Here is a 57,671-nt window from a genome sequence, read left to right as displayed (position 1 = left end):
TTGCCCCGCTGTATTTCAACAATAGTCCGATGCTGCGGGTTCTGCAGGCCAAAAACAATTGCGGCGGCGAAATCGTGAGAATTGTTTGCTGAACCGTTCGCGACGGCGTTTGTTATACTTGCGTCAGCCGGGCAACCGCAGCTCCCACCTTATGATCTTCCTCACACCCTTAGGTTTTACCCCCATGAAAATTACAAGCCGGATGATCGCCTTTTTTGCCTCCATCGGATCGGTGGTGGCGACAGTGCCCTTGTCGGCGATGGCCGAGTCTCCCGCATCGTTCCAGGTGCGGCAATTGGCCGTCGATGCGAATGAAGGGATCGCCGCAGCCGACGTCGACGGCGATGGCAAGTTGGATCTTGTCGCCGGGCGTTTCTGGTACAAGAATCCCGAGTGGACGCCGCGACCGCTGCGGATGATCGAGGATTGGAACGGTTATGTGCAGAGCAACGGCGACTATGTCTTTGACGTCAACCAAGATGGTCGCCCCGATGTGGTCGCCGGATCGTTCATTCCCACTGAGGTCTTCTGGTTCGAGAATCCTGGCAACCCGAGCCTGAAACTTGGGAAGATGTGGAACAAACATCTGTTGGTCGATACCGGGCAATCGCGAAATGAAGGGGTTTTGTTCGAGGATCTCGACGGCGATGGTCGCCCCGAATGGATCGCCAACAGTTGGGCCAAAGATGTTCCGATGTACGTCGGTCTGCTGAAACCCAAATCGGAAGCGGCGGGGGAACAGGCTGACAAGAAGGATCAAAAATCGGAAGCCGCGTTTTCGCTGGTGCCAACCATGATAGGCAAGTCGGGAAATGGACACGGTGTCGGCGTTGGGGATCTCAACGGCGATGGCAAGACCGATATCCTGGTCGGCCAGGGTTGGTATGAACAGCCAGCCGAGAATCCTTGGTCGGGCGAGTGGAAGTTCCACAAGGTATGGGACTTGCACGCGAGCCTGCCAATGTTGATCGTCGATGTCGACGAGGATGGTCGCAACGACATCATCTTCGGCAAAGGGCACGATTACGGATTGTTGTGGTGGCAGAACACCGGCGTCGACGCCGATGGCGAGATCGAATTTAAAGAGCACTTAATCGATCGCGAATTCAGCCAACCGCACTCCTTGGCGTGGGCCGATCTGACCGGGGACGGGAAGCCCGAATTGATCACCGGGAAACGCTACTACGCCCACAACGGCAATGATCCTGGAGGGCAAGAAGTGCCATGCATGTACTACTATACCGTCGATCCTAAACAAGCTAAGTTCCAGCGACACACGATCGATGAAGGGCAGGTTGGAACCGGATTGCAAATCGTTGTCGCCGACTTCAACCAGGATGGTCGCAACGACATCGCGGTTGCCGGGAAAAGCGGAACCCATCTGCTAACGAATGTTGCTAAGTAAAGGACCGACGGTCAACGATGGCTGAAATCACGATTGCCGATGCACAGAAGTTGGTGGACGATTGGATTCAAACGTTGGGAGTTCGCTACTTTAGCGAACTGACCAACCTCGCCCAGCTGACCGAAGAAGTGGGCGAACTGGCTCGAATCCTCTCGCGTCAATTTGGCGATCAAGTGGCGAAACCGGGCGAGAGCCCGGGGGATGCCGGGGATGAGCTGGCCGATATCCTGTTTGTCACCATCTGTTTGGCAAACCAAATGGGGATCGACCTGAGCGACGCCTTCGAACGGAATCTTGTCAAGAAGACGGTTCGCGATCACGATCGTCATCGGAACAATCCCAAGTTATACGACGACCGGCGTTAGCGAGCATCGCGTCGCGTGAAAACGGGACGCGATGCAAACCGGGTACGCTGCGGGACACAATTCCCCGCAGTCGATCTGCAGCGTCGTGTTAGAAGGGGTTGGCTGCACCAAACGGATCGGCGTTGTCCATCGCTCCACCGCCAGCTGGTGCTCCAAACGGATCGGCACCGCCAGCCGGTGCACCGAATGGATCGGCACCTCCCGCGGGGGCTCCAAATGGATCGCCACCGCCAGCCGGAGCACCAAAGGGATCGGCACCGCCCGGGGCAGGGGCGCCAAACGGGTTGTCGTTGCTGGGCTTCGGCGCGGCCGGTTTGCTCGGTTCGCTGCTTTCGGTTTCGGTCTTAAATTCGATCGCGAGTTTGACGTCGGGCAGTTCGCGTCCGATCGGCCGTAGGCATTGGACAAACCCGGTGTCGCTGACCAGATAGATGCGATCGGTTCCACGGTTGACGATCGTACGGTGCAACGTGCTTTGCAATGCTGTCGCCGCTCTGGAGCCGTTTAGGGCGTTGATGACCGTCAAATGGTTCGACGAATCACGCACGATTAAAGCGTCGCCGATCGAACCGAGCACTTCTTCGACGCGCGACGCGGGGTTCTTCCACGCCAGTTGGCCGCTGGCGGCGTCGAAGGCATAGAGATTTCCATAGGAACTTGTAGCGTAGACATTTTTGTCCAAAGCGATTACGTCGCCGACCATCGGTTCGCCGGTGCTGTATTGCCAAAGTGGCGTCGCGATTCGGGTGACCTTAAATCCGTGGACATGGCCACCGGCGGTGCTGAAGTAGATCCGGTCTTCGCCAACTGTTTCGACGCGTCCGTTGACGTTGCCAGTGGTTTGAATTTGGAACATTTCCGATGGTGTTGCGGTGACCTCCATGCAATAGACCAGTTCGTTGCTGGTGGGCCAGACGAGCATGTCCGCTTTCGGGAACCGCCGCGGTTTGGCGATCGCATGCCCCGAAGTCATCGACAGATAAGGGGGCTCGGTGATGTCTTCCAGGAAATGCCCTTCGATACCTGTGGTCGAGGGATTCATCACGTATTGGCCGACGATGGTCGCACCGCCCATCGGAACCGTTTTGCAAGGTTCGGTGTTAACCAGGCCACCGGTGACGGCGTTCAGTTGGATGAGCGTGGCACCGCAGAGAAAGCTGACGTAGTCATCGTCTACGCCCAGCGAGAACTTTGGTTGTCGTGGATCTCCGGCTCGCTCGACCCAGATTGTTTCCCCGGTTTCGGCGTCGAGTGCTTGAACGGTTCCATCGGTACCAAGTGCGTAGAGCCAAATTTGTGGGACCACTTTTTCGCGGATCTCACCCTTGATTCCACGTGCCTTGAGAAATATCAACTCACGCTCGGCGGCTTTGCGGACCGCCTCTTCTCCCATCGGGCGACCGCGCACTGGATCCAAACGGTCTGTCGGTGTTCGCCATACAAGTTGATCGCCATCGAAGATATCGATGTATTTCCGCGAACGGGTTTCGTCGACATGCAAGGTGATATCGACCAGTCGACCGAACCCCGAGCCCGCTTGCAGCGTTTTACCCCAAGCCTGTTCGAGCCCGAGATGGGTCGCTTCATGTGGCGACAAAACGGACGGATCGGCTGCCGTTGCAAACGAGGTGAGCAACAGAAAGGCCAGGCATGGCAGCGCCGGTTTTCGGTACGAAAAGTTCATGGAGAGCCTCGAAGAAGGTTCGAGCATCGGGGAGTGGACGAAGCTTCGGGAGCAGAAAAGCGATCGAACGCAGACGGGGAAGGATCGCGCACAGCCGAACCTTTTACCCCGCAAGCGCGACCGGAGATCGCGTAGACGAATGCCTTCATTGTAGCCAGCCTGCGGGGCGTTGCGAAACGAGAAATCAAGGAAAAAGCGAGCCGTTAGCGTTTCGCGGCGGCAGAATCGTCGGAATCGTAAGGAAACGAGGCGATTCTTATTTCGATTCCAAGCCAAAGTCGATGGCTTCGCCCCCCGCATCAGGGACCGATACTTTTAGCTCCGTCTTGCCGGGATCGCTGTAACGCGGCGGCAGCAGCTGTTTGGGACCCGACTTTGATCGGGCGAGCGCCGGATCGCCCGCCATCGCCATCATCTGCCCCTCGTCGATTGCTCCATCGATACCCGCCATCGCTCCCGCGGGAATCGACAGCTTGCTGATGTAGACGGTGTTGGGGCCGGGAATCGCCCCGCCGACCAGGTCATAGACTCCGGCGGCGTCGGTCTTTGCCGAGCTGCTGAATTGGCCACTGATGAAATAGACGTCGGCCCCCTCGACTGGCTTGCCATCGAGAGTCACTGTCCCCTGCACGCTGACCGTCGAGGGACCTGTCGACGGAGAACCACAACCGGCACAGGCGGCCGCGACGAGCATCATAATAACGTTGTAACGCATGGATAGATTTCCTTTTTCGATAGTGCTGCCCGAGGTGGGGCCAGTCGACGTTGCCGGCTGGCCCCCACAAAATCAGACGTTGAAGTCTCGATCGGTTTAATAGCAATACCGTTCAACGAAGCGTAGTGGACGAGGTAACGAGTCCTTTTGCATCAGACCAAATTCGCTGGGACTCGTAACCTCGTCCACTACATCCCGCCGCTAGTTCCTTCGACGGTCCGAGGCTCCTTCGTTGAACGGTATTGGGTTTAATAGTCCGACGGAACGGGCAGGCCATCGTGGATGTAGCCCAGTTGTTGCAGGGTCAGATAGTTCATCGTTTCGGTTAGCAGATGGACCGACCCGTCGGCAAAGACAAAGTTGGCTCCGCCGGGATGCTTGCTACTGAAGACCCACGCATACGTGCGACCCAACGCATCGTTGTTGTAGGCACCGTTGATGCTGTAGTTTTGTCGGTACGCAGCGGCATAGGTTTCAGAAACCACGGTCGTGCTGCCGCCGGGGAGATACCCGTGGCAGCAGGTATGTGTGCCGGTCATGCCCCAAGGGCCATAATCGGCCGAGGTTTTAAACGCGCCGCCGGTCGCTTCACCGATTGCGATCGTCGTCGATGTGCCGTCGGTCATGGCGGCAAAGTTTGCAGCCCCATCGTTCCCAAAGACGCCTTGGCGGATGTCGCCGGAATAGGTGTTCCAGGGGCCGCTGTAGTCGGTCGTGCTTCCAACGGAAAACAGATAGCTGGTGCGAATCGCATTGCGTCGCGAATACATGCTGGTGCTACCAGCCGAAGTGCTAACGACCAAACCGGAGCTTGGATCCGAGGGGCAGACCAACGCATCGAGCGGCGTGTTGTAGAGTCCATCGTTGATCGTATCGTCCCCAGCGACAACGCCGCCGTAGGGGCTGGAACTGCTGGAACAGACGTTGTAATCGTACTGGTCTGCGAGTGCCGATTGCTCAAAGAAAGGCAACAGCAATGCCCAGCCTGTCGTGTTTTTGATCCCGCCGTGCGCCGCGTGGTAGCTGGCGTTGTTATAGCGTCCCGATCCCAACAATGCGGGTGGGAAAGTCTTGAATGTGTCGTGGTAGTTGTGCAGTGCCAGACCGAGTTGTTTCAGGTTGTTACTGCACTGCATGCGGCGTGCTGCTTCTCGAGCGGCCTGTACCGCGGGCAGCAACAGCCCAACGAGGATGCCGATAATGGCGATGACCACCAAGAGTTCTACCAAGGTGAATGCGGACTTCTTTGATTGCGATCTCATCTCTACGAAGACTCCGTGAAAATAGAATATATAAATCCTTTTTGACGTACCGGGCGGGGATACACGAACGTGTATGCAAATGGTCCAGCCGCACGTCTCAACGAACCAAAATTACGTTCCGCACGAATCTTCTTTCAGGCAACCGCGTTTTGACGCGATCCGGTTTCCAGGACGACGAGCACAAATGCCTGGCGAGAAGTTGGAACGATGCCGTGCTCAACGGACGAAATTTTGTACTTCGTTGACATAGCAATCTTTGTGCCAGTCTCGCGGTACTGCAGCTTTCAAATCAGCAGAGAGCGTTGCGCATTAGGCGACGGCAATGCGAATTTAATTGACACGTTATCGAAGGCCACACGCGACGACGTTGGATGTGCATACGTCGTTTGCAACCGGTGCCTGCTAAGTGTGCAGCGTTACCGGTTGCGCCACTTGTTAGGCGCGACATGTAACCGTCGCTTGAACGCGCGGTAGAAGCTCGACAAGTCTTCAAAGCCACACTCAAAGGCAATCGAGACAATGGTTCGATCGGTTTGCTTCAGTAGGTGACATGCGTGCTCCACCCGACGGTCGGTTAGGAATTGCAACCAGGTTTGACCTGTCGATTGTCGAAACAATTGCGTGAACCGACGGCGGCTGATTCCTAGCTGCGCTGCAGCCGAATCGAGATCGGTTGCTTCAAAGAAACGGCCATGTAATTGTTCGATATAGTGCGCCACCGCTTCGGCGGCCCCTGCAAGTGGTGTGGGTGGCTGGCGCGGTGGTGGTGCCTTTGCGTTGTTGCCTGCCAATGTGCCTAGCAACTGCATCGTTAGACCCACGATCGTTAGGTCGCTCCCTTGCCGAGGGATCGATTGCTCATAAAGCATTCGTCGCAGGGCATCGCGGATTCCGGGCAACGCGAGCTTGTTGATCGGTCGTACGCCCGCTTTACACCAGTCGGGCGAGATGCCTTGCCAGGCATAGAGTTCCGTGGCGATGCAGATCCCGTAGAGCGAAAGTGGGAACTCGGGAGCATCGATGATCGTATGTTCGCATCCCGGTGGGATCACGATCGTATCGTCCGCCTGGCACCCGACGTGGCAGTGATCGATCTGGATCTTTCCAGATCCCTGCATCACATGGAAGATCTCCGTGAAGGGGTGGCGCGACGGTTCCATTTGGAAGTCGGCGGCGTGATGACTTTCCAAAACAAACACGCCACAGGCGGGGATCGTCACCTCGACCGGACGCGTTTGCTTTTTCACTGGTCAGCCTCGTCGAAGGTTTACCGATCGCGAGCGGTCACTTGCCACCGCTCGCCCGTCACTCGGCCTCCGCTGACCACGGTCGCATGCGAATGCAAAGCGACTGTCGGGCAGATATGCCGAGGGATGGCGATCACGATATCGCCGACTTGCATCGAAGCGGCAGCTGGCGTTTGCAGGACCAGGTGTTCCTCGCTTTGGCCGATCGGTTGAGCATCGGGAAGGTCGGGGAACTGGAATCGTTTTTCCAACTGCATCTCTGCGGCGATCGATTTGTGGCCCAGATCGATGCAGACCTTCCCTTCCCCCGGTTTGCTGATCACGCGGGAGATCAACGCGGCGGCGATGTTCATCGGAAGATCGGGGTGGGCGTCTCCGTACCCAAAATCCCACAACAGCGTGGTCCCGGGGCTGAGATGCCAGGAAGTTTCCGCAGCCCAGATGCCAAACGTCGGCGATCCACCGACGATGATCCGCGGCGACGGATGTTCCTTCTCGTGCAAGGCGACTTTGCCGAGGATCTCTTTGACTTTGTCGGTCCGCTGTTGCAGATCGGGATCGTGCAGATGGCCGTCGTAAACGTGCAGGCCAGCAAAATTCAGTCCCGACAGCGAATCGATGTGCGCTCGCAATGCATCGCTTCGAGCGCCCAACGGGATCCCGGTGCGATGCATGCCACAATCGATATCGATATAGACATCCAAGGGAGCATCGGCGTCACCACACTTTTCATTGATCGCGTCGGCAGCTTGCGGGTCGTCGGTGAGGACGGCGAACTTTGTGTTGGGGAAGTCTTCGATCAAAGTAGCCAAGCGATCGAGCTTGGGGCCGACCAATTGATGAGCGATCAGGACCTCGCTGGCACCGGCACCGGCGGCCATTTGAGCTTCGGACAAGGTGGCCGCTTTGAATTTCGTGATCCCCGCGTCGACCTGCATCCGCGTGACTTCGGGCATCTTGTGCGTTTTGACATGCGGAAACAGACGGTCGATGTGCTCTGCACCGCCGACGATTTCGATCATCCGATCGATGTTCTGTTGGATCTTTTCGGAATCGACAAGCAGCCCCGGAGATTCCACGCCGTCGAGGCCTTCGATATTTTTCCAATTCATGATGTAAGCCTATAGGAGAAATGACACGATCGATGATCGGTGAGCCCGTAGACGCGCAGCGTGCGGCCCACGATCAGCGTAACGTCCGATGGGGCGGACGGGAACCTAGTAGACGGGAGGTTTCAACGCATTGTGACCGACGGCGGCAGGCTTTATGCGGCCACTCGCGATGAGCGGCTGAGCATTTGTGTCAAACCGGCGCAAACGTCGACGACTTCGATCGCACGCATCGACCAGTTGTCGGCCGAGCGCCGCTGCCGACTGGTACCGTCGAAGCGAGCCTTTTGGATCGAAAGATGTTCGGGGCCATAAGGGCCCGACAACTCCGGCCGCGTCGGTCCGTGTAGCGTGACGCAGCGGGTGCCGACGGCGACGGCAAGATGCATCGGGCCGGTGTCGCTGCTGAGAAACAGCTTCGTATGTTTCAAGACCGCGGCCAACTGGACCAGCGACGTGTCGGCTGCCAAGACCGCGGCGCCATCGGAAACCTGGCGAATCTGTTCGGCCAATTCGCGTTCGCGTTGGCCCGCCCATACGATCAGGGTCGGGATTTTGTGTTCGTTGCGAAGCCACGCCGCGACCTGCCCAAACCGCTCCGCCGGCCACATCTTGCTGTCCCAACCGGCTCCGGGATTCATAATCACGGGGTTGGGATCGCCGACGGTTTCCGTCACATGCTGTTTGGCCCAACGGCTGACGTCGTCGGGAATGTTCAGGTTGAACTGCGGCTTGCCCGGCACGATGTCCAGCGGTCGCAGCAGTTCGGCTTGGGCGTCGATCACGTGAAGATCGGGATCGCTGTCGACGGAGACCGTGTTCATCCATGGGGCTAGTTCACGGCCTCGCGGTTTGGCAAATCCGATCCGCAGCGGCGCATTGCTCATCCATCCCAAGGCGGCGCTTTTGGTAAGGCTTTGTGGATCGAGCACACAGTCGAACGGTTGCTGGCGAAGCTGTCGACGCATCGCCATCAGATCGCTGGGAGTGCGGAGATAGCGTTTGGGAACGGAGATCACGCGATCGACGTCGGGGCAGATCTCAAGGAGTTGCCGGGCCGCGCAGGAAACCGCCCACGTGATCGTTGCGTTGGGCATCGCCGCCTTGATCGCCGCGGCCATCGGCAGGGTTGCGATGCAGTCACCAATCGCGGACAAACGCGAAATCAAAATACGGTAGGGTTTGTCGGACATGCGATGCCTGTGGGAAAAGCGAGTTGTGGAGCGAGATGCGTCGGCTATTTCTTTGCTGGTTTTTTTGCCTCTGCGGGCTTGCCCGCCGGTTTCTTGGCAGCTTCGCCCGACGGTGTATCGGCGTGTTTGGCAGCTTCTTCAAACGAAACGGTTTTCAGTTCTCCCCCTTGGGATGCATCCAACACGACCGCCTCGCTCGATTCGTTCATCAGATCTGGTTGCGGTGGCGCACCGGGGACGATCGGATACCCATCTTCGAATCGAGTTTGAGCGTTGAGGTCGACGGGGGGCCGCAGTGGCGATGCGCCACTGGAATGGGAGTGGTCTTCCTTGTGGGACGAGGGGAGATCGCGTCCGGCCAAACGCGTACTTTCTCGCACGGTGCCACTTTCAAACGGTCCAACGCCCAGGACCCATGTGTCGCGGGAATCCGATTCGCTGCGTGAGATCCCCGATTGCCAGACCGCTTTGCGGGTTTCACGATCGTATGCAAACACCGCGATTTTTGCAGACGCTTCGTTCGACTCGCGGCGCGCAAACGAGATCTCAGGAATCGTGGGAACCGGTGGCGCTTCGGCGACCAGGGACGCAGCGGTCGACAATGCGTTGCTAGCGGGGATGCCGTAGCTGACTTGGTAGCCATCGGCACCAAGCGTGCCGACCCGAGCTTCGATGATCAGTTCCGCTGTTTTGCGGTCTTCTTCCAGCAGACAGCCCGCGGCGATGATCTGCTGTCGCAGCGAACTGATGATGTAGTCGGAGTTGACGAACAGAATTCCTTTCACCGCCGCCAGATACGTCGTATCGAGATAGACCTTTTTCCCAGCCAGCGGACGAAAGTCGATCGCCGATATGCTGCGGTCGACGGCGTCGGACAACAACAGTTGATCGGTTGCGGTTCTTGATTTTGTTGTTCCGCATCCCGTAGCCAACGAAAGTGCCAATACCCCAATGAGCGTTGCGACACGACAGGAAAATTCGAGGCGAGCATGCATCGTCGTTGTTTTTAGCGAAGCAGTGATGGTAGGAGGGGAGCGGGCGGGACGGGATGCGAAGCGAAGGAAGCCTGGCAATTCGCATTCGGCCTGCGGAGGGCAGCGACACAGATGTCGACGGCGACCGCAGGTTCCATTTTTTCGATGCGGCAATCGCTATCGACTCTGTGGTGCTTGGCCGAGGGGAGCGTTACCGTTTTCTTGAGCCATCTTGGGGGGCGCCCCCGCGTTGAACTTGTTGCGAATGATCTTCCAGTCCGACGGTGGCGAGACATCGATGAAGTTCTGACCGAAGATTCCCTCCATCGCTTTGGAAAACAAGTTTCCGTTGCGTTGCACGTCCGCAAATTCGTAGACGTCGCGTTCGGGGTTGTTGCGTTGATCAAAGTTGGGTGGGAACAGGACCAACGCCTTGGGCAGGAATTGCTTGGCGTCGATGATGATCATCACCTTCATGAATTCAGCGCGGTCCTTTTGATGTTTGGGCCACGCTTCCAACCAATACTCCCCTTGTTCTTTTGGGGGCAGTTCTTGGAGCCAATACCGGTTCTTCATCTCTTGAGCGTTCAGGTTGAAGACAAACGGCAACGGGCTGGAAACGATCTGAGTCCCTTGCATTTCGGGGGGCAGTTCTAAGATCTCGCACTTCTTGTTGGCGCGATCAAATTCCAGCAGTTCCTTGCCGGTACAGACCCACCAATCACCCGGTTGGTTTGCTTCCTTCTTGTAGATCGGCGCCTTCTTGTCGTCGAAACCGTTGAAGAACAACATCTCTTCGACGCGGTACATACCTTGCGCGGGAGCTTGGTATTTGACTTCGCCGCGAGCCCAGGTTGCGTGGATTTCTTTAGGTGCTTGCAAAGGGCGGAACTGCCATCGCTTGAAACTAGCCGACAACCGCTTGGTCGAATTGCTGGACGATTCCCATGCGGTTAACAGTTGGTCCAACCGGGCTTGTTGTTCTGCCGACAGGGCAGGAAACGGTTGGCCGGTTGGTTGCGCGTTCGCATTGGGGGTTGTGGCAGGTTGCGGCTGCCCCGGAGTCGCTTGCTGGGCTAGGCAGGTCGCCGCTGACAGCAGGCCCAACAGGCCGATCGATCGAATCAAACGCATCATCCGTGACGCCCTTTGAATGGTAGTAGGTGGTTTAGCTTTTCTGGAGATCAAAGCGGAACATTAGCAGATCGGTCCACGTTTCCGAAGATCGATTGCTGCCATCTAAGGGGACGATAGTCGAATCGATAGGGTTGTTGGAATGGCAATTTGCGGCCCATGCGGTCCCTTGGTACGATGCCACGCTTCTATGTTCACCCTGCATTTGACGGGGCCAATTGGCCGACCGCCGTGTTTTTCCTGAAGGAACCCCATGCCTGTATTAACTAAACACAAGATTTTGGTCTTCGTCGGGGACATCTACGAGGATCTTGAACTTTGGTATCCGAAGCTGCGTTTGATCGAAGCGGGAGCAAGGGTGGTGGTCGCGGGGCCCGCAGCGAACACGAATTATGCTGGCAAAAACGGCTATCCCTGCACCTCCGACGCGGCGATCGACGATATGGATGCAGCCGATTTCACCGGTTTGGTCGTTCCCGGTGGCTTCATGCCCGATAAACTGCGCCGCGACCCGAAGGTTTTGCAGATCGTTCGCGATTTTCATGAAGCGGGGAAACCGATCGGGGCGATCTGCCATGGCGGTTGGATTCCGATTTCCGCCGGCGTCTACAAAGGTATCCGCGTCACCGGTTCGCCCGGGATTAAAGACGATCTGATCAATGCCGGTGCGATTTGGGAAGATGCCGCCGTCGTGATCGACCGCAATCATGTCACCAGTCGACGCCCCGACGACCTGCCCGATTTCTGCCGCGGGTTGATCGAAGTGCTGACAGCTGGATAGGCGATGTTGCTAGCAAGTCGCTATTTGCCGATGCAGAATTCGCTGAAGATGCGATCGAGAATATCATCGGTGTAGACGACGCCCGTCACCCGGCCGATGGCGTCCAACGCGAATCGAAGCTCGGCCGCGACCAGTTCTTCGCCCAATTGATGCTCGATCACCTGTTGAGCATTCGACAGGGCATCGCTCGCTTGAACGAGCGTTTCGCGACAGCGCACCGCAGTCGATGAAACGGTGCTCGATTCGACAGCATCGGACGATTGCAGCCGCTGGCCAATCTGCGTACGCAGGTCGTCGATGCCGAAAGTGGTCAGGCTGCTGGTCAGCAGCCAGTCGTCGTCAACCCAATCGGGCAACCGCTGGCAAGCATCGCGTTTGGTTCCCACGAACAGCATCGGTTGACTGCTATGGTTTCCGGGCTCTCGCGGCGCCAGTTGCCACGGCCGCAAACTCTCTTGATTCAGATCGATGCAGACCAGCAACAGGTCGGCCTCTTGGTGCGCTTGTTCCCCCAATGCTTGAGCTTGTTGATTGATCGCATCGCGGGCCTGTTCGATGCCGGCGGTATCGATCAAACGGACCGCGAGCCCACCGCAGTCGAGCGTCTGTTCGACACAGTCGCGCGTCGTCCCGGCTGTCGCCGAAACGATTGCAATCTCTTCGCTCGCCAGTGCGTTGATCAGACTGCTTTTGCCAGCATTGGGGTCGCCGCGCAGCACAACCTGAGGCGCCCCGGTCGAACCGCTTCGGAACGTCAGCTGGTCGGTGATCGCTTCGACCTGCTGGCAAATCCGTTGGATGTTCGTCGAGAGTTCGTGTTGCGAAATGAATTCGATATCCTCTTCGACAAAGTCGAGTCCCGCTTCGAGATGAGCTAGCAAATTCAGCAGCTCGGTTCTCAGCTGGTTCAGCGGTCCGGAGAGGCCGCCGGACAGCTGCCGCAGCGCGGCGTCGAGCGTCCGCTTGTCGTCGGCATCGATCACGCCCAAGACAGCTTCGGCTTCGGTCAGGTCCAAGCGCCCGGCCAAGAAGGCTCGCATGGTAAATTCGCCCGGTTCAGCCATACGGGCACCATGGTCCAATAACCGCTGCAACGCTGCGTTTAAGATCGGTTGAGCCCCGGGCAAGTGGATCTCTGCGCTTGGCATCCCGGTGTAGCAGCGGTCATCGGGCCAGAGCAGAATGCTAGCGTCGACCTCTCCCAGCGGCTGCCCCAGATCCAGCCGCGCCTGGATTCGCGAGGCGCGGTCGGGAAACGGACCATCCGACGCGCACAACGCGTGCAAGATCCGCGTTGTGTCGGGGCCGCTGACGCGAACGATTCCGCGAATCGCTCCGCCGGGCGGAGATGCTATCGCGGCGATCGTTTCTTGAGTCGCAAACATGATCCTGGCTTTCTCACTTGGAAATTGCTTGGCGACGGAGGTTGGTGAGGCCGCAATCCGCCGGGCAATTCCAATACTGCTATTGTCTTATTATTCACATCACAGAAGAATTCAGCGGTCAACCGCACCGGAGCCGTCACCGCATGAACCACCACCAATCCAGCAACCCGTTCGCCTATCGGCGTCGACGGCGTTTCTCCGGTTGGCCCTGGTGGGCCGCGATCGGGATGGTCGCCGTTTTGACGGTCTTTGTCGTGCCGCGCGTCTGCAATTGGTTTTTGTTGAACCAGCTTACCCAAGGCATCGACGATCTTCCATTGGGATCCCAGGCCGAAAGATTGCAATCGATCGGACATTTGGGTGTCCCAGGGATTCCCGTCCTGGTTCAATCGCTGTCGCATCGCGACCGCGGCGTGGCGCGGGCTTCGTTCGAAGTCCTGAAGTCGATGCAAGACGCGACGATGCAGAAAGGGCCTGTCAGTGGAGCCGCTTGTCATTTTGAATTGACGCGTCAAATCGCCGACCGATTGCCCGAGATACCGCCGGATCGCTACCCTTGGTTGACCGATCTGTTGAACCAAACGTTGCTCGATACGTTGGATATCGACCTGCAACGCGCCCAGACCAGTTATCGGTTGGCGACGTCGCTGTTATCGCAGATCGGTTTGCCCGACGACGCGGTTGCAGACGAGCCGACTCTGGTAGCATCGACCCAACCATTGCCCGCTGCAGCGATGCCCGCGGGACCACCGCAAGCGTTGGATGTGGCACTGACCGAGGAATCGGAGTTCCTGCCTAGCGTTCAACCACTCGCTTTGGATTCACCCGGTTCGCCCGCCGTTTCAAGAAACGGGCTCGATGAAAATCTGTGGGTCGATCCCACCGGTCGCCCCCGTCCGGCCGCACCGCCGGAGTTGGTGGAAACCAGTTCGCTGGAGCCGGAGATGTTGGCTAGCAGAACCGCCCCAAGTGACGCTGTGGTGACGCTGCCGATCGGCGGCTCGGCCCCGATCCTTTCCGCAGGCGGATATTCGACCAACGGTGCGTTGGAAGCGTATTCGACTCGCGCGGTGATCGATCTTTTGTCGAGCATCCGCAAACCGTTGGCTCAAGCCGCTCGCAGCGAATTGATTCACCGCGGGTTTCGACCGGCCGATCTTAGCCTGGCGATCCGTTTGGCTTCGAACACCGCGGCGATCCGGATGACGTTGATCGATGAGATTACGAATCGATCCGATATCGACCCGCGTCGTTGGTTGCTTTGGTTAGCCGAGGACGCGGAACGGAGCGTTCGGATGCGGGCGCTGTCTGCGTTGGGAACGATGAACGATCCGAACGTCGCAAAAGAACTCCGCACGCTGCTATCGACCGAACAGGATCCAGCCGTCGCCGCTCGGATACGCCAAGCTTTGGTGCGCTAGCGTTCTTGAAGATGGATCGTCCGGGATCGATCGTCGGGCAAATTGGATTGTGTTGGCGCTGATCAGCCGTCACGCGATTGCCGTTTGTCGCTTTCGTTGGCCCATTGAAGTTGGCGAGTGACGCTCAGCCCAACAAGTGAGTGGACGATCCGGATCAGTATCTCGCTTCCGCACTCGGTAACGTAAGTAAACCGAAGACCTGCTAGCGCCCGGTTGCCTGGAGAACTGGACCTTAGCGATTCGCGACGGGGACATCCAATGAAAAAACGGTAAGCCCACGGGATCGCTCGTACGATTAACCGGGACAAACCGTTTGGAAGATAGGGATATCTCGTGTCGATCGTACACGAAGTCCGATCGACGCTCGTCCTGCAACGGGTTTAGCTGCCGTAAGCTGACTTGAAAAACTCTGCCTTTTCCTTTTGCGTTTCCGCTTCGGAAAGGGCTTCGTCGGCGGCAGCTTCCAGCTCGCTTACCTTGGTCTTCAGTCCCGAGAGGTTCTGTTGTTCCGCGGCCTGAGCCTTTTGCATCTCTGCCAGTTGAGCTTCCAGCTTTTTCATGTTCTCTTCGACCTGCTTCAACTGGGCGTCGCGTGCGGCGATCGACGCAGCGACCTTTTCCGCAGCCGCGGCTTCGGCCTCCATCGCTTTGCGTTTTGCTTCGGCCGCAGCTTCCGCAGCCGCTTGGGCTTGAGCCAATTTAGCCGCCGTGCTTTGGAACGCGACGAATTCGGTATTCAAGCCTTCGAGACGCTGTTGAGCGGTCGCTACGTTTGCGCGAGCTCCGTCGGTTTCGGTTTTCGCTTTTGCCAAACCAGCCGTTGCCGCGTCCAGAGCTGCCTTGGAATCAGCGATCTGTTTTTCGACAACTGGGACCTGGGCGGTGTTCTGTTTGATCGCAGCCGCAAATTTCGCGACTTCCGCTGGCTGGGCCGCTGCCTTCTTGGTGAGCTCCGACAGCTTTGCGGCGACTGCGGTTTCTTCGGCCTTCGCGGCGGCGACCATCGGCGTGACAGCTTCGACGGCCTTTTTAAATTCGGCGACCTTGGCTGCGGCTGCCACGCGAGCTGCTTCTTCCTTGTTATCGGTCGCGGTGAGCGCCTTCTGTTTTGCCGTCAGGTCGGCATTCTGTTTGTTCATCGTTGCCAACAGCGCTTCAGCTTCCTGACGCGATTTGGAGACCTCGCCGATGTCCGCGGCATACTTGGCCACGACGGCGGCTTGCTTTGCACGTTCGGCTTTGGCAGCGTCACGCGTGCCCGCCAGATCGGCGATCTGTTTTTGGCTGGCAGCCTGCGAAGCGGTGTTGTCCGTTTTTTGCTTCTCCATCGCAGCGATCTTGGCATTCAATTCCGACAGTGCTTTGTCGGCGGCTGCCTTCGTTGCATTGGCCGCAACCAGTTGTTGGTCGAGGGCGGCCTTTGCATCGGTTGCCGCCTTGGCTTCGCCCTGCGCCGATACCAATTGTTCGTTCAACGACTTCTTCTCAGCTTCATCCTTGGTGTCGGCAATTTGTTTTTGCAACGCGGCGACGGCAGCATTTTTGGCGTCGACGGCAGTCTGAGCCGCGGCAACTTTCGGGCTGAGATCGGCGACCTGATCGGTCCCCTTTTTCTGTTCGCCCTTCGCTGCGGCAACCTGTTGCGTCGCAACCCCGATTGCGGCGGTGAGGTCGGTCAACTGTTTGTTGGTTGCCGCCAGTTTGGTTTCAGCCGCTTTGAGTTCGGCTTCGGTCTTGGCCTGTGAATCGGCCGCGCTCTTCTCCGCAGCCGCGGCGTCAGCTTGCAGCTTCGTCAGCTCTTGAAGCTTTGCGTCGGCGGTGACCTTGGCTTTGGTCGGCGCGTCCATGTCAGCGGCCAGTTTAGCAATCGCAGTATTCACGGTTTGCAATTCTTTGCGGGCGGCATCACGTCGCGCGGTGGCGTCGGTCATCGCTTTGTTGTTGGCCTGCATCTGCACGCTGGCGTCCTGCATTTGTTTGGTCAACGCAGCGACTTTCTGTTTAGCGTCGTCCGATCGCTTGGTTTCGGCAGCTTTCTGAGCTGTCAGATCGGCCAACAGTTTTTCGGCAGCGGCTTTGTCCGCGGTCGCCTTGGCGAGTGCCGCTTTGGTTTGTGCAAGTTTGGCGACCGCAGCGTCGTGTGCCGCTTTGGATCCGTCGGCTGATTTCTGAGCCGCCGCTTGTTTCGCTTCCAATGCCGTCAAAGCCTTCTGCAATTCAGCGACCTGCGCGGCTTGAGCGCTCTGCTGTTGTTCCAGTGTGGGAGGATTGGGGGCGATCTCATGTGCTTGCTTGGGATCGGCCACACTCCAGATGACGGTCCGTCCCGACCAATCTCCACCGACAATTTTGCTTCCATCGTGGGTCAGCGCGACTTCCAACGCGGGTTCGCCAAACGCGGGCAGCGTAGCAATCGCACCGCCGTTGGCGTCCCACAGTTTGACCGTGCGGTCCTTGCCACAGGTCGCGATTCGGCCGTCTTTGGCCATCATGATGCCGGTCACGCTGTTGTGCGCTTTGAAGCTTTTCAGCTGTTTCCCTTCGGTCATCTCCCACAGCTTGACGGTTCCGTCTTCGCTGCAGCTGGCCAGGACATTGGAGTCGGCTCGCCACGAGACGCCTCGAACCGCCGCGGTATGACCGATCAGGTCCAAGTACAGCCGCCCGGTGTCCGCTTCCCAGACGTGTAGACCGCCGGAACGATCACCCGAGGCGACCAAGATCCCATCGGGACTGTAGTCGACACAGTAGATCCAATCGGTGTGTTTTTTCAGATCGAACAGCTTGTCGCCGGTCGACGTGTCGAAGATCCGCAGCATCTTCTCCGGACCACCCAACGCGATCCGCGACATGTTATCGTTCATATCGGCACCAAATGCGGTGTCCAATTCATCGCCGACGCGGAACAGTCGATCGCCGGTTTTCACGTCGTAGACCGCTGCAACCCCCAAGGATGAGTGCGTGCCACCAGCGACCATCAGATAGGCGCCGTCGACGCTGAAACGGATCGTTTGCGGAACACCTTCGGGGAACGGCAGCACACCTTCCAGCTGAGCGGTGTCGGTGTTGTAAAGTGAGACTTGACGTTGGCCACCCACTGCAATCAACGGTGCCCAGGGACTGGTTGCGATCGCCGACGCCGCAGCGCTGCGTTGAGTCGTGATCACAGGAACCCGCCAGACCGATTCTGGCATGGTGATCACGTCGGGCTTTCCGCCCGCATCCATCGCAGTGAAGGTCAGCGAAGGGCCTTTCTTTTTCTTGGCCTTACTGCCGCTGTTTTCCAGTACACCGCCATCGATCCAGTTCTTGATGATGTCCAATTGCTCTTTCGGCAGCGGCTCCGAATTCGGAGGCATCACAGGCGTATCTTCGTGAGTCATCACCTGGTACAGCCGGCTGCTGCCCGAATCCCCGTCGAATACAACTTCACCGCTGCCGCCACCTTCCATCAACGCGGCATAGCTGTCGATGGCCAGACCACCCTTGGCATCGTTCGCGTTGTGGCACTTCAAGCAGCTCTGCCGAAAGATCGGTAGAACATGATCGATGTAATTCAACTTCGGCTTGTCGGTCGGCTTTTCATCGGCAGCGTGCAAAGTGCTAAACGACGAGGCGACTAACAGGAGAAAGGAGATTCGTTTCATGGCGGCGAATGCATTTAGGTGGGGAGGGAATCATCCGAACCAACCTCACCGCGCAACAAGCGGGCACAGTGGGGGCGGATCGGCGATATCGATGTAGTTTCGCAGCGCATCGCTCACCCCGAAACCGGAGTGCTGCCCGCCAAAGCGATTGTCGATGGCGGGCATTCGCACGACGCGTTTGCAAACGCCGCAATGGGCGGCGTAGTATCGATCTATTCTACACGCGGATCAGTGATTGAAAACAAATTCCCGGCTGTTTAGCAAAGCCCAGAAAATGTCTTCGAGTCCTTCCTTGGGAGAGGGCGATTTTCCAATGGTCGCCAACAGTTCGGCCTTTTCCGTGTCGGTTGGCTTGCGAGCCAAGCAACGGATATAGAGCCGATCGAGAGCTTGTTCGGGAGTCGCATCGCCTTCCAGCAATTTGTCGATCACTTTGCCTTGAGTGATCTTGCCACTGGTGGTGTTGCTGTTAAGCAGGTGCAAGGCTTGTGAAAGCGATGGATCGGTCGACGCTTCACAGTCGCAGACGGTATCGCGTGGAGCACGGCCGAACGTCGTCAAAAAGTAGGTCGATGTGCGACCATCGGCGATTTGAACGGCTCGGGCTCCCAGTGGAAGACCGCGGAACTTCTCGTTGGTGTCGGTTACCTGACCGATGCAATCGAGCAGCATTTCAGCAGGGATCCGGCGAACCGTCGCATAAGCGAAGTTGCGTGTGTCGGTCTTGTTGCTTTCGTTTGCCGTTGCGCTACGTTGGTACGCTTCGCTATTGCAGATGTCGCGAACGAGCTGGCGGAAGTCGAATTTATATTCACCCAGCTTGGTTCCCAACATTTCAAACAACTCTTGGTTCGAGGCGGGATTACTGATTCGGACGTCATCGACGGGCTCTACAATTCCGACGCCCATAAAGTGAGCCCAGACGCGGTTCGCGATGCTGGTAGCAAAATAAGGGTTCTCTGGACTGGTCAACCATTCGGCCAGCACAACACGGCGATCTTTGCCCTTGGTGTCGGCAAATTCACCACCCAGAAATTTGGGTGGGCTGACCTTGTTGGTGACGACGTGTTTGACTTCGCCGCTGCCACGGTTGTAGATGATTCGTTCGCGATAGTCCTCTGCACCTTTGCTGCCGACTTGGCAGAAGAACGCGGCAAAGCTGTAGTAATCGTTTTGTGTCCAACGATCGAATGGATGGTTGTGACACTGGGCACACTGAGTGCGGATTCCCATGAAGACTTGGGCGACGTTTTCCGCTCGCTTGAGCGTGTCGGTTTCGATTTGGTAGTAATTGGTTGCTGGGCTGCTGAACGTACCACCGGTAGCCCCCAGCATTTCGCGAACCATTTGGTCGATGGGGACATTGCGAGCGAATTTGTCGGTCAACCATTGGTTGTACAGGAACGCCGACTTGTAGCTCACTTGGTTGGAGCTTTTGATCATCAACAGCTGAGCGAATTTCATCGCCCAGATCTCGCTGAATTCTTTGCGTTCTAACAAGCGATCGATCAACTCGGACCGCTTTTGCGGCGCGGTATCGGTCATGAAGGCATGGTATTCCTCTTCGGTGGGCATCTGGCCGGTTACGTCCAGCGTGATGCGACGCAAGAATTCTTCGTCGCTGCACAAACCGCTCGGTAGGATCCGCAGTTGGTTCAGCTTCTTGCCGACCGATTGATCGATGTAGTTGCCGGTGATCTGCGGTGCTTCGTACTTCAGGTTTTCTGGAAGCACGATCACTTGGCGGCCTTCGGTCTTCGTTTCGAAGCGAGCCATGATGAACGCTTCGCCACGCGCACCGGCGGTGACGTTGCCTTCGTTGTCGATCGAAGCGGAGGTTTCGTTGTTTGTCATGAAGGCGGCGAGGTTCGACACGTCACGTGTGGTGCCGTCGTCGTAATGGGCGACCGCGATGAACTTTTGCTTGCTGCCCGCACCTTCGATGACCGCTTGAGGAGGATAGATTTCCAGCTTCGAAACCGCGGGTGGCGGTGTCGGGTCGTTGGGGGCTCCGTTCTCCAACCACTCAAGGATGGTCGCGTAGTAGACGCTCTCTTTGTCAAACAATTTGCCGCCGGTGTGCGTTACCGCGCCAGTCGCTTTGGTCAAGAACAGGCTGTCGGCGGGAACGGCTAGGTTGATCCGACGCATGCCGATTTCGCGGGTGATGCGGCTGTAATCGCCAGCGGGATCGTACCCGAACAGGCTGATCATGAAGCCATCTTTGCCGATCTTCGCGCCGTGGCAGCTGCCGGTGTTGCAACCGCTGCGAGTCATGATCGGAACGATATCTTTTTCGAAACTGATCGGCAGCTTCTCGCTCGGCCGCGTGACCTTCACGGGGATGCGAATCTCGCTGGATCCATAATTGCAGACCAGTTCGGTCGCCCCTTCAGCCAACGGAGTGACTTTGGTGCCTTCGAGTTTGGCGACCTTGTCGCTGGCCAATGTCCACTTTGCGGTCTCGGTGACATCCAGCGTCACGTCGTCTTCGCGTTTCACGACGGCGATAAAGTTTTGGTAATCGCGAGCGGTATCCAGCGAAATCTCTTCTGGATAGACAGCCAGGTTAACTGTCGCCGAGGGGGCCGGGCCATCGGAACTGGCTGCCGCAGGTGCAGCCGGTTCGGCGGCCCATGCAACTGCGCTGGACAACAATACTGCCGAGAGTGTCAGAGATAGTCGACGCATCATCATTACCTTAGGGTCGTTATCGTTGCTTTTAACGTTCGGTGGGCATCCCAGCCCGTCGGTTGTTCCTGTGGCGATCTTCCTGACCTGCCAAAACCAATCGAAGCGAATCTATTGGCAATTCGGTTACCTTAGTTGCCGGCGCGAGCTTCTTCACGCATCAAACGGAGTTGCTCCAGGCGGCTCAGCGGTTTTTCGACCGCTGGTTTAGGTGCTGCCGGTTTTTTGGCTGGTGCTGCTGCCTTTTTAGGTGCTGGTTTGGCAACGGGTGCGGGCAGCGGCTTGTCGATCTGCAGGATGCCCGTTCCTTGAGTCTGCGTGATCACACCCTTGTCGCTAACGATCTTGGCACGAGCGACCAACGATTTGTGTTGGCCAACGCGAGCTTTGTCCGCGACCTTGACCGCGTAGACGACCTGCTCGGTCTCGTTGGTGATGGTCTGCTTCGAATTTCCGCAGGTCACACCTGCAGGAATCCCGACCAATTCAACCTCGCACGTTCCTTCGAAAGGACGGCCGATTTCAACATCGACGACGACGTTGGCGTCGGCGCCCAATTCGCTGGATGTCTTTGGGAAGCCGAACGTGAAGATCTTATCCGCAATGTTCAGCGTGATGGGGTCCGATGCGATTTCATAAGAGCCGTTGCCATCGCTGATGATGGCGGACGCGATCACTGGCCATTCGCCAATCGCTGCCGAAGCGTTGGCAGTGATCGGAATTTTTGCTTCGTTACTCCCCTTGGGGATTTTGATGCTTCCGCTGGATCCGATTCCCGGTGGGTTGTACAGCAAGCGAACGGCCACGTCGGCGTCATAGTCGGCACGGTCGATCGTAACGGTCAGTTCCATTGAACCGTTTCGCACAACGGGCACCTGCGGTTGAACAATGGCGATTGTGCATGGGGATTTTTTCGAAACCGCAATGGCAGCGCGATTGGAACGGTACTCGAAAGGAACCGCGTTGTTACGTCCACCAACGATTTGGTGTTGTTGGTCGAAACGGGACACAACGTCATCCCGTTTATCGACTTTGCCAACCAAGTTGACCAAGCGACCGTCCAATGGTGCGTCAGCTGTTGCGGTCAGCAACAACGGGACGGTGGTACGGTTGGCGGGCATTTGAATTGGGGTCGCGGTAACTCCAGCAGGCAAGTTCAACGCTTCGATGTCGATCGCGCCACCAAAGCCTTTGCGAGTTGCGTTGAGCATCACGGCGGTTCGGTTTCCTTGAGGGACCGCAATCATCGTGGCTTCATAACGCTTGCGGTCGGGGAGCGACAGTGTCAGTTCGGGCCCGGCCAATGCGACTTCCAATCGATAGGCAAATCCAGGCCCACCGCTGCCCAAGTGATCGCTGATTCGAACGTGGTACGCTCCATCAGCAGGGATTTTGTACTCGAGGAAACTGTCGGGACCGCCGGAGTCATCGTTGCCGCCAACGCGGCCACCTTTGGCGTTGTAGACGTTGATCACGCCATCGAGTTCGGATCGCAAGACTTTGCGTGAGAACAATCGGATGCTGACCGTCTGCCCCTTCTTCGCTTCAAAACTGAAATAATCGTTGTCGCCTGGTTCGGCTAAGATTCCGCAAAATGCGGCGGGCAGTGTACCGGCGGTCGATTCTTTGAAAGAGTTGTTGGGTTCTTGTTCAATCACGTTGCCTTGTGGTTGAACCCGAACGTAGTTCGGCGATGGGCTGCTGCCGTGTTCATTGGTAGCGACGATGGGATATAATTCCGACGGTTCGCTTGGCAATTGAATCGATTCTGTCCACTGCTGGCCATCGATCGATACAAACGTGGCGTTGATCACCTCACCTGGGGCACCACCGGCGGGGACGACAGCGACCGGGCGGGGGAAGGAACCGATGTGCAGTCGGTAGGCATCGTTACGACCGCCAAACGAACTGTCACGGACCATGACGATATAACGACCGTCTTCTGGGGCCGTAATCGAGCAAACGCTGTCCTGTTGCAACAGGGGGGCGTCGTCGCTGAAGGCGAGTTCAAATCGGTCGCTGTTCAAGATCGCAATGTAGGGATCGAAAAAGGGATCTCCGCGGCCGCGACGCAATCGCGTTCCTTCGACCTCGGCGGTCAAACGGTCCCCTTTCTTCAAATCAACGGCGAAGTAATCGACATCCTCGGTGGCGATTTTGCCCTCGATTGTGACGTTGCTTTCGATCAGCTGCGGCGTTTCGATATCGCTGTTGGGTTCGACTTCATCGACGTTGGGCATCGCACCGACGGCGAACATGATCATGTCGCTGACATCGGTTTCGGTCACCATGCGAACGGGATAAAGGCCCGGCGGCGTATCAGCGGGGACTTCTAGTTCGGCTTCGACTTTGCTGTTATCGACGGGAGTCACCGAGAGGACGTTGATGCCCGGGATATCGAACAACAACTGGCGTCCATCTTTAATCCGGGTACCGGTGAAGATGACTTTCTGGGTTGTACCGCGTTGGATTCCGCGGGGGATCGATCCCGTCAAACGGGGTTGGGCCGCAACCGCAACTCCAGCCAATAGGAAGAATAGCAACGACGTCATCACGATCTGTCGCGAAACCAGATAGGAAGAGCTTGTTCGACGTTCAGCAGCGGTCTGATAGCGGGTGCGATGCATGGCAATCGGTTGCTCGGGCGAAGGTGGGAGGGGGAAACACGCGGAGCTGGAAGGGCTCGCCCGCAGGTTTTCCCGGCGGGCGAGCGAATGTTCTTTTCAGCAGCGATTCTCAATCATAATCGCTGCTGATCAATCGGCTAAGCCAAAATATCCTTGATGACCTTGCCACCATCGATGATCTCGATCGGACGGTCGCCGGGAGCCATCAATTCCTTGTCGGCGACGATGCCCAATTGGTGATACATTGTGGTCGCCAGATCTTCGGGAGTCACAGGATCGAATTCAGGTTCCGACGCGGTTGCGTTGGACGCTCCGTAGACCGTGCCGCCCTTGATACCACCACCAGCCAACATCACGCTGAAGACCTTTGGATAGTGATCGCGGCCAGCATCCTTGTTGATCTTAGGTGTGCGGCCGAATTCGGTCGTCACCATGACAAGCGTCGAATCGAGCATGCCACGCTGTTCCAAGTCATTGATCAATTGGGTCAACGCGTGATCCAGTGGCGGCGTCGAGCGTTTCATTCCGGCAGTGAGGTTGGAGTGCATGTCCCAACCGCCATAGGTTAGCGTGACCAAGCGACAGCCCGCTTCGACCAGGCGACGAGCCATCAGCATCCGCATGCCAGCGGTGTTTTCGCCGTAGGCCGCTTTCATCTTGGCATCTTCTTTGTCCAAGTCAAACGCGGTCTTGGCTTCTTCGCTGCCCAACAGGCTGTAGGCGCGGTCGTAGAAGGTGCTCATCGCACCGACGTTGTCGGCGTTGGTCAACGAGCCAAACTTTTGGTTGATAACTTCCAGCGCCGATTGGCGACGTGCGAAGCGTTCCCCATCAGCACCCTTGTAGAGGTCCAGGTCGCGAACCTTGAAGTTCTTCGACGCCGGATCGGCACCTAGTGCAAACGGGCCGTACGAGCTGCTGAGGTATCCGCTACCTGCAAATTCGTTGGGCTGGTTGGGGATGCAAACGTACGGTGGCAAATTGTTGCGAGGACCGTATTCGTGGCTGACGACGCTTCCAAAGCTTGGGAAGATCAAAGCCGGGCTGGGCTTGTAGCCGGTGAACATGTTGTGCGTGCCACGTTCGTGAGCTGCTTCGCCGTGAGTCATCGAACGGATGACGCAGACTTTGTCCGCGATGCCAGCGACTTCCTTCATCGATTCGGAGAAGACTTCGCCCGTGTTGGTCTTCACGGTCTTCATCTCACCGCGAAATTCGATCGGGCTGTATGGCTTGGGATCGAACGACTCTTGTTGGGCGATACCACCAGGCAAGAAGATGTGGATCACGCTTTGCGCTTTGGCTTCGATGAAATCGTAGTGCTTCAGATCAGCGCGAGCTTGTTGCATCGAGAGCAGTTGTGGCAGCGACAGCCCCAAACCTCCCAAGGCTCCTGCGGCGACAAATCCACGTCGACTGATTGCGTTACCTTGACACTTAAACATCTCAAGAGACTCCTGGCAAAATTGATACGATCGATCACTTGCAAATCTGCAGATTTTGGAGATCTGGCAGATTGTTCGGTTACGTTTGGGTGCCGGCCTTTTCCACGTTGGATTGGGTCCGCCGCGTTACCGATTCGGGTTGGATACTGCCGCGTTACGCGCTTCGGCTCTGCGGTGTGTACTTAAATAGGTGGGATAGGGGCGGGGCTAAGTCGACTGTATTTACGATCAAATAATCTAACACGGCCGGCTTGGGTATGTCAAACATTTCGGTATTGCCAGTCGGCAAATTTAGTCTAACCGGACGTAGGAGCCGGAATTGCCCCCTAGCTTGGGTTTGTGAATGACTAGCGATTTTGGGGGTTAAATTGACTGGTGTAGGTTTTCCATCCGCTATCATTCGCCAATATATCGCGTCAGAAAAATTTTTGGTTTATTGGGCGGGTCGCAGGGCACGTGGTCCCCGGTCGCCTCCGAAAGGCCGTTCGGAGCGCGACGAACATAGGGAAACGTTCGGTTTGGAAGGCGTGGGGCAATGTAGATTTGCGCTAATCGGGGGGGCTGCCTTCAGCTTTCTCGAAATTTGATCAGGGCTTGATTCCGCTACCCCCCGTTGGCTATTAAAATGCTCGCTAGCTTAGATAATCCTTGCCGGTCGAACCTGGAGAAGAAAACATGCGAATGATTGCCGTTTTGGGACTTGTTGGAATCAGTGCGGTCTTGTCGTTGTCGGCGATCGCCGACGAGGGCGAGCCGAAGCATTCGATCAAGGAATGCATGAAGACCTGCTTTAAAGGTCCTTTAATCAAAAAGGTTGCCGGCGGTGAAGCATCCGACGAAGAGAAAGCCAAGTTGCACGAGATGATGGTTGCGATGGCGAAGGCAACACCCAAGAAGGGTGATGCGGAGAGTTGGAAGACCAAGACCGAAGCGTTGGTCAAAGCTTCCAAGGCTGCCGTCGATGGCGACGCAAACGCAGCGGGGATGTTGAAGAAGGCTGCAAACTGCAAAGCGTGCCATTCGGTTCACAAGTAACACGATGCCGAAGAGTTCGATTTCGAACACTTAAAATTCATCAAGCCAGGCGAACATCAGCGGTTCGCCTGGCTTTTTTTGTTGTTCGCTAGCACCGCCGACGGTGGTGCGCTACGCGTACGTGGTACCGCTGGCGGGCAACACGAAGACGTTGTCCTGCACCGTGTCGGCCGTGGTGTTGCGGCGGATGATATCGCTAAGTTGAGTATCTTTCACCATGCCCAGATCGGTGGCCGACAAAGCGTTTTCATACCAATAACGATCGCCGTCACGTAAGCGTTCGAATTGGTCGACGATGATGGTGTGGAAGGTCTCGCCGAGGTTCCCGTCGGCGACATGATCTTCCGACAGTCCACCAACCCATAGATCGATGTGGTCGACACTTTCGTAAGCCGATTGCAGTCGGGTGACTACTTCGGCGTCGCTGCTGATCTGTTCGAAACAGTCGATCCGTCCTAGCCCCAGCGCTTCCCGGGTGTCGTTGTAACTGGACAGCCCGTGATCGCGCCCGCGTTGGATATTGAGCGAAGCCAAGTCCATGCCTCCTTGCCCGGGTTCACCGAAAAGGAAGTTGCGGACGTCGTCGATCACATACGGATCGATCGTCTGGCTTACCTGAGCCGCGGCGCCTTGCAGGATGGGGGCGATGCCGCTTTCCAACAGCGTGTCGGCAGAGAAGAATGCGTCTCGCAGAGAGACGTTCCCCGCGGCGATCTCATTGCCGTCCGGATCCAAACGCAGCAGTTCCGGCGATAGTGTCGTGTGCCCAAACCGGAACGCGGCAGTCGAGAACTCGGTGGCGATCGATGGATCGACCATCGCGTCGTAGCCCGCGTAGGCGTCTAAGGCGTTTTCGCCAAGCAGCGTGGGGAGGAATTCGTTGTAGGTGATGTGTTGCAATTCAGCCCCAACGATCGCACGGGCTCGTTGAAAGATCTCTTCGTCGACCGCAGTGTCACTCAGATCGCGACCTTGATATTCGGTGGCCGCCAGTTCCGCAGCGATCCGGTTGTGTTCACGTGAGAACAATGTATGCATCGAGGTCAATGCGATGTTCTCACCGACGCGGACATCGCCTGAATAGAACCCCAGCTGGCCATGCTCGTCGGTTTCCATCGGCAGCAACTGGTCGGGCATGGTCAATTGACCTCCCGCAAAGCTTCGCAGCCGCGTCTCGGTTTCCGCATCGGAACCGTAGATCTGCGACGCATCGATGTACGACGTTAACGAATTGTATTGCTGCCGTACGCCATCGGCATCCAGGTCATATCCCGAACGATCGAAAGGCATCTGTGCGGTGCCGGTGCCATAGGGATCAAAAAACGGATCGCCTTGCGGGATCGCAATCGGGAACGATTCCCCCGAGTCCGCTTCGCTCAGGTCGATGTCGTGATCGATGAACTGGCCCCAGACCCACAGGAAGTCGGTGATGTCACGATCGTTGGGCAGATCCGTCACCTGGTCGTTCACCAGATTGCTGATCGTTCGTACGCTGGGACGATCCGATCCGGCAGGTGTGTTGTAGTCGTCGCCGTAGTCGGCCGGGGCGAGCCGAAGCAGTTGGCTGCCTGTCGCTCCAAAGCCACTGTCGTGATGCAGGTTGTTCTGAGTTCCATCGATCGTGCGGAAGTCATCGTGGAAGTCGACGATCGGATCATCGACGATCGGGGGATCCGATGGAGTTGTTGGCATCGCCGGGTTGCCATACTGGCCATCGGTTTGCGTTATCTGCACGCCCGAAAGGTCAACGGTTAGGTTGAGCGTAAATTGGTTGTTGTCGCCATTGATGTTGATCGTTGGCGCCAGGACCAGTTGGATGTTGTTTGTGGTCCCCGAGTCGCTCAGCTCATGTTTGAAATCTCGCAGCAGCGCTTCGATATCTTGCACTAACCGGCTTGCCAGCTTGCTGCCGGGGGCGTGATCGTCGCGCGGCGTTTGGTCTTCGCTTGCGTGCGGCGGCAGCGGATCAAATAGATCGTCGTGCGTGACGTTGGGACTGTCTGTTGATTCAGTCGGGTTGCACGGTGAAAGGTCCACGTCGCAACTGGCAGCGCTTGGTTTGCAGTCCGCAACTTCCGCAACCGGTTGGCAGTCGTGGCTCGGCGGTTCGGCGGGGTGAACCAATTCGGAAATCGATGCCCCGCAGAGGCTGCTGGCCGAGAGCACGATCAGTGGTTCCATCGTCTCGACGCAAAAGCCGTGTTGGTCGGCAGCGAGGCTATCGTGTTTGCCGGGTCGGGTGGATCGAGGGAGCAGCGCGACCGCACGTTCGATCCATGAGCGCTGTTTCGCCGTGGCGGTTGGAGATTTTTGCATCGTGAAGCTTAGCCTGTGTCCGAAGTAGTGTTGGCGTGCGGTCGCGATCAAGCGACCTCCGCGGTGTCGGACTCGGTAAGCAAAAGGGGGGCCAAAGTTAGCCCCACCATGATTTTTACCCATCAAACCTCGGTTTCTGCGGCTCGCCGTCGGGCCCGTGTTGCCAAAGAACAGCCCGACACGATGCCTTTGCGGGACGTGTGTCGGAAAAACGCAACATGAGAATGGGCGGTGGCGCCGACGCGTGCGGCGCAAAAGAAAGCGACGCCGTAGTGCGGCGCCGCAGCATGAAGTTCATTGGGACGTGTCCCGTATTAACGCTTCACGCGGATCACTTCGCTTCGCGATTGAGCGGCTGATCGACGACGATCGCTGCGGGGAAATCGGCTGCGTCGTTTCCGCCCCGTTCCGCCCAGCGTTTGTTTTGCGAACGGCCACGCGGCTGGTTCATCGGGATGTCCATTCCGCCAGCATCGCCCAGCATCTCATACAAGCGATTCTCCATCGCCTTGGCGACCGATCGCATCGCGGGATCGTTGATCAGGTTCTTGGTTTCTCCCGGATCGGCTTTCAGGTCGTACAGTTCGTCGACATCCCACAATCCGTAATAGGTGATGTATTTGTATTGGTCGCCCCGCAACGCAAATTGAGTCGGCGATTGGGGAAAGTTCTTTTCCCAGTAGTAGACGTACAAGAAGTACTTTCGCCAATCCATCTCGGGCTTGTTCGGCAGTTCGAGGAAACTCTGGCCGTCCATGTATTCCGGCGTCTCCAGTCCGGCGGCATGCAGGATCGTCGGCCCGACATCGATGTTGCCGATCACCGAATCGACGACCTTCCCACCTTCATAGAGATCGGGACATTGCATCACCATCGGGACGCGGATCGATTCTTCATAGGCGACGCGTTTGTCGATCAAGCCGTGTTCGCCCCACATGAAACCGTTGTCCCCCATGTAGATCACCAGCGTTGAGTCGTACAGTCCCATCGCCTTCAGTTGGTCCATAACGCGGCCGACGCTGTCGTCGACTGCCAGGACCGATTCGCAATAACGGCGGTACAGGTAGTCCAATCCGTTGTCGCTGTGGTAGGAGAAGTCGATTCCGTGCCAGCTGTTGCGTTGATCGCGGACCCAACGCGGCGCGTTGTTCGCCGCCGAAATCTCTTTTCCTCGCGGCAAGAAACTCAGGTCTGCATCAGCATATCGCCCGGCATGTCGTTCCGCGGGAGTGAAGTTCGAATGGACTGCTTTATGCGACAGATACAAAAAGAAGGGCTGTTCGGAACCCTGTTGTTGCTTCAGCCAATCGATTGCGTAATCGGTAAGTTCGTCGGTGATGTAGCCTTTCTGTTTGACCCGTTTGCCGTTGACGTTCAGCGTGTATTTGGGGTTGGGAGCCAGGTAGTTTCCTTGACCGCGAAAGCTGATCCAATGATCGAAACCTGGTCGCGGATCATCGTGTTCGCCACCCATGTGCCACTTGCCGACAAAGGCTGTCGAATAATCGGCTTGCTGTAGATATTGCGGAAAGAATCGAGTTCCCGCCGGGACGGTTCGGTTGTTGTCGATCACGCGATGCTTGTGCGTGTACAAGCCGGTCAGGATCGAAGCTCGGCTGGGGGAGCACAGCGAGGTCGTCACAAACGCATTTTTTAGATGGACGCCTTGGGATGCAATCGAATCCAGGTGCGGCGTCTCGAGAAACGGATGCCCCATGAAACCCATCGCGTCGTAGCGATGGTCGTCGGTCAAGATGAATACGACATTGCGAGGTTTGGCCCCGTCGCGTTTGCCCAGCACCGGCAGGTCGGGCGTCTCGTTTGCTGTCGACAATGAACAGCACAGCCCCAATAGAAAGCACAAGCCACCGGTAGTAAAACGCGAGCGCATCGACAGTCTCCAAGCAGATAATCTTCGTTGAATTGGATCCTCACAAGGGGCGTGAGGTCCTCTCTTCACAAGATGATAACGTCGCCTGATTCAACATAGAAGTCGTTTGTCGCGAATTGAGCAGGCTTAGCCGGACTTCGCGGTCTGCAACGAGACGGCCGCGGGGGAGCAGGGGAGGACGGCTTCGAAAGTCGAACCTTTTCCCGGTTTGCTTTGCAGCCGCATCGAACCGCCAAACGACTGAACGATGTTCTTGACGATCGCCAATCCGAGCCCGGTGCCGCCGTATTGCTGGTCGCGAGCTTTTTCGACGCGATAGAACCGCTCGAAAATCCGTTCCTGATCCTCGTGGGGAATTCCCAGGCCATCATCGGTCACCGCGATCGAAACCTGTTCCTCTTCGGGCTGACAGCTGACGCGAACGTGACCACCAACCTGAGTGTATCGCAGGGCGTTGCCGACCAAATTGTTGACGACCGTTAGCAGCGCTTCGCGTTCGCCCAAGATCGTGCACGCTTCATCGAACGGTTCCAAAATCAGTTCGATCTCCTTCTGGGCGGCGACCGGTTGGTAGGTTTCGCAGCATTCCTGGATCACCGGGAAGACCAGCACGTCGACGGGGGCGGCGGGTTGCGAGCGGTCTTGAGCTCGGGCCAGATGCATCATGTCGGCGATCAAGCGTTCCAGTCGATCGGCTTGCGAGAGGATTTGGTCGACGAAATGAGGCGCGATTTCTTTGTCGTCGATCGCACCTAATTGCAACGTCTCGGCGTAACCTTTTACCGCCGCCAAAGGAGTCTTCAGTTCATGCGATACGTTGGCGACGAACTCGCGCCGCATCGCTTCGAGCTGCTTGAGCTGCGTTTGGTCGTGAATCGTCAACAGGACACCACGCCGCGATTCCGATGGCAATGTGCTCGATTTGACCAACAGTTGTCGCATGTCGGTCGATTGAAGTTCGACCTCGGAATCTTCGTTGGTGCTTAATGTCTGGTTGACCAGATTGGTGACTTCCGGCACCCGGATCACTTCCAACAACTTGCGGCCGACGGTGGTTTCTTTGTTCAGTTTCAAGAAACGGCAAGCGGCTTCGTTGACCAGCAGAACACGGCGTTCGTCGTCGATCGCGACGATCCCTTCGACCATGTGAGCCAACACCATAAAACTGCGGCGGCGATCGGCTTGCAATTGTTCGATCTGGCCGCGCGTCGACTCTTGCAGTCGATTGAGGTGTTGCAGCAGTTGAGCTTGTTCGCCGCTGAACATGGGAGTCCGCACACGCGACGCCAAGTCTCCGTTGGCCAAGTCGTTGGCCCACCACATCAGTTCGCTTTCGGCCTTCGTGTGCCGCGTCGACCGCTGAACCAGCCAGATCGAAACCAAGGTAGCGATCACGCCATAAGCGACAGCAAAGCGGATTGCCAGCTGGCTGCGATACTCCAGCGGTACCGATGCGATCGTGACTCCGCCCAGCAGCAAACCGATCAGCCCAGCAATCAACAATGCCTTCCACAGCGCACGCAGCATATCCAAGATTGCAACCCTACTTGCTTCCGGCTCTCGATTGTTGATTCATCACGTTCCCACGACTGTTGGTCCGGCGGCGATCTTGAAAATCACCAGGAGTCCCACCGGCTCCGCCAACGCGACTTCGGCAGGACGTTTGTCTTTCTAATGTAGCCAAACGGTTCGCGAAGGAACACTTGGGGCTTTCGGAACCGTTTGGCGGCCGGCGCCGTGTGGGACGGGGCTTTTTCGAGTCGGATCGCAGGTTAATTATCGGTTAACTTTTGGAGGGCCGGACCGCGCGGCCGGGCGTGACGCCGGTTGCTGCATGAACGACCAGAGCGATTGCAGCGTCTTGCGATGCGCCGGGTTGACGTTCCGATTCCCGTAGACGACCACGTTGTACATCTCTGCCGTCAGCATGATGTTGCGGGCTTGTTCCGGGAAACGCCCTCCTAACAACTGCGTGAACTCGGTCGGAGTCAACTGTTCGGGGCGCGGACAATCGTGCTCTCGAGCCCAAGCGTTTAACGCATTGAAGGAGACCACAACGGCTCGCTCCATCGAGATCGAGGCATCGTCCAACGGGTTGGCATAAGCCGAAAAGGGACGTGGCGGAGCCGGAGGGACAATCGTCCTTGCCGCTTCCACTGGTGGTTCGACCGCACCGTTTCCTCCCCAGCCGCCAAATAGTTCCCGCAGCCAGCCGACGATCTCGTCCCAGTGACGCATTGCGTAAAAGGCGACGATCCCGGCCAGGAGGGCGAAGATGAGGAAACGCAACAGGCCCGAGAGCTTCGACAAAATGTCGGGCATCTTCCAACCCTCGCTTGGCGGCGGGGGAGGAGGTTCCGAAGCGGAGTTCCCTTGCTGATCGCGAGGCTCGCCAGCGTCCGATTCCGATTTCGGATCGCTGCCATCGGAAGCCGCCTTCGAATCGTCGGCCGACTCGCCGCCGGATTCCGACTTCTCGTCATCAGTTTTCTCACCGCCAGACTTCTCACCACCGGACTTCTCACCACCGGACTTCTCGCCACCGGACTTCTCGCCACCGGACTTCTCGCCACCGGACTTCTCGCCACCGGACTTCTCGCCACCGGACTTCTCACCGCCGGACTTCTCGCCACCGGACTTCTCACCGCCGGACTTCTCACCGCCGGACTTCTCACCGCCGGACTTCTCACCACCGGACTTCTCGCCACCGGACTTCTCGCCACCGGACTTCTCGCCACCGGACTTCTCGCCACCGGACTTCTCGCCGCCGGACTTGTCACCGCCAGGCTTCTCGCCGCCGCTACCCTGCTCTCCTTCGCCTCCTCTTGCATTTTCCGGCTTTCCCTTCTCGACTCCTTCGTCGCCCCAGCCCTGCTTGTTCGATTGCAGTCCTTCGGGCGAGCTGACCGAGGAGGGGAGTTCCAGGGATGCCAGCAGTTGGCCGGGTTTAGGCAGTAGGAAGCAGAGCATCAGCAGGCCGGCGACCAAGGCGGCTCCAAATCCTAGCCAGCGGATGCTGATGCCGGCCGGCATGTCGACTCCACGCTGCCGCAGATAGCGACGCATCCCCAAGAAGCTGGTTGTGACCAACAGCAAGAGCGAGCTGGCAAGATAGATCGCCAAGCTTCTCAACGCTGAATCGCGCGTTGCGGTGTCGCCGGGCAACAGAACTTGGCCAAGTCCGTACAGTGGGATCGCGGCGAACGCTAGGTACAAAATCCACATCCCCGGTCGGTGGCCACGCTTCTTTCCGCGGGGCCGCTGCGGATCGTTGGTGCCGGTGGCGGCTTGATCGTTATCGCGGCGATCGGTCAAGCTTTGTGTCGTGCCATCCAACGAGACGTCGCTCTCCTGTTTGGCGGCACCACCGAACAGACCGCCCTGCATCAGCCCCTCGCCGCTGGCATCGGATTGTTCGTCGATCAACGTGCAATCGATCGTGATTCGATCGGCCAGGTACCAGATCACGGTCAGCAGGCCCACGACCATCAGCATCCCTTCGCCGACGAAACGCATCGTCGACAGCAGCGTCGCGGCTCCCAGACCCAACGCAAACGCCATCGCTCGGCCGCGTCCCTCTTCGATCGCGATCCGCGCGATCCCGACGGCTGCCACGATAAACAGGAACAGGATGTAGTTGATCCGGGCAATAAAATCGCCGCGATACATGCACAGCGTGAGGAAGTAAACGAGGCTGGCGATCATCGTCACGATCAACGCAGGGTTGAGTGCGATCACGATGTAATCGATCGTCGTCTTGTCGCGTCGTTGAACCATAAATAGCAGAGCCCTCGCCGATATTCTAATGCAAACCGGTGGCGGAGGTTATTCGCGACAGGCGGCCCGTTTCAGTCGATCCATGATCGCGCGGCCGACTCCTTCAGCCGCACAGGTATCGGTCACGATCGCATCGAGCCCCATCGCGTCGAGTTCCCGCATCGCGGCAAACAAGTGTTGGCCGACGCGATTCAAATCCCCCGTGTCGCTGAGCACTCGGACGACGGCAAAGGTTTTACTTTCTTCGGGCGACAGCGGCTCAAATGCGATCCGCCCCACGCGGCCAGCGGGAACCGAGGCGGATGGATCGGCAAACAACAGCGGCGTTCGAGGCGAATAGTGCTGAAGCATCATGCCAGGCGCCTCCAAGACGACGGGACGCTGGTCGACCGGCAGCAGCGATTCGACGGGAATGTTCCATCGCGTGGCAAGCGTCTCCGCCGTGATCGCCCCCGGCCGCAGCAACCGCGGTTGTTCCCCCAATGCCACGATCGTCGATTCCAATCCAATCGTGCAAGCTCCGCCATCCAATACCATCGAGACGCGATCGCCCAATCCATCGACAACATGTTGCGCCGTCGTGGGGCTGACGTATTTCGATCGGTTCGCACTGGGAGCCGCCAGCGGCAGCCCGCTGCGCCGAAGCAATTGTTGCATCACGGGATGACTGGGGATCCGAACCGCCACGGTCGCTTGCCCCGCAGTGACCGCGTCGGGCAAGCGTTCGGATCGGGGCAGCACAATCGTCAGCGGCCCTGGCCAGAGGTCGGCGATCGCTTCGAATTGATCCATCACGACCGGATCCAAGGGCCAGCGGACGACTTGTCGCATCGCCGCGACATCGGGCAGATGGACGATTAACGGATTGTTGTCTGGACGCCCCTTGGCGGCGAAGATCTTGCGAACCGCCGATTCGTCCAACGCGTTGGCCGCCAATCCATAGACAGTCTCCGTCGGCACGCCGACGAGTTCGCCTGCGGCTAGATACTCACATGCCGCTTCAATCGATCGATCGGTTGCCGCGACCGATCGCATGTTGGGGGAGACTGTCATGAGAAGTAGGCGTCGACCTGTTGAGCTTCCAGTTCGTCGTCCTCGTCGTCGCGCCCCGAGTGATCAATCGCCAACGTCGGTGGAACGGCAAAGGCAGCCGCATCGGTCGGCTGGCTGAATTGTTCGCCCGCCAGCGAGATAATCGAAAGTCGATTGATAATCCGCAAAGCATCGATTGGCGTTAGACGGCCATCGCGATTCGTGTCGTAGAAGCGTCCGGGGAAGGCCGTCAGTGTCGCCAGTTCCGGCAACGCGTTGGTCTGGTGGTCGATGAATCGCCGCAGCGTCAACTCATTCAAAATATTTAACGCGTCGATCGGTTCGACAGTTCCCGATCCGTTGACGTCCAGCGGATCCGATGGGTTGGTCCAGAAGTGACCACCCATTAAACCGATCGTGGCATCGCCGGAGATCAAATTGCGGAGCAGGCCGGCGGCGAGAGTCTCGGTCGATTCGATCTCCCATTGGCCCAGCAGACGCAGTGCATCGAGGTCGGGAATCGTGATATCCAATCGGTCGTCGTTGGGACCAAGTTTCGTAAAGCCGCCGAGATCGAGCGTCAATTGGCTGGCATCCTCGATCGCGATCGCTTCGATTCCTGAAAACAGGTGCTCGCTGCCGGAGAGGTCGAGCGCGCGGTCGAGTCCCGCGGTGGTCAGCGTATCGATGCCGCCGCCAGCTGAAATCGCGAGAGCCGCATCACCGGGCAGCGTCGACGAGAGATCGCCGATCGTCCATTGGCTGTCCCCGTCGCCGTGAACCAATGCCAGCGACGATGCTCCCGCAGCTCGGAATAGAGTAACGCCATCCTGTTCGACTAACAATTCGCCGTCGGGTGACGCGGTGAAAGCGATTGTTTGTCCGTCCAGATGAACGACAAACGGACTGGCCGTCGCGCCATCGACAACGGGAATACCGCTCAATCGATCGCCATCGGAAAGCGAAAGGTTTCCATCGGCGGAGATCCCAAAAACGACATCGATGTCGCCGGGGAGCATCCCCGCAGGGATCGTGAATGGCACCATCGCCGTTTGATTGGCGATAGAGAAATCGCTGACGATCAGTTCGCCCGGATCGTTGAAGCTGCCGTTGCGGTTGAAGTCGGCCCAGATATCGACAAGTCCCGTCGTGTCGGTGGTGATCGTTAGGTTCGATACGTTGTCTCGCGCCGGATCGGCGACGATGCTGCTGGAGAAGTCGACCTGCATCGGTTGCGGCTGTTTGCCGACCACGATCTCCACACGTCCAAAATCGATTGCTTCGACAGGGACCGGGATGGGGGAATCCACCATCAACAGCTCGTGCCCGATTCCCTCGGGAGCACTTCCGACGGCAGTGAACAAACCGGGGGCGACAGCTTGCATCCGGATCGTCGCCACCAAAGCGTTCCGAATATCGAAGACGTCCGCCACGCCGCCGAGTTCGTCGACCAAGTTGCCACTGATCGATCCGTCGATCGAAAAGTTAAACGTCGGCCCAAACTCGATCGCATCGCCACCGACCGGGACTGCGTGGGATGAGTCAAAAATCAAATCGAGATAAGCGGAAAAAACGTGACGTGAGGTGAACTGGCGGTTGTCAGCGACGTGAACGGTTATCAGGAATTCATCCCCCACAACCACTTGGTCGATCGGAGTTCCCGCGATGTCGGTGGCACCCAAATGGAAGATCGCTTGCGGTGTGCCTGCGACATCGATCGACAGTGTTTCATCAAACGTGTTCCCCGCCAGGTCGGTATAGCGGATGTCGACCGCTTGGGTTCCGACATCGGTGGAACCAGGTGTCCATTGAAGCCGACCGGTTGCGGGATCGAGCGTCATGCCTGTCGGCGCGGTAATCAGGCTGTACACCAAACCGTTTCCTTCTTCGGCGTGATCGATGTCCAGCAAAAACGGCCGCGTGGCCAAAGCACCTGCGTTAAGCACCTGGTTCGATTGCGAAGGAACGATGCGATCCAGAGTGATAACCAGCGGAGATTCAAGCGTCGTGACGACGGTATCAAACGTCTGACGCACTTGCAGCGAAACCTCGCCGTCAGCTTGTCCCGACAGATCGACACCCCCAAATGAAACGCTTGCTCCCTCGGCAACGGTGCTGCCGATCACGTCTTCGCCGATCATCAATTCAACCGTTGCGCCCGGTTCGGTTCCGGTGACGGTAAACGATGGCGATGTGGCGGATGTTAGGTTGTCGGTATTGCTGACACCAGTGTCGCTGGCAGTGTCGAGGTTCAGCATCAAATCAGCTGTCGAATCGACGGAGACGACCAAACGCTGCAAATCGCTTAGAAGGCTATCGGGCGATTCGGCAGCGGGTGTCTCGGCTCTTCGCACTCCGACCAGAATCTCTAGTTCGCCGACAAATCCACTCGGCGGCGAAACACTTAACTGGCCCGTCTGTGGATCGATCGCAAATTCGTAGGGGACATCGCCCAAGCGATAGGCGTCGAAGGCCACCGCGTCGTTTTCGATATCGGTTGCCGATAATTGCAACACAAGCTGTTCGCCGGCAGCGACATGTGGCGGCGCGATCGGATTCAAAAAGGGCGCAGCGTTGTTGTCGGCTTGGAAATCATCGGCGGTGACCGAAACGAGGAACGTTTGTTGCGACTGGTTCCCCTCCGGATCGGTGATCGTTACTTCCACGTTCACCGGTCCCGTCCCCGCACCGGTCGGCTTCAGCATCAACAATCGGTTTTGGGTGTCGTTGAAAATCTCCGCGGATGTGATCGTCACGGGGCCAAACGCGTTGAGATAGCTGGCATCGACCGATTCAAAAGCGTTGACGGGAACCGCATTGATCGCATTGCGGACATTCTGTCCTTCAACTAATTGCCCGACGACGGGATAGAGGAAATCGAGTCGGCGTTGAGCCCCCGCCGTGACAAACAATTGGGAATCACCGCTGTCGTCATCGACCTTGGCGAAGCCCAAAACGCCATCGCGATTGTATTGCAGATCGGCGTGATATTGGTCGTCCAACGGCCCCAACGGGGAACCTCCCGTTCCGGTGCCGCCATGGTCGCCGAACTGGATCAAGCGATCCGGCGCGATTCGGTGGATGTCCAAATCGTCGTAGAAGCCGCTGTCGACAAGTTCGATCACGCGCCCCGCGGCATCGGGGACGCGATCCTCGAACAGCTCGAATACCATCTCGCCAAAGTCGGCGACTGAAAAACGAACGCTGGCGTTTGTGTCATTGACCGATACCTGCAACAAGCTAGGATCCGAACTGGTCACCGTGATGCTCAACGCATCGCCATTGGGATCGTAGCCGTCGATCGGCACAAACAACGGGGAACCGATGCCCACGGTTAGGTCGTCGATGGGGAAGAAACTTGGTGCGGCTCCGGCGGGAATAAAGATTCCCGCTGACGTTGCGACTTCGTCCGGCGTCAACACTCCCGTCGCTCGCGATTCGTCGGGAAAGATCCAGGTCGGCAATTGAGTGATCGCAGCGTCGAGCCCCGCTTGGTTGATCAAGTGGTCCGCGTCGGCAGCTTCGACATAGGTCAGGTACCTCGCACCATCGCCGAACGCCGCCAATTGTTCGGTCGTCTCCGCCGACCAACCAGCGCCGTAAAGGACTGCACCGGCTTCGGTCAACTGTTTCGCAAACGCGACCAAATCGCGAGCGGGTTCCCCTTCGGCAACCGTTTCGGCAAGCAAAGCGGCCGGCTGGCCGACGGGCTGATCGAGATAACAGACAGCCAAATCGCTTGCCAACAATTCGCGACGAGCAAGATTTTCCAGGGTCAAACGCCGGTTTCGCCGCCGCCCGGATGCACTTGTTCGATTGGATCGGGTCTTCATAAACAAGCTACGCCGCCACGAAAGGATGTTTTTGAATGGGAGGTGAGGTGAGAAATCGTTCGCGCAACCGCACTTCGTCGAGGATGCGGAGGTTGGTCTATTCTAGGCAACGCGGGGGAGATCGTAAAACGGCTAGCAAAGAATTCGTTGTGAATCTTGTCGGGCATATGGGGCGTTTTGCCCAGAAAAGTTTCGCTTGAGCCAGCCGTTTCACCAGCTGAGTAGGAAGACGCCCGCCAGTAGCCCGCCGATGCAGACAGCTTTGGCTCGCCAATTGACTTCGCCAAACATCAAGATCCCGGCGGCAAAGGCGATCAAGATCGAGGATCGCCGGAGCGGTGAGATCACCGAAATCAAAGCGTCCGGCTGGGCGATCGCGGTGAAATACAAGAAGTCGGCGATCAACAAACCGATCGCGATCGCGGGGATCTGCCACCGCCAGTGGAACGGCGATTTCCTTCGTTCACGAAACCACCAATACAGGCACAGCGGCGTCATCACGGCGACCAAGTAGATCGAAAACCAAGCCTGCACCGTCGACGGATCGAATCCGACGCGCTGCAGCAGATATTTGTCGTACAACGCGCTCAACGCACCCAACAGCGTCGCCACGACCATGCATCCGACCCAGCGATTGCGATCGAAGCGGATCCCTTCGCGAAGGCCTACGAACGAGAAGGCGTAGAAGGCGGCCAGCACGATCGCCACGCCAACCCACTGCTGCACGCTGGGCCTTTCGCCCATCCACAGCGTCGCGATCGCAATCGTCCACAACGGGCTGGTCGCTCGGATCGGCGACGCGATCGACAACGGGAGGTGCTTCAGCGCAAAGAAGGCAAAGATCCACGAGGTGCCAGCCAGCACCGATTTGCAAAACAGATACAAGTGCTCGTGCAGACCAAGCGTCGTCACGCGAAACGCTTCGTTAGGGATCGCGTCGGGAGCAACTTGCGACAGCACGATCCACGGCAGCCACAGAATCGCGGCGGTCGATGTGCTGAGCAGCAGCACTGGCGGAACGGCATTGCCGCGCACCGCCGATTTCTTTGCGATCTCGTAGAGTCCCAAGAAGAGGGCCGACAGAATGCTTAACCAAATCCAAGACATCGACTTAACGGCTTTCTTCGCGCGTGTCGCGATCGAAGTCGCCGCTTTTTCCGCCCGACTTGTGCATCAGTTTTAAGCCGTCGATCTCGATCCCGCGGTCGATCGATTTGCACATGTCGTAAACGGTCAGCGCCGCTACGCTGCAGGCGGTCAGGGCTTCCATCTCGACGCCGGTTCGAGCTGTCGTTTTCACCGTCGATCGACAGACGAGCGTCGCCGAATTTTTAAACTGAAAATCGACAGCGACAGCTTCGATTGGAATCGCATGGCAAAGAGGGATCAGCGTCGACGTCAGCTTGCTGCCGCTGATCGCCGCCAGCCGCGCGACGGCCAACACGTCTCCCTTTTTTAAACTTCGCTCGCGAACTTGTTGCAGCGTTTCGGGCTGCATCCGCACGCTGACCTCCGCGACCGCGGTCCGGACTGTGATCGCTTTGTCGGTGATGTCGACCATCCGCGCGTTCCCCGCGTCGTCGAAGTGGCTGCTGGATGGGGGCATTGGCGGATCGTATCCGTTGGCGATTGGGGCGTTTGACGATCGCCGTCGATCGTCGACGTTCAATCTACTGCAACGATGCGATCTTCTGAAAGGAGTCCTTCAAGGCGACGTAGAGATCCTGGTAGATGGGGAACAAGGCGTCCATCGCCGACGCCGCTTTGCGATCGACCTTGGTCTGCTCCTTCACCTGGATCGTCGCTTTGCAAGCTTCGCCGATCGAATCGTAAGCCCCGTCGCCGACCGCGGCCAACAACGCGACGCCGTAGGCCGGCCCTTGTTCCGCGTTGAGCGTGACGACATTCTGGCCAAAGATGTCCGCCTGCATCTGTTTCCACAGCGGATTCTTCGACCCGCCGCCGCTGACCCGGATTTGATCGACCGGAACGTTCAGCGAGCGGATGATTTCGAGACTGTCTCGCATCGCAAAGACGACCCCTTCCATGACCGCTCGCGTCATGTGAGCTCGCGTGTGGGTGAGGTTCAGTCCGACGAAGGCTCCGCGCGCCGAGGGATCGGCGTGCGGCGTTCGCTCGCCGTTCAGGTACGGCAAGAAACTCAAGCCGCCGCTTCCCGCAGCGATCTCGGCCGCTTCGGCCGTCGCCGCTTCGTAGCGTTTCCCTTTCGGAATTCCGGCTAGTCCTTGGACGACGTTGTCGATCCACCATTGCAGCGATCCGCCGCTGGTCAGATTCACGCCCATCATGTGCCATTGGCCGTGGACAGCGTGGCAGAAGGTGTGCAGCCGGCCTTCGGCATCGTATTCGGGTTGGTCGCTGTGAACGAACATCACGCCCGAGGTTCCGATCGACGTGCTCAAGACGCCGCGCTCGACGACCCCGTTGCCGATCGCTCCGGCGGCGCAGTCCCCCGCTCCGGCGACAACTTTGCAATCGGTGCTCAGTCCCAATTCCTCGGCGACCGCCGCGGTCAGTTGTCCGGTGACCTGTTCGGATTCAAAAACTGGGGGCAGCAGATCGGGATCGAGTTCCAGTTTGGAGAGCAGCTTTTTGCTCCACTGACGTTTCACCACGTCCAACAACAACGTGCCGCTGGCGTCGCTCATGTCGCCGGCGAATTCGCCTGTCAAACGTCGGCGGATCTCGTCTTTGGGCAACAGGACTTTGCGGACTTTGTCGAATTTCCGCGGTTCGTTATTTCGCAGCCACAAGATCTTTGGCGCCGTAAAGCCGGTCAGCGCGGGATTGGCGACCATCTTAATGAGCGCTTTGCGACCGCCGGCACGCTGAGTGATCTCATCGCATTCGGCGACGGTCCGTTGATCGTTCCACAGCAGCGCCGGCCGGACGACTTTGTTTTTTGCGTCCAAGAAGACCGATCCGTGCATCTGGCCGCTCAGCCCGATCGCTCGCACATCGGCCGGTTTCGCCTTGGCTTTGCGAACGACTTTGCGAACCGTCGCCACGGTCGCCTGCCACCAATCCTCGGGATCCTGTTCGGTCCAGCCCGGCTTGGGCTGATGCATCGGATATTCGGCGACCGCTTCGGCCAGCACCTTCCCCGTCGCATCGATCAACAAAGATTTCGTTCCACTGGTGCCGACATCGATCCCGAGATAATAAGCCATCACATTGTCCCGCTGTGGGTGAGGAAAGGTTGTCTGGGGTTCCCGTAATGCCCGATCGACGGCAGTGAACCGAGCGATACTATAATGCGTAGCTTTGGTACGTTGTACCTGCCACGACAGGTTGCCGTTTTCCCGTGCGACAGGCCCGCGGGGGTCGCGTCGCGTTTTGCGTTTCGTTTACGAACCCCAAGACCAGTCCTCATGCGATTCCTTTGCTCCGTTTTGTGCCTGCTGCCGACCCTGTTGTTGTGGGGATGTGATTCCAAGCCTGCGGAGGTTGAATCCGACAGCCAACCTAAGGCGGCGTCGACAGTTCCGTTGCGGGTGGCGATCTACGAATCCGAAGAGTTTGCCCGCCGGATCGAGACCGGATGGCAGGGCGTTTCCGAGCAACCGCTGCAGGCGACCGTTATCGGCGAACAGGAACTCGCCGACGTGGCAGCCAACAACGACTTGATCGTGATGCCGGCGCGGATGTTGGGCACGGCGGTCAAAGCCGGCTTGATCACTTCGTTGCCAGAGAAATATCTCGCCGACGAATCGCTGCAGTACCAGCACTTCCTGCCTCAGTTGCGAGAAACGCAAACGCGTTGGGGCGATTCGATCTACGGATTGTCGCTCGGATCTCCCGTCGCCATGACGTTGGTGCGCGATGACGTGGCGGAGGTGGAATCGGACCAGACGCTGACCTATGAACAATACGGTGCGCTCGTTGAGACGCTTGGTGGCGACAAGCCGCAATCGGCCGAAGCGTTGGCCGACGGCGCAGCGGCAACCGCCTTCCTGCGACGCGCCGCAGCGGCCGCGGTGACGCCATGGTTGTTCGAAGGGGACAGCTTTGAACCGGTGATCGATCAGCCACCGTATGTCCGCGCGTTGCAACAGTTGGTCGATGCGCGAAAGCACTATCCCGAGAAGCTGTTGACGGCAGAAGAGGTTTGGCAGCAGATCGTCGCTGGCGATTTGAAGCTTGCGATCGGTTGGCCGATCGAATCGGTAGAAGCTGGCGACGACGCGTCGGTGCGGATTTTCGACGCCCCGGTCGCGGCGGAGGTCTACTTGGGGAAGTGGCATCCCAACGACGGGGCGATTCCGCCGCGGTCGCTGCTGTCGGGATCGGGATTGGTCGTTGCCATCTCTTCGGCTTGCCGGCAATCATCCGCCGCGCGAAACCTGGCGACCTGGATGACAACCGAAGGGCATCCTGTGCTGCGACGTGTCAGTCCACACGTTTCGGTCGCTCGGGATGAACTGGGCTCGATCGAAAGCAGCGGGATGCAATCGGCAGCCACCGGTCAATACGATCGGCTTGCGCAGACAAGCCTCTCGAGCACCTTGGCGCATCCGCCGCTGCGGATTCCCCACGCCGATGAATATCTGGCGGCGCTGAACGCCGCGGTATTAAAGGCTCTCGATGGATCGATGACGGCGGAGGAAGCGCTCGCCCAGACCAAGGCGGATTGGCAGAAGATCAGCGAATCGGTGGATGTCAAAAATCAAAAGAACGCCTGGAACGAAGCCCGCGGGTTATAAGCAAGCCCCCCGACGCTGGCGTTGCGATCCCAGTGGTTGCGGATTTGCCGACGATTGCGACAATAGAGGCATCGTCGGTTTTGTCTGCCAAATCTGAGCTGGAATCTATCTATGTCGACCGCTGTCGGAAAAGGATCAACCCTGATTGATCCGACCTTTCTTTTTGATTTTTCCGTCGCGATGAAACGTGCCCCGCTGAAGTGGGGCAAGACCGGTGTGCGGCTGGACGAATCGTACCGCATCCCTGCCTTTGGCACGCTGGCTGGCCGGCCGCACTACGCCGACCTGCGGATGGGGTGGAACGAGAACGGGATCGGCTTTCGTGTCGAGGTTGTCGGCAAGGCGCAGATGCCTTGGTGTCGCGAGGCGCGAGTCGAGGAGAGCGACGGTCTGCATCTATACATCGACACGCGGAATTCGCCTGGGATTCACCGGGCCAACCGCTATTGCCATCAGTTCGCCTTTCTGCCGATTGGTGCCAGCGTCAAGCGGGACCAACCGGTTGCCCGGATGCTTAACATTCATCGGGCTCGAGAATTGCCGACGCCCGTCGATACCGATTCGCTGCAGGTTTACAGCAACCTGAAAAAACACGGCTACGAGATGAGTGGCCTGATTCCGACCAAGGGATTGACTGGGTTTGACCCCAGCGAATATCCCCGGATCAGCATGTGGTACGCGATCGTCGATCGAGAGATCGGTTGGCAGACGCTCTCCCTGGGGCCGGAGTATCCATGCCAAGAGGACCCCACGCTGTGGGCCACCGTTGAACTGGCTCGCGACAAATAGCGGCCGCCTCTCTTTCTCTCTCCATCAAAAGTCATCCCCTCGGTCCGCCAGCGTTTTCCCGCAGGCGGCGTTCGGGGAGTGGACCGTTTCTTTGCAGCGCTGTCCGGTATTTCTGATAGCTTGGTAAGCGTTCGGTTGAGTAGGATGCGCTGCTGACTCTCGGGGGAATCGGTTCTGCGAGATCATCACCTGCTGTGATCTGGCGGCGCATCATGTTTCCGTTGGCCGCGTTGGTGTCCAACCAGTCGCCCCCCTCGTTTTCTTCTGCAGGCTTTTCATGAGAACTGTTATACCGATCGCCGCGTTTTTTCTGATGCCGTTGCTGACGAGCGTTTGGAGCGATGGGGCGAAGCCGCCAATCAAGGTGTTTGTTCTGGCGGGGCAGTCCAACATGGAGGGGCATGCCAGGGTCGAGACGTTTGATTACATCGGCGACGATCCTGCGACCGCACCGCTGTTGCAGAAGATGCGGAATGCCGATGGTACACCGCGCATTTTCGACGACGTGGCGATTTCGTATCTGACCGGGCTGGGATCGAACAACGGCGAAGGCTTTGGCAAGTTGACGGCTGGGTATGGATCGCGGAGAGATCCTGCGCGAGACGGTGGCAAGATCGGGCCCGAGTTCACCTTTGGGCTGACGATGGACGAAGCCTTCGATCAACCGGTGCTGATCATCAAAACGGCCTGGGGTGGCAAGTCGCTCTATTACGACTTCCGTCCGCCGAGCGCTGGCGTCTACCAACGGACGCAGCAGGATATCGATCGCGATCGCAATCCCGAAAGCGGATCGGGCCACTATTACCGATTGATGATCGCACATGTCGATCGGGTACTCGCGGATATCCAACGCGTCTACCCCGAATACGACGCCGAGCAAGGGTATGAGCTAGCCGGATTCGTCTGGTTCCAAGGCTTTAACGACATGGTCAACCGGGACGTCTATCCGGTCTTGCCAAAAGAGAGTTCCGAAAATCGGTTCGCCAAATACAGCGACTGGATGGCCGATTTCATCCACGATGTTCGCAAAGACCTCGACGCACCGCGGATGCCGTTTGTGATCGGCGTGATGGGAGTTGGTGGTAACACGGCGAATCGCGACAATTTGCAGTTCCGCGAAGCGATGGCGGCCCCTTCGCTGTTGCCGGAGTTCCGCGGCAATGTGACCGCCGTACCGACGGCGCCATTCTGGGACGAACCGTTGGCCGCAATTCAGGATAAACATGATCAAGTCCGGCAGATGGGCTATCTGTTGCGGACCAAAAACAAGAACCACGCCAATGCCGACGGCACGATGAGCGAAGCGCAGCAGCGAGAGTACTTAAAAGAGATGGAAGCAAAATTGATCACTCCCGCAGAAGCTGCGTTATGGGATCGAGGCGCCTCCAACGCCGGTTACCATTACCTCGGCTGTGCAAAAACGTTTGCTCTGATGGGAGTCGCGTTTGCCGACGCGATCCTGCAAATGCCGCCAGCGAACGATTAGTCACGTCACCACGCGCGATCCCTTCATCTTGACGCGTTGTAAACAGAAGCGATTCATTCGTTCTGTTTCCGGCTTGATGGATCCGTGCAGCTGATGGACCAAGACTCGATCCAGCGGCTCGCCAAGTTTGCTCACGCGTTCGCAGCGCCGATCTATCGCTCGGTTTCGATTCGACATTCCCGATCGAAGGATATCCTTTCGGGGGAAGGGAGTTTCCGATTTGGCGGCCGTTGGAATCCACCCGGACTCCGTGCAACCTACGGCGCGCTTACGCCTGAAGTTGCGATGGCCGAAACGTTGGCAGCCGCTCGCTATCATGGCTTAGCGGCTCATACCGTGATGCCACGGATCTTTGTGGCAATCCATGTCCAGTTGAGTTTCGTTCTCGACCTAACCGCTGCCAACGTGCAGGCCGCAGGGCGATTTCGATCCTCCCGATTTACACACGTCGATTGGCGGGCCGACGTCGACAAAGGGCGTATGCCCGCGACGCAAGCGATCGGCAGTGCCGCAGCAGCCATCGGCCTGGAGGCGATCCTCGTTCCGTCCGCTGCGGCAACAAAGGGGCGAAATCTTGTTGTCTTCGTCGATAATTTGGTTGGATCAAGCTTGGTCGAGGTCCTCTCGGCGAACGACCTCGAGCTTTGACTGCATGCAAATTTGCATGTAGAATGTACTGTTGGCTCGCGGGCCGTAGGTGGCGATCTCGACAGGCGGAGTTCTCAGAGATGACGAAAAAAACACCCAACAATCATTCCACTGCAACTTCGCGTACCGGCGGCTTGGCTATCGTTGAGGATACGCGCGGTCGACGCGCGCTCCAGCTCCGTTCGAAGCTGGGAATGAGTCGGGAGGTCTTTGCGAGACTGGTCCCCACCTCGGTTCGAAACCTTGCCAGTCTCGAATCGGGACAACCACCTTCGCCGGTGATCCAGAAGAATCTAACCGAGTTGCAACGCGTCATTTCCGCTCTGGAAGATGTCGTCAAGCAAGAAGCGATCGGTCCCTGGATGGATCAACCCAATGCTGCCTTTGAAGGTCTTAAACCGATCGAAGTGATTGAACGAGGCGAGATCGATCGCATCTGGCGAATGCTCTACCAGCTGCAAAGCGGTGACGCTTTTTAACGAGTCTCCGAAGCTCAGTCGCCCTTCGCGGCATACGTCTGCTTGATCCAGGCGATCGCGGCGTTGTCGACAAGTTCGTGGCCGCCGTCGAAGAGGGTTACCGTGGCGCTGCCGGAGGTCCTGCGGAACAACGGCTGCTTCTCGCCGAAGCTTGGATCGGAGATCGCCGTTTGCAGATCCGCGGGGACTTTTGCCGTCTGGACTAATTCGCGGATTTGTTCTTCGGACAATCGATCCGCGGCTTCGGCGACTTCGTTGAACGCCAACAACGAATGGCTGACCGGGACGCTTCCCACATGCCCGTCGCGGATCCCCGCGTTGATCGACAACCGGACTCCTTTGGCGTCGGCTAGATAGGTCAGCGGCGATCGTTTGCGATACTCTTCGTCGACCTCGGGACTTGTCCCTGGAACGCCACCACACGACGCGACGATGTTGTTGAAGTAGTTTCGCTTGGCAAGCTTGCATTCGTGATACCACGCCGTCAGATCGGAGATCGGAACCCAAGCCGACACGCCCGCCCAGATTTCCGGATGCCGACCAGCCATCAGCAGCGAAGTGTATCCGCCGCCGGAAGTACCGATCAAATAGACAGCCGACGGATCGATGTTTGCCGTCATTTTCGCGTGATCGACGGCGCTGACGATGTCCTGGACGACAAGTTCCGATCCGGTCGCCTCGGGACGGAGATTGGGGCCGCGAAAGTTGGGATGGATATAGGCCCAACCCTGCTGTACGCACCAAGCTTCGATCTTTTTATGAAGCCGTTGTTTGTAGTCTCCCGACCAACTGTGCAAGACCACGACCAACGGGACCGCAGTGTCGGTCTGGGGGGCGTAGAACATCGCCGGTTGCTGCGAATCGTCTGCGGAACTGTGGTAGCGAATCTCTTGAACCTGCTGCCCAACGGCCTCTCGATGTGCGAATGGGGCGGATAGCAATAGAAGGATGAACAACGAAGCATTTTTCATGGCGTGGGGCTCTGCAGGTGGTGGGGCGTGGGGATTCGTTTCCAACATGCAACGGCATTCAGAACCGTATTGCATCTCTCGAGGGGGCGATCGGCCCCCATCCGGAGACATAGGTTACTCTCAGACTGCGTGAGTTTGTAGCGGCTGATCGGTTTCGGGTTTGCTAGCGTGCACCTGATCAGCCGATAGGTGTGATTGACCGGTACCGCTTTAATTTCGCTTCCCTTGGGAATCGAGTTCCGATCAAACGGTTGCGAGACACGCGACCGGTCAGCGAACGTTCGGCCTTTGTCATCCCAAGCCAGCTAGCGCAAACGATGGAAACCCTTAGTCCCAACGAGCCGTTCCGCTTTTCGGCGCAGTCAACGACTGCCGCCGGCGGCAACGCATCGAGCGAGGACTTGGTCCATCAAACCCGACGCGAGATCCAGCGTTTGGTGCGGGAGGCGTCCGATCTCGTCCACAGTTGCCGCGACGCAAAAACTTTCTGGCCGTCGTTCTTAGATCGGGTCCAGCGGGCAACGGCGGCCCAATCGGTGAGCTTGTGGGAATTTCGCGACGAACTGGCGGCGGAACAGATTCGGGTTGGGCAGCCATCCCACGCCGATGGCGATACCGAAGCGATCGGCTGCTACGCCCAATTGGTTGCCGAGGTCGCGGCGCGAGGCGAACCGGTATTGGTCCCGCCAGCGGCGGCGGAGGTCGATCGCGCGGCGGCGGCCAATACGACCGATTCGTTGGCGGTGTTGGTCCCGATCTTGGTCGATGGCCTTAGCGAAGCGGTGCTGGAGGTCTTGATGCCAACCGGTGGCGGGCTCGCAACGCAGCGTGGCTACCTGCGGTTCGCCGCTCAGATGGGTGATCTGGCGGGCGAATTTTTGAGAACGGAAACGCTGCGTCGGGTCCGTCGGGACGAACAAGATTGGATTCGGCTGGGGCAGAACGTTGCCGGTTTGCATCGGTCGCTCGCGTTCGATGACACCGCCGCGGCGATCGTCGATGTCGCGGCGGCGACATTCGAGGTCGATCGCGTCAGCTTGCTGCGTCGCGATGGCAACCATTGGCATGTTGTCACAATCAGTGGAGTTCCCGATTTCGACAGCCATGCGCCAACCGTGAAAGCACTGGCTGGTTATGTCGCACGGCGGCGTCAAATCGACGATGGCCCGGTTTGGGCTGTCGAATCGATCGATGAAGAGGCTGACATCATTCCGGTCGTCGGCCTGCTGCCGCTTCATCCGACGTGTGTCTTGCTGTTGCAACGGGAGGGCGGGCCGATCTCGCCAACTCAACAGCGACGTTGGCTCGCGTTTGCCGCTCACGCCGCGTCGGCGTGGTCCAACACCGACCGATTCGAAGCGATCCCGTATGCTTCGTTGCAATCGCAACTGTTCACTGCGGGGGGACGTGTCGAGGGCTCGCGACGGAAGGTTTTGCTGGCCGGGCTGATCGCATTGTTGTTGTCGGCGGTCGCCATGCTGCCGGTGCCGATGGTCGTATCGGCCGACGGGAAATTGGAACCGTTGGACAAGCAAACCGTCTACGCACCTCGCGACGCAGTCGTCGACAAGGTCCATGTCACGCACGGGGACATGGTCCAACCGGGAGACATTCTGGCGGAATTGATCGATCCGCAATTAGATCAACAGATCGATGATTGTCTGGGACAACAAAACGTCTTGCAGCAGCGGGATCGGGAACTCAAAGCGTTGATGATCTCGATGGCGGGCAAGACGAGCGAAGAGCGCGAGCGGATCGAAGGTGAGTTTAAAGTTGTCCAACAAAAGCGGGACGGCATTGCGCGCCAGCTGCATCTGCTGCAACAACAGCGGACGGATCTAACGCTTCGCGCCAGTCTGGCGGGACAGGTGATCGGTTGGCGGATCCAGCATGAATTGGCCGATCGGCCGGTTCGTCGCAGCCAGCAACTGTTGCAAGTTGTCGATCCCGATGGGCGTTGGGTGGTCCGCGCGTCGGTACCCCAGGAACGGATCGATCACGTTTTGCGTGCGGTCGATGGCAGCCAGCAGCCCGTCGATGCCCAGGTGATCTTCCGATCGTTCCCGAGTCAACCGCTTGCGGGCAGCCTGCAAAACATTGGGTTGGCCGCGTTGACTGCCGAATCGGAGCCGGCGACCGGTATGGCGGAGATCGCGGTTGAAACCGATTTGCTGCCGATTCGCCAGCCGGGAGCGATTGCGACCGTCGCGATCCCTTGCGGCCGCGAACCGTTGTTCTACGTCGCCTTCCAAGACTTGATCCGTGCCGTTTCCGAAGCGATCGGTGTTTATCTATAGGTTCGAACAACAGACGCGGTAGCGGTCAAGCCATGAAACGAAGCATCCCAAACCCTCGCCCGCAGCAAACGATGGATCACGAACTTAAACGTGGTGTTTGCACGACACCGACACGGCGTTCAGCACGCATGGGAATGATCCATGCGTTGTGGTTGGGACTGTCGGTCGTTTCCGCGGCCTGGGGGGCACCGGCAGCGCACGGGCAGGTCGCATCGGCGGCGGTCGTTGTCGAGGACTGTGCGGTCCGGTTCGCCGAAGAGATTCGCATTCCTGCGGTCGAAGCGGGACGCGTGGTCGAAGTTAAAGTCCAATTGAACGATACCGTTTCGGCGGGGCATCTGATCGCAAGGCAAGACGATTCGGCAACGTTGTTGCGTCGCCGAGCGGCTGTTTGGCAGCAGACCGCGGCGCGGGAGGAGACGAGCGACGAAGTCGATTTGGATTACGCCAAGGCGTTGTACGCCGAAGCGGTTGCCCAACGAGATGCCGACAAAGGGATCTATCAAAAAGGGGGCGGATCGCTGCGAACTGTTCGGCAGAGCGAACTGGGAGTCGAACGGGCGAGGCTGGAGATCGCTCGGGCCGAGAAGACGCTGCGACTGGCTCAGATTCAATTCGAACTGCGATCGGCAGAACTGTCGGCGATCGATGATCAATTGGAACGGCTGCGAATCAAGTCGCCGATCGCTGGCGTGATCTTGTCGATCGAACGGCGAGCGGGGGAATGGATCAAAGAGGGGGAGACGATCGCGACGGTCGCGCGGATGGATCAACTGCGGATCGACGCCTTCTTGTCGGCCGAACAATTGCCGCCAGCTGAAGCGGTTGGGGCCCCGGTCAGCGTCGTTTGGCGAAACGCTGGAGAATCGCATCAGTTGATCGGTGCGATCGATTCGGTCGATCCCCAGATCTTGACCGGGCAACGCTACCGTCTGCACGCGACGATCGATAACAAACGCTTGGGCAACGCATGGTTGTTGGTCCCAGGAACCGAAGTCGAAATGCGAGTCCATCTCGAACGAAAGGTCCGCTAGCCTTGAACGGTCCGATCGCCGCCGTCGATCCACAACCGCAGACCACCGATTCGGAATCGGATCGGGGATCGGGCGTCGCTGCGCCGCCGGTCCGTTTTCGTTCCGATCTGCAAGCGACAGCGACGTATCATCAAGGACGACGATATTGGTTGGTCCGCGATCCGTTGGCCCGCCAAGTCGTGCGTCTGTCGGAATCGGACTACCAGCAATTGCAGCGGCTGGACGAGGCCGATCCGGGGTTGGTCGCCGAGGCGGCAGAGCAACAGTTGCTGCAAGGTGTTCCGCAAACGCGGCGTGAATCCGCTCGACCAAGCTTCAATCCGTTCTACATTCGTTTGCCTGGTGTCGACGCCGATCGCTTGTTGTGTTGGTTGGTGCCACATGCGCGGTGGTTGTTTGGCAAACGAGCGGTCCTGTTTTGGATGGCGATCGTGGGGCTGGCGGCCGCGATTGTGCTGACGCAAATTCGACAATTCACTCACGCCTTGCCTTCGTTTCATGCCTTCTTCGGACCTCAAAATTGGTTGCCTCTCGCGCTGACGATCGTTGGGACGAAGGTCGTTCACGAATTGGCGCACGGCGTGGTCTGTCGCCAGTTTGGGGCGCGATGCCCGGAGATCGGCGTGCTGTTGTTGTGTGGAACGCCTTGCATGTATTGCGACGTGACCGATTCATGGTCGCTGCCCAGTCGTTGGCAACGCGTCGCGGTGATGTTAGCCGGCGTTTACGTCGAAGCGATCTTGGCCGCGGTGGCGACGTTGATCTGGTGGTCCGCACGTGTCGGACCCGTCTATTACGGATGTATGAACGTGATGTTCGTCTGCGGTGTCAGCACGCTGCTGTTCAATCTAAATCCTTTGATGCGGTTCGACGGCTATTACGTCCTTAGCGATCTGGTGAATGTCCCCAATTTGCGAAGCCAAGCCGCCGCGGCTTGGCGATCGGTGATCGTCGCTCCGTTGGCGGGCGACGCGTTTCGAAACGCGTCGCCGCGTCGGCCACGCGGCGCGCGATGGTTGGTTCTATTTCATGCAGCCTCGACGGCGTGGCGGTGGATGGCGGTCGTGGCAATCGCATGTTGGGTGATCGCCGTCGCCGAAACCGCTCGTCTGTTGCCGTTTGGCTATCTAGCAGCCTGCGGCTTGATGGCTGCTGCGATCGTGCCGATGTTCCGAAAAATGATCAGCGTGGCGCGTGGTGACGACGCCTGGATGGGAGTGAATCGAGTGAGACGTTTGATTTTAACCGGTGCCGCAGTGGCCCTCTTCGTGGTGATGTTGGTCGTTCCGTTACCGCGGCGGATCGCCGCGACGGGAATCGTCGACTACGCCGATGCGACAACTTTGTATGTCCGCAGCGAAGGACGTGTCGATCGCGTTGACGTCGAATTTGGCGACCGCGTTGACAATGGGCAACCGATCATCCAGCTGGAGAGTCCAGAGTTGTTGAACGAGCAAATTCAATTGGTCTCCCAAAGTGCAGAGGCCAGTCTTCGCGTGGCATCGCTGCGCCGTCGGGCGCTCTCGAATCCCGGACTGCTGGAGCAATGGGACAGCCAGCAAGCGACTGCCGAAGGTTTGCAGCAGCGGGTCGAATATCTCGCCCGACAAGTCGACCAATTGGCGATTCAAAGCACCGCCGAAGGGATCGTCCTGCCGATGATCGATCCCGACAGGGCCGCGAAGATTTCGCTACGCGAACTGAGAGGGCAACATCTAGTCGAAGGGACGAAGATCTGCCGGATCGGCGACCCAGAACAATTGGAAGTCGTATTGGAGTTGGATGCTCATACGCGAGCCTTGATCGACACGGGCAGTCGCGTGCGAATTCGCTTTGACCAGAATGGGATCGGCGTTGTCGAGAGCCGCGTCGATTCGATTTCGGAGATCCGTCGTGGCGATGGATCCGCCGCCGTGGGGAATGTGGAAACGTTTCGCATCATCTGCAAACTACCCAGCACCACGACACCTCTTGCGGGGACGCGCGTCGGCGCGCACGTAACCGTTCCTGCCGAAACGATCGTGCAACGCTTAGCCCGCGCGTGGCGCGAGACCTTCTAACATTTTGGCTCCTTGCGACGGAGAATACTCGGCGGTTTCGATTTGGTTGCCGCTGCGTTGCATTCTCGATTCGTTCGTGCGAGACTATCGAGCCCCCCTGGCTCTCGCAGGGCGCACCAAAGTGATTTGTTGTCTTGTTCCTGTTTCGAGATCGTTTGCCAATGTCCGATCGCCCTTTGTCCGCGTGTTGTGTTGCCGAAGTGCTAGGCACCTTCCTGTTGATTTTCTTCGGATGTGGTGCGGTCCACGTCGCGGTCCTGATGGGCGACTTGCAAGGGTTGTGGCAGGTCGGAATCGTCTGGGGCATCTCGATCATGCTGGCGATTTATGTTGTCGGTTCGATCAGCGGTGCTCACATCAATCCAGCGATCACCTGCGGGCTGGCGACTTGGGGACTGTTTCCTTGGGCACGCGTTCCCGCTTACGTGTTATCGCAACTGGCCGGAGCGATCCTCGCCGCGGCGGTGTTGTTTACTGTCTTCCAGCCCTATCTGGCAGCGAAAGAAAAGCAGAAGGGAGTCGTTCGTGGCCAGCCGGGCAGCGAACTAACAGCGATGTGTTATGGCGAGTACTTTCCGAATCCCGGCGGGATGGCGGGCACTCCCGATCTATACGACGCGACAGCCCACGCCGAACACAACAAACTAGTCACCGAACCTATCGCTTGTCTGATCGAAGTCATCGGAACGGCGATCCTTGCGTTGGTCGTAATCGCGGTGACCGATTCGAAGAACCAAGCCGGCCCGGGCAACTTTGCTCCCGTCTTCATCGGCTTGACCGTCGCAGCATTGATCTGCGTGATCGCACCACTGACGCAGGCCTGCTTCAATCCGGCTCGCGACTTTGGCCCGCGGTTGTTCGCCTATTTCGCTGGCTGGGGTTCGATCGCCTTGCCGGGAGCTCAGGGAACGGGTTTCCTTACCGTCTACATCATCTCGCCGATCGTTGGATCGGTGTTGGGCATCGGCATTTACCAACTGATGTTAGGCCGCTGGGGTGCGGCGAGCGAAACGCCGGCTTCCAACTAACGATCCCAGGCTGCGACAGTCGCGTCACCGCGACTCTATCTGTTGAGCAATCATCACGATGGCTCGGCAAACGTCCCGGCGATCTACTGTTCGCCGATGCAAACCAGAAACTCTTGCCGATCTGCTCCGTCGCCTTTGGCATGACGCAGATAAATCCGGTCGTCGACAACCACTGGCGACGCAAACGAAGAGTTGCCCCATTGGTTTTCGGCCAGCTCTTCAAACCGTTGCGGATTTGCTTTGAAGACATACGTTGTTCCACGCTCGTTGCTCGCCATGATCGTGTCGCCAACAGCCAGGGGCGATGCGCTCACGGGGCCCTTCAGCCGTTGCTTCCACATCTCCTCCCCATCGGCTGCTCGCCAACAATATGCGACGCCTGAATCGGCGACGGCATAGAGATAGCCATCGACGACCAGCATCGATTGCTCGTAACATTTGACACGGTTCTGCCAGACAACCTCTCCCGAACCATCGCCTCGGACTGCGAAGGTGCCCGAGTCCGGAAAGCCGCCGCTGGCGAAGACTAGGTCGCTATCCCAGACGACCGTGCCGCAGGTGGCATCGGTTGTTCCATCGGCTTGCCACAACGAACGACCGGTGGCTGGATCAAACGAAGCGAGCTGGCGTAACCCGCTGATCAGCAGCTGATCGCGGCCAGAGACCTTGGCGACGATCGGCGATGAAAAACTGGTCTGCTCGAGCCGCTCGGCTTGCCAACGCGGCTTGCCGGTCGCGGTATCAAACGCATACAAACCGCTGTCGGGGCCGTCGTATTCATTAGCGACGATCAATATGTCTCGGTAGACAACAGGCGATGCGGCGTAGCCAAACTTGTACTTCTTAGGGTCAAATTCGCCAACCCGCTGCTGCCACAAGACCTTTCCGCCCAGCGAGATCGCCGACGTCCAGACCGCTTTGTTATTCACAAAGACCGAGTACAGCTGCTTTCCATCGCTGGCGATCGTTGGGCTGGCATGGGTGTTCTTGCTGTGGATCTTGGCGTCCAAGCCACCTTGGTGCACAACGATCAGTCCCTCTTTGGCTCCCGTTTGACGATTGAACGCGACAACCGCTTGCACGTCTTTGGTCTTGTCGGCGGTGGCCAAATAGATGCCATCTCCGACGATGATCGGCGAGGCGTGGCCGCGGCCGGGAACGGGAGTCTTCCAGAGCACGTTCTCCGTTTCGCTCCACGATGTTGGGACCGATTCTCCCTGGCGGGCGTGGTTGTCCGCGGTTGGACCACGCCAGGCGAGCCAGTCGGCAGCCAGAACCGCGGAAGCTTGGAGCGCGACCAGCAACAGAAGAAGGCAACATCGCATCAAAGGTTCTCCATTCTCGAATATCGATTTGTGACGCTGTGGTGCCCGAATTCCATCGCAATTCCATCGCCAACGGCACCGCCGAGCGTTGCATTAACCGTTATGATACTTGGCATTGATCCGGCGTGTGGTGGGTTGAATCGGAAGCCCGCTCTGGAACGCTGCGGCGAGCGAAATCGATGGGGACGATGGGATGGCTGAATCCGATGAAGATCCAATCGTGGCGGAGACTGATGAGCCACCGGTCTTGGCGGAGCTGACCGTCTACGGAGCACCGCGGCGATTTGATCTAGCCACGATGTTGACCGTCACAACTTCCTATGCGCTGATGTTTGCTGTGCTTCGCGGATGTGGAGCCACCGATGCGATGGTGCTGTGGGCGGGAGGCTTCGTGACGTTGGTTGGCGTGGCACAAGCGGTGCTCTTCGGGGGCGCGTCGCCGCGGGCTGCATCAATCATAGCCAGCGTGGTATCTGTCCTAGCGACGGTTTGGTTTGCCGACGCTGCCAGCTTGGGCGGCCTGATCACCGCGGCGCTCTTCTTGGGAGTGCCTCTAGGCTATCTAACTGGCGCGTTGATCGGCGGCATCTTTTTAATCGCGCATGCGGTTCGCCGCCGGATCGAACGTTGACCGCGTTCGATTATTGTGCCGGTTCGGCAGGCCAGTGAGTCATTCGATCGTCAGCCAACGGACGGAACAGATCTTGCAGTTCGCCGCGCCGCGGGATGGCAGGATCGATCCACCGCTTGCGGGAATCTTCGTCGGCCAAGATCACCGGCATTCGATTGCGTGGATGGTGTCGCCCGACCAACCTGTTTGCCTGTGTCGTGACGATCGTGCAAGAGTCGATCGTTTCGTCGTCGATGACACAGCGGTCCCAAAGGCCCGCGAACCAGAAGGTTTCGACATCTTGAAGCCCGAAAAAGAAACCGTGTTCGAAAAACGCGGTGGCGGGGATCATCGCCCGCCGATCGGCAAACGATTGACGAAACGAAAGCTTCTCGTCGATCGATTCGCCGCGGGCATTGAAGGTGGGATACTTGCGGACAAACGATTTCCAAGTCGGAAACTTGGCCGAAGTCTTCCAAGTGCGAGGCAGCAGGCTCCAATTGCACGGCGCCAATTCCAATTCCTGGTGTGCGTCGCGACGGATCACCGGAACCGATGCGAGCGGGAAGAGGTCCTGTTGAAAGGTTCCCGCGTCGCAATGGTTTGTCGCATTGACGAGGTCGGCGATCGCTTGAGCACCGGTCTTAAGATGAAATCGGTGACACATCATGGCTTAGGTCCGAGTTGTCGTGCCGCCGCCTCGAAAGACGGTCGCAACGTCTGCCGGGTCGATCGAGGTTCTAGCGACGCTTCTTGGTCGCTTTCTTTTTAACCGCTGCCTTCTTGGCCACCTTCTTTACGGCCGCTTTCTTGGCGACCTTTTTGACGGGAGCCTTTTTGACGGTCTTCTTTTTAACAGCCGCTTTTTTGACGGGAGCCTTTTTGGCGGGCGTTTTCTTGACGGCGGCCTTCTTTTTAACGGGCGCCTTTTTCGTCGACTTCTTGACCGCTGCCTTCTTCGCAGTTTTCTTGACGGGAGCCTTCTTCACCGACTTCTTCTTGACGGCGGCCTTTTTCGTCGCTGCTTTCTTGACGGGGGCCTTCTTCACAGCGGCCTTCTTCTTGGCGGGAGCCTTCGTCGTCGCCGTGGTTTCGCCGCCGCCGCTGATCAATTTCTCGACCATCTCTTGGCGGTAGGCTTTGGCCAATTTCTTGGCTGCGGCGTTGCCATGTTGATTGATGCTGAACGACTTCTCCAACTGGCGACCGTCTTCGGTCCAGATCGCTACCCATGCTTGTTCGTCTTTGCCG

At 58.1% G+C, this 57,671-nt stretch carries 41 protein-coding genes (1 of these 41 running past the window's edge); 15 read left to right on the top strand and 26 right to left on the bottom strand.

Translation table 11 applies throughout. The annotated features are described in order from the left end of the window. Positions 1–202 precede the first annotated feature (202 nt). The gene (locus EC9_RS18070; protein ID WP_391556732.1) at positions 203–1,405 is read left to right on the top strand and encodes an FG-GAP repeat domain-containing protein; all 1,203 of its coding nucleotides are present in this window, start codon (positions 203–205) and stop codon (positions 1,403–1,405) included. A 17-nt stretch (positions 1,406–1,422) separates the two neighbouring features. After that, positions 1,423–1,770, top strand: a complete 348-nt coding sequence (locus EC9_RS18065; RefSeq protein ID WP_218934243.1) for a nucleotide pyrophosphohydrolase — start codon at positions 1,423–1,425, stop codon at positions 1,768–1,770. An 88-nt stretch (positions 1,771–1,858) separates the two neighbouring features. Here the strand turns inward: EC9_RS18065 and EC9_RS18060 are convergent, their stop codons facing one another. The 8 genes from EC9_RS18060 to EC9_RS18025 all read right to left on the bottom strand — a co-directional run bounded on the left by EC9_RS18060 (position 1,859) and on the right by EC9_RS18025 (position 11,091). Next, positions 1,859–3,454, bottom strand: a complete 1,596-nt coding sequence (locus tag EC9_RS18060) for an outer membrane protein assembly factor BamB family protein (protein WP_218934242.1) — start codon at positions 3,452–3,454, stop codon at positions 1,859–1,861. A 256-nt stretch (positions 3,455–3,710) separates the two neighbouring features. Then, positions 3,711–4,169, bottom strand: coding sequence for a carboxypeptidase-like regulatory domain-containing protein (locus EC9_RS18055; RefSeq protein WP_145347385.1), 459 nt, complete (start codon positions 4,167–4,169; stop codon positions 3,711–3,713). Positions 4,170–4,417: 248 nt separating this feature from the next. Continuing rightward, positions 4,418–5,431 (bottom strand): DUF1559 domain-containing protein, encoded by a 1,014-nt coding sequence (locus tag EC9_RS18050; protein ID WP_145349229.1) that lies wholly within the window; start codon positions 5,429–5,431, stop codon positions 4,418–4,420. Between the two features lie 416 nt (positions 5,432–5,847). Further along, positions 5,848–6,678, bottom strand: a complete 831-nt coding sequence (locus tag EC9_RS18045; protein ID WP_145347383.1) for a helix-turn-helix domain-containing protein — start codon at positions 6,676–6,678, stop codon at positions 5,848–5,850. Positions 6,679–6,698: 20 nt separating this feature from the next. Next, the gene (locus EC9_RS18040) at positions 6,699–7,790 is read right to left on the bottom strand and encodes a D-TA family PLP-dependent enzyme (RefSeq protein WP_145347381.1); all 1,092 of its coding nucleotides are present in this window, start codon (positions 7,788–7,790) and stop codon (positions 6,699–6,701) included. A 152-nt stretch (positions 7,791–7,942) separates the two neighbouring features. Then, positions 7,943–8,980 (bottom strand): glycosyltransferase family 9 protein, encoded by a 1,038-nt coding sequence (locus EC9_RS18035; protein WP_145347379.1) that lies wholly within the window; start codon positions 8,978–8,980, stop codon positions 7,943–7,945. Between the two features lie 44 nt (positions 8,981–9,024). Next, positions 9,025–9,861, bottom strand: a complete 837-nt coding sequence (locus tag EC9_RS18030) for a DUF6655 family protein (protein ID WP_145347377.1) — start codon at positions 9,859–9,861, stop codon at positions 9,025–9,027. Between the two features lie 270 nt (positions 9,862–10,131). Next, positions 10,132–11,091, bottom strand: a complete 960-nt coding sequence (locus EC9_RS18025; RefSeq protein ID WP_145347375.1) for a TIGR03009 domain-containing protein — start codon at positions 11,089–11,091, stop codon at positions 10,132–10,134. A gap of 250 nt (positions 11,092–11,341) precedes the next feature. Here EC9_RS18025 and EC9_RS18020 point away from each other — a divergent pair, with 250 nt between their 5' ends. After that, positions 11,342–11,869, top strand: coding sequence for a type 1 glutamine amidotransferase domain-containing protein (locus EC9_RS18020; protein WP_145347373.1), 528 nt, complete (start codon positions 11,342–11,344; stop codon positions 11,867–11,869). Positions 11,870–11,889: 20 nt separating this feature from the next. Here EC9_RS18020 and mnmE read toward each other — a convergent pair whose 3' ends face one another. Then, complete coding sequence (gene mnmE, locus EC9_RS18015; RefSeq protein WP_145347371.1) at positions 11,890–13,254, bottom strand: tRNA uridine-5-carboxymethylaminomethyl(34) synthesis GTPase MnmE; 1,365 nt, start codon at positions 13,252–13,254, stop codon at positions 11,890–11,892. Between the two features lie 143 nt (positions 13,255–13,397). Here mnmE and EC9_RS18010 point away from each other — a divergent pair, with 143 nt between their 5' ends. Further along, entirely contained in the window at positions 13,398–14,675 is a 1,278-nt protein-coding gene (locus tag EC9_RS18010; RefSeq protein ID WP_145347368.1) for a HEAT repeat domain-containing protein, read from the top strand. Positions 14,676–15,055: 380 nt separating this feature from the next. On the opposite strand, the gene EC9_RS18005 is transcribed toward EC9_RS18010, so the two are convergent. The 4 genes from EC9_RS18005 to EC9_RS17990 form a co-directional block, all read right to left on the bottom strand. Continuing rightward, entirely contained in the window at positions 15,056–18,322 is a 3,267-nt protein-coding gene (locus EC9_RS18005; protein WP_145347366.1) for a c-type cytochrome domain-containing protein, read from the bottom strand. A 228-nt stretch (positions 18,323–18,550) separates the two neighbouring features. Beyond that, the gene (locus EC9_RS18000; protein ID WP_391556705.1) at positions 18,551–21,013 is read right to left on the bottom strand and encodes a DUF1549 domain-containing protein; all 2,463 of its coding nucleotides are present in this window, start codon (positions 21,011–21,013) and stop codon (positions 18,551–18,553) included. A gap of 131 nt (positions 21,014–21,144) precedes the next feature. Then, a complete protein-coding gene (locus EC9_RS17995; RefSeq protein ID WP_218934241.1) occupies positions 21,145–23,565 on the bottom strand; it encodes a PPC domain-containing protein in 2,421 nt (806 codons plus the stop codon). Positions 23,566–23,777: 212 nt separating this feature from the next. Then, a complete protein-coding gene (locus tag EC9_RS17990) occupies positions 23,778–25,085 on the bottom strand; it encodes a DUF1501 domain-containing protein (RefSeq protein WP_145347360.1) in 1,308 nt (435 codons plus the stop codon). A 675-nt stretch (positions 25,086–25,760) separates the two neighbouring features. Between EC9_RS17990 and EC9_RS17985 the strand changes: the two genes are divergently transcribed. Further along, on the top strand, positions 25,761–26,120 hold the full coding sequence (locus EC9_RS17985) for a hypothetical protein (protein WP_145347358.1): 360 nt from the start codon (positions 25,761–25,763) through the stop codon (positions 26,118–26,120). A 111-nt stretch (positions 26,121–26,231) separates the two neighbouring features. Here the strand turns inward: EC9_RS17985 and EC9_RS17980 are convergent, their stop codons facing one another. The 9 genes from EC9_RS17980 to xylB all read right to left on the bottom strand — a co-directional run bounded on the left by EC9_RS17980 (position 26,232) and on the right by xylB (position 42,160). Continuing rightward, positions 26,232–28,436, bottom strand: coding sequence for a peroxidase family protein (locus EC9_RS17980; protein WP_218934240.1), 2,205 nt, complete (start codon positions 28,434–28,436; stop codon positions 26,232–26,234). Between the two features lie 331 nt (positions 28,437–28,767). Next, the gene (locus EC9_RS17975; protein ID WP_145347354.1) at positions 28,768–30,327 is read right to left on the bottom strand and encodes a sulfatase family protein; all 1,560 of its coding nucleotides are present in this window, start codon (positions 30,325–30,327) and stop codon (positions 28,768–28,770) included. 126 nt (positions 30,328–30,453) lie between these two features. Further along, positions 30,454–31,854: a sensor histidine kinase gene (locus EC9_RS17970; RefSeq protein ID WP_246106146.1), complete on the bottom strand. Its 1,401-nt coding sequence runs from the start codon at positions 31,852–31,854 to the stop codon at positions 30,454–30,456. Positions 31,855–32,103: 249 nt separating this feature from the next. Beyond that, positions 32,104–34,104, bottom strand: a complete 2,001-nt coding sequence (locus EC9_RS17965) for a DUF4129 domain-containing protein (RefSeq protein WP_145347351.1) — start codon at positions 34,102–34,104, stop codon at positions 32,104–32,106. Between the two features lie 48 nt (positions 34,105–34,152). Beyond that, positions 34,153–35,157 (bottom strand): L-threonylcarbamoyladenylate synthase, encoded by a 1,005-nt coding sequence (locus tag EC9_RS17960; protein ID WP_218934239.1) that lies wholly within the window; start codon positions 35,155–35,157, stop codon positions 34,153–34,155. Further along, a complete protein-coding gene (locus EC9_RS17955) occupies positions 35,154–38,915 on the bottom strand; it encodes a peptidylprolyl isomerase (protein ID WP_218934238.1) in 3,762 nt (1,253 codons plus the stop codon). The genes EC9_RS17960 and EC9_RS17955 overlap by 4 nt, the downstream gene beginning before the upstream one ends. A 264-nt stretch (positions 38,916–39,179) precedes the next feature. Then, positions 39,180–40,076, bottom strand: coding sequence for a DMT family transporter (locus EC9_RS17950; RefSeq protein ID WP_145347347.1), 897 nt, complete (start codon positions 40,074–40,076; stop codon positions 39,180–39,182). Between the two features lie 4 nt (positions 40,077–40,080). Beyond that, entirely contained in the window at positions 40,081–40,575 is a 495-nt protein-coding gene (gene moaC, locus EC9_RS17945; RefSeq protein WP_145347345.1) for a cyclic pyranopterin monophosphate synthase MoaC, read from the bottom strand. 64 nt (positions 40,576–40,639) lie between these two features. Further along, positions 40,640–42,160 carry a xylulokinase gene (xylB, locus tag EC9_RS17940; protein ID WP_145347343.1) on the bottom strand — a complete coding sequence of 507 codons (1,521 nt, stop codon included), beginning with the start codon at positions 42,158–42,160 and terminating at the stop codon, positions 40,640–40,642. Positions 42,161–42,361: 201 nt separating this feature from the next. Between xylB and EC9_RS17935 the strand changes: the two genes are divergently transcribed. The 5 genes from EC9_RS17935 (at position 42,362) to EC9_RS26610 (ending at position 47,095) form a co-directional block, all read left to right on the top strand. Beyond that, positions 42,362–43,693 (top strand): type 2 periplasmic-binding domain-containing protein, encoded by a 1,332-nt coding sequence (locus EC9_RS17935; RefSeq protein ID WP_145347341.1) that lies wholly within the window; start codon positions 42,362–42,364, stop codon positions 43,691–43,693. 180 nt (positions 43,694–43,873) lie between these two features. Continuing rightward, complete coding sequence (locus EC9_RS17930) at positions 43,874–44,482, top strand: DOMON domain-containing protein (protein WP_246105757.1); 609 nt, start codon at positions 43,874–43,876, stop codon at positions 44,480–44,482. A 277-nt stretch (positions 44,483–44,759) separates the two neighbouring features. Beyond that, positions 44,760–45,968: a sialate O-acetylesterase gene (locus EC9_RS17925; protein WP_145347339.1), complete on the top strand. Its 1,209-nt coding sequence runs from the start codon at positions 44,760–44,762 to the stop codon at positions 45,966–45,968. Positions 45,969–46,061: 93 nt separating this feature from the next. Beyond that, positions 46,062–46,616, top strand: coding sequence for an RES family NAD+ phosphorylase (locus EC9_RS17920; RefSeq protein WP_145347338.1), 555 nt, complete (start codon positions 46,062–46,064; stop codon positions 46,614–46,616). 194 nt (positions 46,617–46,810) lie between these two features. Further along, positions 46,811–47,095: an antitoxin Xre/MbcA/ParS toxin-binding domain-containing protein gene (locus EC9_RS26610; RefSeq protein ID WP_218934237.1), complete on the top strand. Its 285-nt coding sequence runs from the start codon at positions 46,811–46,813 to the stop codon at positions 47,093–47,095. Between the two features lie 14 nt (positions 47,096–47,109). Here EC9_RS26610 and EC9_RS17910 read toward each other — a convergent pair whose 3' ends face one another. Further along, on the bottom strand, positions 47,110–48,066 hold the full coding sequence (locus tag EC9_RS17910; protein WP_218934236.1) for an alpha/beta hydrolase family protein: 957 nt from the start codon (positions 48,064–48,066) through the stop codon (positions 47,110–47,112). 317 nt (positions 48,067–48,383) lie between these two features. Between EC9_RS17910 and EC9_RS17905 the strand changes: the two genes are divergently transcribed. The 4 genes from EC9_RS17905 to EC9_RS17890 all read left to right on the top strand — a co-directional run bounded on the left by EC9_RS17905 (position 48,384) and on the right by EC9_RS17890 (position 54,485). Continuing rightward, positions 48,384–50,363: an HlyD family efflux transporter periplasmic adaptor subunit gene (locus EC9_RS17905; RefSeq protein ID WP_145347334.1), complete on the top strand. Its 1,980-nt coding sequence runs from the start codon at positions 48,384–48,386 to the stop codon at positions 50,361–50,363. 32 nt (positions 50,364–50,395) lie between these two features. Then, the gene (locus EC9_RS17900; RefSeq protein WP_145347332.1) at positions 50,396–51,397 is read left to right on the top strand and encodes an HlyD family secretion protein; all 1,002 of its coding nucleotides are present in this window, start codon (positions 50,396–50,398) and stop codon (positions 51,395–51,397) included. A gap of 2 nt (positions 51,398–51,399) precedes the next feature. Continuing rightward, a complete protein-coding gene (locus EC9_RS17895) occupies positions 51,400–53,457 on the top strand; it encodes an efflux RND transporter periplasmic adaptor subunit (protein ID WP_218934235.1) in 2,058 nt (685 codons plus the stop codon). Positions 53,458–53,618: 161 nt separating this feature from the next. Then, positions 53,619–54,485, top strand: coding sequence for an MIP/aquaporin family protein (locus EC9_RS17890; RefSeq protein WP_145347328.1), 867 nt, complete (start codon positions 53,619–53,621; stop codon positions 54,483–54,485). Positions 54,486–54,568: 83 nt separating this feature from the next. Here EC9_RS17890 and EC9_RS17885 read toward each other — a convergent pair whose 3' ends face one another. Then, a complete protein-coding gene (locus EC9_RS17885; RefSeq protein WP_246105756.1) occupies positions 54,569–55,810 on the bottom strand; it encodes an outer membrane protein assembly factor BamB family protein in 1,242 nt (413 codons plus the stop codon). Positions 55,811–56,003: 193 nt separating this feature from the next. On the opposite strand from EC9_RS17885, the gene EC9_RS17880 reads away from it, so the two are divergent. Then, positions 56,004–56,441 carry a hypothetical protein gene (locus EC9_RS17880; protein ID WP_145347324.1) on the top strand — a complete coding sequence of 146 codons (438 nt, stop codon included), beginning with the start codon at positions 56,004–56,006 and terminating at the stop codon, positions 56,439–56,441. Between the two features lie 10 nt (positions 56,442–56,451). Here the strand turns inward: EC9_RS17880 and EC9_RS17875 are convergent, their stop codons facing one another. Together EC9_RS17875 and EC9_RS17870 are read right to left on the bottom strand one after the other, a co-directional pair. Continuing rightward, on the bottom strand, positions 56,452–57,090 hold the full coding sequence (locus EC9_RS17875; protein ID WP_145347322.1) for an SOS response-associated peptidase: 639 nt from the start codon (positions 57,088–57,090) through the stop codon (positions 56,452–56,454). Between the two features lie 70 nt (positions 57,091–57,160). Then, positions 57,161–57,671, bottom strand: the 3' portion of a protein-coding gene (locus EC9_RS17870) for an AP2 domain-containing protein (protein WP_218934234.1). It continues 254 nt past the right edge of the window; the window shows 511 of its 765 coding nt (coding positions 255–765); its start codon lies off the right edge, out of view — the gene reads right to left on this strand; it ends in the stop codon at positions 57,161–57,163.

It is taken from the genome of Rosistilla ulvae (genome assembly GCF_007741475.1).
In the GTDB taxonomy this organism is placed as follows: Bacteria; Planctomycetota; Planctomycetia; order Pirellulales; family Pirellulaceae; genus Rosistilla; species Rosistilla ulvae.
The sequence above is the reverse complement of the archived record's forward strand: the minus strand, read 5'-3'. Positions and strand labels throughout refer to the sequence as shown.

Coding starts and splice junctions, on each gene's coding strand:
- EC9_RS18070 (WP_391556732.1), top strand. CDS start 203: ATGATCGCCTTTTTTGCCTCCATCGGATCGGTGGTGGCGACAGTGCCC.
- EC9_RS18065 (WP_218934243.1), top strand. CDS start 1,423: ATGGCTGAAATCACGATTGCCGATGCACAGAAGTTGGTGGACGATTGG.
- EC9_RS18060 (WP_218934242.1), bottom strand. CDS start 3,454: ATGAACTTTTCGTACCGAAAACCGGCGCTGCCATGCCTGGCCTTTCTG.
- EC9_RS18055 (WP_145347385.1), bottom strand. CDS start 4,169: ATGCGTTACAACGTTATTATGATGCTCGTCGCGGCCGCCTGTGCCGGT.
- EC9_RS18050 (WP_145349229.1), bottom strand. CDS start 5,431: ATGAGATCGCAATCAAAGAAGTCCGCATTCACCTTGGTAGAACTCTTG.
- EC9_RS18040 (WP_145347381.1), bottom strand. CDS start 7,790: ATGAATTGGAAAAATATCGAAGGCCTCGACGGCGTGGAATCTCCGGGG.
- EC9_RS18035 (WP_145347379.1), bottom strand. CDS start 8,980: ATGTCCGACAAACCCTACCGTATTTTGATTTCGCGTTTGTCCGCGATT.
- EC9_RS18025 (WP_145347375.1), bottom strand. CDS start 11,091: ATGATGCGTTTGATTCGATCGATCGGCCTGTTGGGCCTGCTGTCAGCG.
- EC9_RS18020 (WP_145347373.1), top strand. CDS start 11,342: ATGCCTGTATTAACTAAACACAAGATTTTGGTCTTCGTCGGGGACATC.
- mnmE (WP_145347371.1), bottom strand. CDS start 13,254: ATGTTTGCGACTCAAGAAACGATCGCCGCGATAGCATCTCCGCCCGGC.
- EC9_RS18010 (WP_145347368.1), top strand. CDS start 13,398: ATGAACCACCACCAATCCAGCAACCCGTTCGCCTATCGGCGTCGACGG.
- EC9_RS18005 (WP_145347366.1), bottom strand. CDS start 18,322: ATGAAACGAATCTCCTTTCTCCTGTTAGTCGCCTCGTCGTTTAGCACT.
- EC9_RS18000 (WP_391556705.1), bottom strand. CDS start 21,013: ATGCGTCGACTATCTCTGACACTCTCGGCAGTATTGTTGTCCAGCGCA.
- EC9_RS17995 (WP_218934241.1), bottom strand. CDS start 23,565: ATGACGTCGTTGCTATTCTTCCTATTGGCTGGAGTTGCGGTTGCGGCC.
- EC9_RS17990 (WP_145347360.1), bottom strand. CDS start 25,085: ATGTTTAAGTGTCAAGGTAACGCAATCAGTCGACGTGGATTTGTCGCC.
- EC9_RS17985 (WP_145347358.1), top strand. CDS start 25,761: ATGCGAATGATTGCCGTTTTGGGACTTGTTGGAATCAGTGCGGTCTTG.
- EC9_RS17980 (WP_218934240.1), bottom strand. CDS start 28,436: ATGCAAAAATCTCCAACCGCCACGGCGAAACAGCGCTCATGGATCGAA.
- EC9_RS17975 (WP_145347354.1), bottom strand. CDS start 30,327: ATGCGCTCGCGTTTTACTACCGGTGGCTTGTGCTTTCTATTGGGGCTG.
- EC9_RS17970 (WP_246106146.1), bottom strand. CDS start 31,854: ATGCTGCGTGCGCTGTGGAAGGCATTGTTGATTGCTGGGCTGATCGGT.
- EC9_RS17965 (WP_145347351.1), bottom strand. CDS start 34,104: ATGGTTCAACGACGCGACAAGACGACGATCGATTACATCGTGATCGCA.
- EC9_RS17960 (WP_218934239.1), bottom strand. CDS start 35,157: ATGACAGTCTCCCCCAACATGCGATCGGTCGCGGCAACCGATCGATCG.
- EC9_RS17950 (WP_145347347.1), bottom strand. CDS start 40,076: ATGTCTTGGATTTGGTTAAGCATTCTGTCGGCCCTCTTCTTGGGACTC.
- moaC (WP_145347345.1), bottom strand. CDS start 40,575: ATGCCCCCATCCAGCAGCCACTTCGACGACGCGGGGAACGCGCGGATG.
- xylB (WP_145347343.1), bottom strand. CDS start 42,160: ATGGCTTATTATCTCGGGATCGATGTCGGCACCAGTGGAACGAAATCT.
- EC9_RS17935 (WP_145347341.1), top strand. CDS start 42,362: ATGCGATTCCTTTGCTCCGTTTTGTGCCTGCTGCCGACCCTGTTGTTG.
- EC9_RS17930 (WP_246105757.1), top strand. CDS start 43,874: ATGAAACGTGCCCCGCTGAAGTGGGGCAAGACCGGTGTGCGGCTGGAC.
- EC9_RS17925 (WP_145347339.1), top strand. CDS start 44,760: ATGAGAACTGTTATACCGATCGCCGCGTTTTTTCTGATGCCGTTGCTG.
- EC9_RS17920 (WP_145347338.1), top strand. CDS start 46,062: ATGGACCAAGACTCGATCCAGCGGCTCGCCAAGTTTGCTCACGCGTTC.
- EC9_RS26610 (WP_218934237.1), top strand. CDS start 46,811: ATGAGTCGGGAGGTCTTTGCGAGACTGGTCCCCACCTCGGTTCGAAAC.
- EC9_RS17910 (WP_218934236.1), bottom strand. CDS start 48,066: ATGAAAAATGCTTCGTTGTTCATCCTTCTATTGCTATCCGCCCCATTC.
- EC9_RS17905 (WP_145347334.1), top strand. CDS start 48,384: ATGGAAACCCTTAGTCCCAACGAGCCGTTCCGCTTTTCGGCGCAGTCA.
- EC9_RS17900 (WP_145347332.1), top strand. CDS start 50,396: ATGAAACGAAGCATCCCAAACCCTCGCCCGCAGCAAACGATGGATCAC.
- EC9_RS17890 (WP_145347328.1), top strand. CDS start 53,619: ATGTCCGATCGCCCTTTGTCCGCGTGTTGTGTTGCCGAAGTGCTAGGC.
- EC9_RS17885 (WP_246105756.1), bottom strand. CDS start 55,810: ATGCGATGTTGCCTTCTTCTGTTGCTGGTCGCGCTCCAAGCTTCCGCG.
- EC9_RS17880 (WP_145347324.1), top strand. CDS start 56,004: ATGGCTGAATCCGATGAAGATCCAATCGTGGCGGAGACTGATGAGCCA.
- EC9_RS17875 (WP_145347322.1), bottom strand. CDS start 57,090: ATGATGTGTCACCGATTTCATCTTAAGACCGGTGCTCAAGCGATCGCC.